53 protein-coding genes (1 of these 53 cut by a window edge) are annotated in these 56,145 nt (G+C 72.7%); 26 read left to right on the forward strand and 27 right to left on the reverse strand.

The genetic code is table 11. The annotated features are described in order from the left end of the window. Positions 1-49 precede the first annotated feature (49 nt). A complete protein-coding gene (locus FJK98_RS21120) occupies positions 50-1,078 on the forward strand; it encodes a hypothetical protein (protein ID WP_145920577.1) in 1,029 nt (342 codons plus the stop codon). A gap of 98 nt (positions 1,079-1,176) precedes the next feature. On the opposite strand, the gene FJK98_RS21125 is transcribed toward FJK98_RS21120, so the two are convergent. From FJK98_RS21125 to FJK98_RS21135, 3 genes are read right to left on the reverse strand one after another with little or no spacing between them, the layout of a single operon-like run. Next, the gene (locus FJK98_RS21125; RefSeq protein ID WP_145920578.1) at positions 1,177-1,641 is read right to left on the reverse strand and encodes a hypothetical protein; all 465 of its coding nucleotides are present in this window, start codon (positions 1,639-1,641) and stop codon (positions 1,177-1,179) included. Positions 1,642-1,646: 5 nt separating this feature from the next. After that, entirely contained in the window at positions 1,647-2,258 is a 612-nt protein-coding gene (locus FJK98_RS21130) for an RNA polymerase sigma factor (protein WP_168222524.1), read from the reverse strand. A 28-nt stretch (positions 2,259-2,286) separates the two neighbouring features. Then, positions 2,287-3,600: a S8/S53 family peptidase gene (locus FJK98_RS21135; RefSeq protein WP_240762213.1), complete on the reverse strand. Its 1,314-nt coding sequence runs from the start codon at positions 3,598-3,600 to the stop codon at positions 2,287-2,289. A 188-nt stretch (positions 3,601-3,788) separates the two neighbouring features. Here FJK98_RS21135 and FJK98_RS21140 point away from each other — a divergent pair, with 188 nt between their 5' ends. Further along, entirely contained in the window at positions 3,789-6,401 is a 2,613-nt protein-coding gene (locus FJK98_RS21140) for a CHAT domain-containing protein (RefSeq protein WP_145920579.1), read from the forward strand. An 18-nt stretch (positions 6,402-6,419) separates the two neighbouring features. Here FJK98_RS21140 and FJK98_RS21145 read toward each other — a convergent pair whose 3' ends face one another. Then, complete coding sequence (locus FJK98_RS21145) at positions 6,420-7,202, reverse strand: inositol monophosphatase family protein (protein WP_168222525.1); 783 nt, start codon at positions 7,200-7,202, stop codon at positions 6,420-6,422. A 190-nt stretch (positions 7,203-7,392) separates the two neighbouring features. On the opposite strand from FJK98_RS21145, the gene FJK98_RS21150 reads away from it, so the two are divergent. Further along, the gene (locus FJK98_RS21150) at positions 7,393-9,093 is read left to right on the forward strand and encodes an aminotransferase class V-fold PLP-dependent enzyme (protein ID WP_145920581.1); all 1,701 of its coding nucleotides are present in this window, start codon (positions 7,393-7,395) and stop codon (positions 9,091-9,093) included. An 83-nt stretch (positions 9,094-9,176) separates the two neighbouring features. Here FJK98_RS21150 and FJK98_RS21155 read toward each other — a convergent pair whose 3' ends face one another. The 7 genes from FJK98_RS21155 to FJK98_RS21185 all read right to left on the reverse strand — a co-directional run bounded on the left by FJK98_RS21155 (position 9,177) and on the right by FJK98_RS21185 (position 16,222). Further along, a complete protein-coding gene (locus FJK98_RS21155; protein WP_145920582.1) occupies positions 9,177-9,767 on the reverse strand; it encodes a hypothetical protein in 591 nt (196 codons plus the stop codon). Further along, a complete protein-coding gene (locus FJK98_RS21160; protein ID WP_228543097.1) occupies positions 9,764-11,170 on the reverse strand; it encodes a hypothetical protein in 1,407 nt (468 codons plus the stop codon). The genes FJK98_RS21155 and FJK98_RS21160 overlap by 4 nt, the downstream gene beginning before the upstream one ends. Further along, a complete protein-coding gene (locus FJK98_RS21165; protein WP_145920583.1) occupies positions 11,167-11,967 on the reverse strand; it encodes an ABC transporter ATP-binding protein in 801 nt (266 codons plus the stop codon). Before FJK98_RS21165 ends, FJK98_RS21160 begins: the two co-directional genes overlap by 4 nt. A gap of 80 nt (positions 11,968-12,047) precedes the next feature. After that, positions 12,048-12,851 carry a hypothetical protein gene (locus FJK98_RS21170; RefSeq protein ID WP_145920584.1) on the reverse strand — a complete coding sequence of 268 codons (804 nt, stop codon included), beginning with the start codon at positions 12,849-12,851 and terminating at the stop codon, positions 12,048-12,050. Then, complete coding sequence (locus FJK98_RS21175; RefSeq protein ID WP_145920585.1) at positions 12,848-13,405, reverse strand: RNA polymerase sigma factor; 558 nt, start codon at positions 13,403-13,405, stop codon at positions 12,848-12,850. Before FJK98_RS21175 ends, FJK98_RS21170 begins: the two co-directional genes overlap by 4 nt. A gap of 163 nt (positions 13,406-13,568) precedes the next feature. Continuing rightward, a complete protein-coding gene (locus tag FJK98_RS21180; protein WP_240762215.1) occupies positions 13,569-15,419 on the reverse strand; it encodes a bifunctional diguanylate cyclase/phosphodiesterase in 1,851 nt (616 codons plus the stop codon). Then, on the reverse strand, positions 15,416-16,222 hold the full coding sequence (locus FJK98_RS21185) for an SAM-dependent methyltransferase (RefSeq protein ID WP_145920586.1): 807 nt from the start codon (positions 16,220-16,222) through the stop codon (positions 15,416-15,418). Before FJK98_RS21185 ends, FJK98_RS21180 begins: the two co-directional genes overlap by 4 nt. 363 nt (positions 16,223-16,585) lie before the next feature. On the opposite strand from FJK98_RS21185, the gene FJK98_RS21190 reads away from it, so the two are divergent. The 3 genes from FJK98_RS21190 (at position 16,586) to FJK98_RS33295 (ending at position 18,297) form a co-directional block, all read left to right on the forward strand. Beyond that, on the forward strand, positions 16,586-17,665 hold the full coding sequence (locus FJK98_RS21190) for a sporulation protein (RefSeq protein WP_145920587.1): 1,080 nt from the start codon (positions 16,586-16,588) through the stop codon (positions 17,663-17,665). A gap of 105 nt (positions 17,666-17,770) precedes the next feature. Beyond that, complete coding sequence (locus tag FJK98_RS21195; RefSeq protein ID WP_145920588.1) at positions 17,771-17,992, forward strand: hypothetical protein; 222 nt, start codon at positions 17,771-17,773, stop codon at positions 17,990-17,992. 134 nt (positions 17,993-18,126) lie between these two features. After that, positions 18,127-18,297 (forward strand): hypothetical protein, encoded by a 171-nt coding sequence (locus FJK98_RS33295; protein ID WP_168222526.1) that lies wholly within the window; start codon positions 18,127-18,129, stop codon positions 18,295-18,297. A gap of 107 nt (positions 18,298-18,404) precedes the next feature. Here the strand turns inward: FJK98_RS33295 and sigJ are convergent, their stop codons facing one another. Then, positions 18,405-19,349, reverse strand: coding sequence for an RNA polymerase sigma factor SigJ (gene sigJ / locus FJK98_RS21200; RefSeq protein WP_205789110.1), 945 nt, complete (start codon positions 19,347-19,349; stop codon positions 18,405-18,407). Between the two features lie 217 nt (positions 19,350-19,566). Between sigJ and FJK98_RS21205 the strand changes: the two genes are divergently transcribed. The 6 genes from FJK98_RS21205 (at position 19,567) to FJK98_RS21230 (ending at position 23,440) form a co-directional block, all read left to right on the forward strand. Next, on the forward strand, positions 19,567-19,869 hold the full coding sequence (locus FJK98_RS21205) for an antibiotic biosynthesis monooxygenase (protein WP_145920589.1): 303 nt from the start codon (positions 19,567-19,569) through the stop codon (positions 19,867-19,869). Positions 19,870-20,065: 196 nt separating this feature from the next. Beyond that, positions 20,066-20,461 (forward strand): hypothetical protein, encoded by a 396-nt coding sequence (locus FJK98_RS21210; protein WP_145920590.1) that lies wholly within the window; start codon positions 20,066-20,068, stop codon positions 20,459-20,461. Further along, on the forward strand, positions 20,458-21,603 hold the full coding sequence (locus FJK98_RS21215) for a PEP/pyruvate-binding domain-containing protein (RefSeq protein WP_145920591.1): 1,146 nt from the start codon (positions 20,458-20,460) through the stop codon (positions 21,601-21,603). Before FJK98_RS21210 ends, FJK98_RS21215 begins: the two co-directional genes overlap by 4 nt. After that, positions 21,600-22,178 carry a transcriptional regulator gene (locus tag FJK98_RS21220; RefSeq protein ID WP_145920592.1) on the forward strand — a complete coding sequence of 193 codons (579 nt, stop codon included), beginning with the start codon at positions 21,600-21,602 and terminating at the stop codon, positions 22,176-22,178. The genes FJK98_RS21215 and FJK98_RS21220 overlap by 4 nt, the downstream gene beginning before the upstream one ends. Positions 22,179-22,229: 51 nt before the next feature. Continuing rightward, a complete protein-coding gene (locus tag FJK98_RS21225) occupies positions 22,230-22,997 on the forward strand; it encodes a hypothetical protein (RefSeq protein WP_145920593.1) in 768 nt (255 codons plus the stop codon). Positions 22,998-23,077: 80 nt separating this feature from the next. Continuing rightward, positions 23,078-23,440 (forward strand): hypothetical protein, encoded by a 363-nt coding sequence (locus FJK98_RS21230; RefSeq protein ID WP_145920594.1) that lies wholly within the window; start codon positions 23,078-23,080, stop codon positions 23,438-23,440. A 51-nt stretch (positions 23,441-23,491) separates the two neighbouring features. Here FJK98_RS21230 and FJK98_RS21235 read toward each other — a convergent pair whose 3' ends face one another. Then, complete coding sequence (locus tag FJK98_RS21235; RefSeq protein ID WP_145920595.1) at positions 23,492-24,166, reverse strand: hypothetical protein; 675 nt, start codon at positions 24,164-24,166, stop codon at positions 23,492-23,494. 134 nt (positions 24,167-24,300) lie between these two features. On the opposite strand from FJK98_RS21235, the gene FJK98_RS21240 reads away from it, so the two are divergent. After that, positions 24,301-24,771 (forward strand): DUF4291 family protein, encoded by a 471-nt coding sequence (locus FJK98_RS21240; RefSeq protein ID WP_145920596.1) that lies wholly within the window; start codon positions 24,301-24,303, stop codon positions 24,769-24,771. 129 nt (positions 24,772-24,900) lie between these two features. On the opposite strand, the gene FJK98_RS21245 is transcribed toward FJK98_RS21240, so the two are convergent. Further along, on the reverse strand, positions 24,901-26,421 hold the full coding sequence (locus FJK98_RS21245; RefSeq protein ID WP_145920597.1) for a hypothetical protein: 1,521 nt from the start codon (positions 26,419-26,421) through the stop codon (positions 24,901-24,903). Next, a complete protein-coding gene (locus tag FJK98_RS21250) occupies positions 26,418-26,927 on the reverse strand; it encodes a hypothetical protein (RefSeq protein WP_145920598.1) in 510 nt (169 codons plus the stop codon). Before FJK98_RS21250 ends, FJK98_RS21245 begins: the two co-directional genes overlap by 4 nt. Positions 26,928-27,265: 338 nt before the next feature. Here FJK98_RS21250 and FJK98_RS34570 point away from each other — a divergent pair, with 338 nt between their 5' ends. The 3 genes from FJK98_RS34570 (at position 27,266) to FJK98_RS21260 (ending at position 30,881) form a co-directional block, all read left to right on the forward strand. Further along, positions 27,266-27,391: a hypothetical protein gene (locus FJK98_RS34570; protein WP_255470019.1), complete on the forward strand. Its 126-nt coding sequence runs from the start codon at positions 27,266-27,268 to the stop codon at positions 27,389-27,391. 76 nt (positions 27,392-27,467) lie between these two features. Beyond that, complete coding sequence (locus FJK98_RS21255) at positions 27,468-28,715, forward strand: hypothetical protein (RefSeq protein ID WP_145920599.1); 1,248 nt, start codon at positions 27,468-27,470, stop codon at positions 28,713-28,715. A gap of 69 nt (positions 28,716-28,784) precedes the next feature. Then, on the forward strand, positions 28,785-30,881 hold the full coding sequence (locus FJK98_RS21260) for a tetratricopeptide repeat protein (RefSeq protein WP_145920600.1): 2,097 nt from the start codon (positions 28,785-28,787) through the stop codon (positions 30,879-30,881). Between the two features lie 70 nt (positions 30,882-30,951). Here FJK98_RS21260 and FJK98_RS21265 read toward each other — a convergent pair whose 3' ends face one another. Both FJK98_RS21265 and FJK98_RS21270 read right to left on the reverse strand, forming a co-directional pair. Continuing rightward, a complete protein-coding gene (locus FJK98_RS21265; RefSeq protein WP_240762217.1) occupies positions 30,952-32,799 on the reverse strand; it encodes an ABC transporter permease subunit in 1,848 nt (615 codons plus the stop codon). Between the two features lie 149 nt (positions 32,800-32,948). Further along, positions 32,949-34,385, reverse strand: coding sequence for an extracellular solute-binding protein (locus FJK98_RS21270; protein ID WP_168222527.1), 1,437 nt, complete (start codon positions 34,383-34,385; stop codon positions 32,949-32,951). 838 nt (positions 34,386-35,223) lie between these two features. Between FJK98_RS21270 and FJK98_RS21275 the strand changes: the two genes are divergently transcribed. Continuing rightward, entirely contained in the window at positions 35,224-36,741 is a 1,518-nt protein-coding gene (locus FJK98_RS21275) for a cellulase family glycosylhydrolase (RefSeq protein WP_240762219.1), read from the forward strand. Between the two features lie 28 nt (positions 36,742-36,769). Here the strand turns inward: FJK98_RS21275 and FJK98_RS21280 are convergent, their stop codons facing one another. The 3 genes from FJK98_RS21280 to FJK98_RS21285 are packed head-to-tail and all read right to left on the reverse strand — an operon-like array spanning position 36,770 to position 37,944. Further along, positions 36,770-37,180 (reverse strand): hypothetical protein, encoded by a 411-nt coding sequence (locus tag FJK98_RS21280; RefSeq protein ID WP_205789112.1) that lies wholly within the window; start codon positions 37,178-37,180, stop codon positions 36,770-36,772. Positions 37,181-37,207: 27 nt separating this feature from the next. Then, positions 37,208-37,363, reverse strand: a complete 156-nt coding sequence (locus FJK98_RS33675) for a hypothetical protein (RefSeq protein ID WP_205789114.1) — start codon at positions 37,361-37,363, stop codon at positions 37,208-37,210. Continuing rightward, positions 37,363-37,944, reverse strand: coding sequence for a hypothetical protein (locus FJK98_RS21285; RefSeq protein WP_145920602.1), 582 nt, complete (start codon positions 37,942-37,944; stop codon positions 37,363-37,365). Before FJK98_RS21285 ends, FJK98_RS33675 begins: the two co-directional genes overlap by 1 nt. 235 nt (positions 37,945-38,179) lie before the next feature. Here FJK98_RS21285 and FJK98_RS21290 point away from each other — a divergent pair, with 235 nt between their 5' ends. Beyond that, positions 38,180-40,534, forward strand: a complete 2,355-nt coding sequence (locus FJK98_RS21290) for an AbfB domain-containing protein (protein ID WP_145920603.1) — start codon at positions 38,180-38,182, stop codon at positions 40,532-40,534. Positions 40,535-40,583: 49 nt separating this feature from the next. Here the strand turns inward: FJK98_RS21290 and FJK98_RS34695 are convergent, their stop codons facing one another. The 4 genes from FJK98_RS34695 to FJK98_RS21310 form a co-directional block, all read right to left on the reverse strand. Further along, positions 40,584-41,801, reverse strand: a complete 1,218-nt coding sequence (locus FJK98_RS34695; RefSeq protein WP_145920604.1) for a chitosanase — start codon at positions 41,799-41,801, stop codon at positions 40,584-40,586. A 237-nt stretch (positions 41,802-42,038) separates the two neighbouring features. Then, positions 42,039-42,860 carry an alpha/beta fold hydrolase gene (locus tag FJK98_RS21300; protein WP_145920605.1) on the reverse strand — a complete coding sequence of 274 codons (822 nt, stop codon included), beginning with the start codon at positions 42,858-42,860 and terminating at the stop codon, positions 42,039-42,041. 19 nt (positions 42,861-42,879) lie between these two features. Then, on the reverse strand, positions 42,880-43,449 hold the full coding sequence (locus FJK98_RS21305; RefSeq protein ID WP_145920606.1) for a DJ-1/PfpI family protein: 570 nt from the start codon (positions 43,447-43,449) through the stop codon (positions 42,880-42,882). Between the two features lie 93 nt (positions 43,450-43,542). Continuing rightward, entirely contained in the window at positions 43,543-44,286 is a 744-nt protein-coding gene (locus FJK98_RS21310) for a GntR family transcriptional regulator (RefSeq protein ID WP_145920607.1), read from the reverse strand. 397 nt (positions 44,287-44,683) lie between these two features. On the opposite strand from FJK98_RS21310, the gene FJK98_RS21315 reads away from it, so the two are divergent. The 7 genes from FJK98_RS21315 (at position 44,684) to FJK98_RS21345 (ending at position 52,988) form a co-directional block, all read left to right on the forward strand. Next, entirely contained in the window at positions 44,684-46,117 is a 1,434-nt protein-coding gene (locus FJK98_RS21315) for an extracellular solute-binding protein (protein WP_145920608.1), read from the forward strand. Next, entirely contained in the window at positions 46,114-47,058 is a 945-nt protein-coding gene (locus tag FJK98_RS21320; protein WP_145920609.1) for a carbohydrate ABC transporter permease, read from the forward strand. Before FJK98_RS21315 ends, FJK98_RS21320 begins: the two co-directional genes overlap by 4 nt. After that, positions 47,058-47,975: a carbohydrate ABC transporter permease gene (locus FJK98_RS21325; RefSeq protein ID WP_145920610.1), complete on the forward strand. Its 918-nt coding sequence runs from the start codon at positions 47,058-47,060 to the stop codon at positions 47,973-47,975. The genes FJK98_RS21320 and FJK98_RS21325 overlap by 1 nt, the downstream gene beginning before the upstream one ends. Then, on the forward strand, positions 47,975-49,042 hold the full coding sequence (locus FJK98_RS21330) for an ABC transporter ATP-binding protein (protein WP_145920611.1): 1,068 nt from the start codon (positions 47,975-47,977) through the stop codon (positions 49,040-49,042). The genes FJK98_RS21325 and FJK98_RS21330 overlap by 1 nt, the downstream gene beginning before the upstream one ends. Beyond that, complete coding sequence (locus tag FJK98_RS21335; protein WP_145920612.1) at positions 49,042-50,118, forward strand: ABC transporter ATP-binding protein; 1,077 nt, start codon at positions 49,042-49,044, stop codon at positions 50,116-50,118. The genes FJK98_RS21330 and FJK98_RS21335 overlap by 1 nt, the downstream gene beginning before the upstream one ends. 98 nt (positions 50,119-50,216) lie before the next feature. Next, on the forward strand, positions 50,217-51,677 hold the full coding sequence (locus tag FJK98_RS21340) for an NAD-dependent succinate-semialdehyde dehydrogenase (protein ID WP_145920613.1): 1,461 nt from the start codon (positions 50,217-50,219) through the stop codon (positions 51,675-51,677). 102 nt (positions 51,678-51,779) lie between these two features. Further along, on the forward strand, positions 51,780-52,988 hold the full coding sequence (locus tag FJK98_RS21345; protein WP_145920614.1) for an iron-containing alcohol dehydrogenase: 1,209 nt from the start codon (positions 51,780-51,782) through the stop codon (positions 52,986-52,988). Between the two features lie 61 nt (positions 52,989-53,049). Here the strand turns inward: FJK98_RS21345 and FJK98_RS21350 are convergent, their stop codons facing one another. Then, positions 53,050-53,826, reverse strand: a complete 777-nt coding sequence (locus tag FJK98_RS21350) for a maleylpyruvate isomerase family mycothiol-dependent enzyme (protein WP_145920615.1) — start codon at positions 53,824-53,826, stop codon at positions 53,050-53,052. A 375-nt stretch (positions 53,827-54,201) separates the two neighbouring features. On the opposite strand from FJK98_RS21350, the gene FJK98_RS21355 reads away from it, so the two are divergent. Next, positions 54,202-54,843 (forward strand): DUF1062 domain-containing protein, encoded by a 642-nt coding sequence (locus FJK98_RS21355; protein ID WP_145920616.1) that lies wholly within the window; start codon positions 54,202-54,204, stop codon positions 54,841-54,843. 182 nt (positions 54,844-55,025) lie between these two features. Here the strand turns inward: FJK98_RS21355 and FJK98_RS21360 are convergent, their stop codons facing one another. Next, a complete protein-coding gene (locus FJK98_RS21360; protein WP_145920617.1) occupies positions 55,026-55,556 on the reverse strand; it encodes a hypothetical protein in 531 nt (176 codons plus the stop codon). Then, positions 55,546-56,145, reverse strand: partial view of an NUDIX domain-containing protein gene (locus tag FJK98_RS21365; RefSeq protein WP_145920618.1) — the 3' portion only. It continues 132 nt past the right edge of the window; only the last 600 of its 732 coding nucleotides appear in the window; the start codon falls outside the window, past its right edge — the gene reads right to left on this strand; its stop codon occupies positions 55,546-55,548. The genes FJK98_RS21360 and FJK98_RS21365 overlap by 11 nt, the downstream gene beginning before the upstream one ends.

A 56,145-nucleotide genomic window follows, 5' to 3' on the forward strand; every position in this document is an offset into this window, starting at 1 on the left:
TCGCAACACGCCGGACTCGGCGTCCCCCGCCGATGGGAGAAAACCTGTCATGGGCAAGGTAGGAAAGCGTGTCCGCCGCTCGACGCTGGCCGTCCTCACGGGCGCGGCACTGGCCGGGCTGCTGGCGGTCACCGCCGCCGCCGCGGCACCCGGCGAGGCACCGCAGGGCAAGGCCGCCGCGGCGGCCCGTACCGACGTCTACATGAAGGACGTCGCCGCCGACACCGGCATCCAGCCACACTCGTACGGCCCGCTGTGGGCCAGCCCCGACATCAAGGTCTGCCCGACCGCCGTGGAGTGCGCCGTCAGTCAGAACCCGATCGTCGGGGTCACCAACTATCTGTTCCTGAAGGTGCGCAACAACGGCCCGTACGGCTCGGGCATCGACAACGGGGTGCTGCGGGTCTACCGGACGACCCCGGGCGGCGGCGCCACCTGGCCGACGCACTGGACCCAGATCGGCGCGGTCAGCGTGCCCGTCTACCCCGGCGTCACCACGGTGACGATCCCGTGGACCGGCGTGCCCGGACCGGGCCACTTCTGCCTGCTGGCCCGCTGGGTGTCACCCACCGACCCGATGACCTTCGAGGGCCCGAGCACCAGCGTCAACACCCAGTACAACAACAACATCGCCTGGCGCAACGTCGACTCGGTCCGGCTCGTCTCGGGCGGACCGCGGGTCGTCCGCCCGTTCGCCATCGGCAACGTGACCGCCGCGGAGACCAAGAACGACCTGGTCTTCACCCAGCCGGCCGAGCAGGCCCGGGGCGCCCGGGTCTTCGTCGACCTCGGCCCGACCCTGTTCGAGCGCTGGCAGGCCACCGGCAAGGTCGGCACGGGCATCCGGCAGGTCGGCAAGACCGAACTGGAGATCGTGGAACCGACGAAGGCCAGCATCAGCGGGCTGGTGTTGAAGCCCGGTGAGCGCATCGAGTTCTCGCTGGCCTTCTCGGCCGACACCACCCTGGCCAAGGAGACCGCGCTCAACGTGACCCAGTTCGGGCCGGACGCCGACGGCACCGAGCGGGCTGACCTCGGCGGGGTGCAGTACCTGCTGGCGGGCGAGCAGCGGGGGTAACGCCGCCGCCACCTCCAGGTGGGGCGCGGGCCGTCCGGCCCGCGCCCCACCGTCGTCGGTCGGGTCGGGGCCGGACACCGGCCGCACCGGGCCGACGGTCAGCGCAGGCAGACCCAGGCGGTGGACACCGCGTAGCCGACGGTGCGGGCACACAGCTGCACCGGGCCCGGCGGTGGGACGCCCAGCGAGAAGAAACCCACGGCATCCACCGACGCCTCGTCGTAGGTGCCGGAGGCCGTCCGGGCACTGACCCGTCCGCCACCGGACGGGGAGAGCTGCCCGACGATCCCGGCGTCGGTCACCTCGATCTCCACCAGCACCGACCCGGCGCGGAAGGACAGCGTCCGCGCGGACGCCGCGGAACGGGTCATGCCGGCCAGCTCGGCGTCGACCGCCGAGTCGAACGTCAGCTCGGCGACGGCCAGTTCCGCGTCGGCGGTACGCCAGGTGAACGCGGCCAGGGCCGCGCTGAGGTACGCCTCCGAGACCGGCCCGGTGTCCCACAGGGCCGCGCCCAGCTCCGTCGTGAGTGCCTCGTCATCCGCCGGCGGCCACGGGTCCATCCGGTTCACCCCCGTTTCGTACCGATGGTGGAAGCTCCGAGAAACTCGACGATCGCCGGGCACTCCCGCAGCCTACGCAGGCATCGTGCCTGGGTGGGCCCGATGCTGCCGACCGGCACGCCCAGCCGCTCGGCGACCTCCCGGTAGCTCATCGGCGGGTCGGCCGTCAGCAGCGCCAGCAACGCCTGACAGCGCGACGGGAGCTGCACGAAACCCGCCCGCAACGCCTGTCGACGCTCCGCCCGCAGCAACTCGTCGTCCGGGGCGGGCGTCATCGCGGCCAACTCCCGGGAGAACCCGTGGTAGCTCTCCAGGCTCTGGTCGTACGGGTCGACGGGATGGGACCGGCGGCTCAGCCGGGACAGCCGGTAGCACTCGCGGCGGGTCGTGGTGGCCAGCCAGCCCGGTAGCGCCTCGGGTTCGCGTACCCGGCCCAACTGCTCCACCAGGCGCAGCCAGACGGTCTGGTTGACGTCGGCCGCGTCGGAGCGGCTGAGGTCGTAGGCGCGAATGACCGCGTACACGATCGGGGTGTACCGGCGGACCAGCTCGGCCCAGGCCGACTCGTCCCCGCCGGCGGCGGCGGACAGCAGGTTGGTCGCGCTGGCACCGGTCACCGGGTCACCGCCCGGGTGTCGACACGGCTCATCCGACGAGCACCCCGTAGTCGGGGTGCCAGCGGGGGGCGGCGAGCAGGCTCGTGCGCGCCGCGTCCGCGCTGAGGCCGCCGGCGGTCATCAGGGCGGCGAGCCGCCCGGAGACGTGTGCGGTGGCGAACGAGGTGCCGGCCCAGATGGCGAACCCGTGGAAGATCCGTACCGGCCTGCCGGGCAGCGGTAGCTGCCCCTCGACGTAGGTGCTGTGCCGCTCGCCGACGGCGCAGGCGTCCACCCAGGGCCCGTAGCAGCTGTCGGCCGCCGGCACCGGGCCGCCGGTGGTCTGGCTCACCGCCGCGACCGCCAGCACCCGGTCCAGGGCGGCCGGCCAGACCGGTCGGCTGGTGCCGGCGTTGCCGGCCGCCGCGACCACGGCGCTCGTCGCCGGCAACGCCGCCACCGCGTTGGCCAGCGGCAGCGACGGCTGGTCGTCCAGGGTGTAGCCGCCCAGGGAAAGGTTGAACACGGTGACCTGCGGCGCGAGCCGGCTCAGGGCGGCCACCACCGACGCCTCGTCGCCCACCCCGGTCGGGTCCAGGGCCTGCTCCGGGTCGACGCGGACGCCCGGGGCGGCCTGCCGGACCACCCCCGCGACGAAGGTGCCGTGCCCGCCCTGCGGGGCGAGCACGTCGGTGTGGACGTAGAGCGGGTCCTCGTCGTCGACCTGCGGCACGTACGCGCCGCCGAGCCACTGCGGGTGGCAGGCGCCGGCCTGCTGCCAGATCCCGGTGTCGCAGATGCCGACGGTGACGCCGGCACCCTCACCGAGCCGGGTCGGGTCGGGGGGCGGCAGCGCCGCGGCGGAGCGGGGCGGCGTGCCCGGGTTTCCCATGATGTTGCCCAGCCCGATCAGCACGTGGTGGGGCTGTACCGCCGGCACCGGTTGGCCGGGCCACTGTTGGGGGTCACGCAGTTTTCCCACCACGCCGGGAATGTCGGTCTCCCGGTCGAACAGCAGCCGGGTGACACCGGCGAATCCGGTGCCGACGGTCACCGGATAATCGTGGGCACGCAGCCAGGTGGCGACCCGTTTGGCGTCGGCGTTGGCGGCGAGCAGTTGCCGGGGACGGTAGATGATCTCCCGGCCGGGTGCGGTGTACCGGCGTACGTTCTGGTCGGCGGCCAGCGCGGCCTCGAACGCCTTCTGGTAGGCGGTGGCGTCCGTGTCGCCGGCGGCGGCCGGGGCCGGACGCGGCACGACACCGAACGGCGCCGCCACGGCCAGCGCGGACAGCGCCAGGACCCGCCGTCGGGACAGCCGGCCACCCGGACCCGGCACGGTGGGGTGGTCAGACGGCGGCACGGATCCTCCATGCTCGTGAGAGAAGCGCGCCCACCGATGGTGGGCGCGGCGAATTCCCCGACCGCCAATTATTCCGAACCATCGCCGGTTGTCAATTACGGGTAACCGAGCAGGACACCCATTGACGACATTCCCGCGATGGATTCCCGACGTTGACTCACGGCTGTTCGTCGTGGACTCTCTAGGGCATGCCCGACAGCACCGGTTGCGGTGCCGCGGCGGCCCAGGCGGCGCTCGACGCCGTCCAGCGATACCCACCCGAGGCGATCAGCATCGCCCAGCGGGTGCTCGCCAGCCAGACCGCCGACGACGACGAGCGCTCCACCGCCGAGCGGGCCGTCGGGCTGGCCCTGCGCGAACTCAACGACCTGCCCGGCGCGCTGCGCCACCTGCGCCGGGCGGTACGGGTGGCCGGCACCCCCCGTACCCGGGCGCTGGCCCGGATGAGCCTCGGGTACGTGCTGGCGAACGCCGGTCGTACGGCGGCGGCGCTGCGGGCGGTGACCGCCGCGCTGCCCCAGCTCGCCGGCGCCGACGCCGGCCGGGCCCGGATGCAGCGGGGGGTGGTGCTGCACTACCGCGGGCGCTACGCCGAGGCGGTGCGCGACTACGGCATCGCCATCGACATCGCCCAACGCGAGAACGATCCGCTGCTGGAGGCCCGCGCCCGCAACAACCGTGGACTGCTCAACGCGCACCGGGGTTCCTCCGGCGGCACCGACGACGACCTCTCCCGGGCGGCGGCGGTCTTCCACCGGCTCGGGCTCGACCTGGCCGCGGCCGACGCCCGGTGGAACAGCGGCATCGCCGCCGGGCAACGCGGCGAGATCGCCGTGGCGCTGCGCTGCTTCGCCGACGTCGACGAGGAGTACCGGCGGCTCGACGTTCCGCGTCCGGCGCTGCTGCTGGACCGGTTCGAGCTGCTGCTGTCGGTGCCGCTGCTCGACGAGGCGGTCGAGGTGGCCGCCGCCGCGGTACGCGAGCTGCACCGCCGGGGCATGGCCTCGGATCTCGCCGAGGCGCTGCTCGCCCAGGCCCGGGCCGCGCTGCTCGCCGACGACCTGGACACCGCGACCGCGGCCGCCGCGCAGGCCCGGGTCAGGTTCCGGCGTCAGGGCCGCCGCACCTGGGCCGCCTTCGCCCGGCACGTCGAGCTGCGGGCGGAGTTCCGCCGGGGCACCCGGACGGCGGCCCTGCTCACCGCGATGGTGCGGACGGCCGACGAACTCGACGCCACCGGGTGGCCGGGGCCGGCGCTGACCACCCGTCTCGAAGCCGGTCTGCTGGCCGCCGCCGCGGGTCGCGTCGACCGGGCCGTGCCCCTGCTCGACGTGGCCGCGCAGGCCCGCCGTCGGGGCACCGCCTCCCGCCGCGCCCAGGGCTGGTACGCCCTGGCCCGCTCGCGTCGGCTCACCGGTGACGACGCCGGAGCGGCCCGGGCGCTGCGGCGGGGGTTGGCCGTGCTCGACCGGCACCGCACGTCGCTCGGCGCCACGGAGCTGCGGGCCCACAGTGGCACGTACGGGCGGGAACTGGCCGCCGAGGGGCTCGACATCGCGGTGCGGGCCGGCTCCCCGGCCCGCACCCTGGCCTGGGCGGAACGCTGGCGGGCCAACACCCTGCGGATGCGTCCGGCGCTGCCCCCGGACGACCCGGACCTGTTCGCGGCGCTCACCGAACTGCGGCTCGTCAGCAGCCTGCTGGAGGACGAGGTGCTGGCGGGCCGGCCGGCCCACGCCCTGCGTGGTCGGCAGGCGCGGCTGGAGCAGCGCATCCGGGACCTGGCCCGCCGGGTACCCGGTGGGACCGGTGTGGTGAACCCGCCCGGCGTGGGCGTGCTCGCCGGGCGGCTCGGCCCCCGGGTGCTGGTCGAGCTGGTCGCCCACGGCGACCGGCTCCGGGCGGTGCTGGTCCGTGACGGCCGGGCCAGCCTGCACGATCTCGGTCCGCTCGCCGAGGCGGTGCACCTGACCCGGTGGCACCGGTTCGCCCTGCGCCGGCTGGTCACCACCGGCGACACGGCGACCGCGCGGGACGGGGCCGGGCACGCCGCCGCCGCACTGGACCGTCAGCTCTTCGATCCGCTGCGCCGGCACCTCGGCGACCGTCCCCTGGTGATCGTGCCGGTCGGGGCCCTGCACGCGGTGGCGTGGTCGGGTCTGCCGACCTGCGCCGGGCGCGCCGTGACGGTCGCCCCGTCGGCCACGGCCTGGCTGCGGGCGGACGGCGGGCAGCCCCCGACCGGGCCGTCGGTGCTGGCCTGCGGGCCGCGCCTGCCGGCGGGTCGGGCCGAGGTGGGCCGGCTCGCGCAGGTGCTGCCGGGGGCGACCCTGCTCACCGGCGCGGACGCCACCGCCGACGCGTTGACCGCGGCGTTGGACGGGGCCGGCCTGGTCCACATCGCCGCCCACGGCACCTTCCGCGCCGACAATCCACAGTTCTCCACCCTGGAGCTGGCCGACGGGCCGCTGTTCGCCTACGAGTGGGAGCGGGTCGCCCGGCCGCCCGGCTGCGTGGTGCTGTCCGCGTGCGACTCGGGGCTGACCGGGGTCCGCCCCGGCGACGAGGTCATGGGCTTCACCGCCGTGCTGCTCGGCCTGGGCGCACGGTGCCTGATCGCCACCGTGCTGCCGGTGCCGGCCGACCCCACCACCGCGCTGATGCTGGACCTGCACCGGCGGATGCGGTCGGGGCTGCGCCCGGCGCAGGCGCTCGCCGACGCCCAGCGGGCCTTCGTCGCCTCCGGCGACGGCACCGCCGGGGCCACGGCGGCGGCGTTCGTCTGTCTCGGCGCCGGTTGACGCCCCGCCGGACGCGGGTCAGCCCAGCGCCGCGACCCGGGGACGCAGGCCGTCGATCAGCTCCGGTGGGGCGGCGAGCACCCGGCTGCCGCTCACCTCGACCGCGACGCCGGCCTCGACGGCGATCACCTGACCGGCCGCCCAGTCCCAGCGGAACGTGCGGTCCTCGACGTAGGCGTCGCAGCGGCCCGCCGCGATCCAGGCCAGCGCCAGCGCCGTCGAGCCCAGCATCCGCACCCCGCGCACGTCACCGGCCAGGTCGGTGACCACGGCCGCCTGCACCCGGCGGTGGGCGACGTCGTAGGCGTAGCCGGCGGCGAGGACGACCTCGCCGAGTGGGATGTCGGCGCGCCGGGTCAGCGGCGTGCCGTTCAGCATCGCACCGCCGCCCCGGACGCCGCAGAACGTCTCGTCGTGGACCGGGTCGTGGACCACCCCGACGACCGGCCGCCACCCGTCCGGTGTCTGCTGTTCACAGGCGACGCTGACGCACCAGAACGGTATCCCGGAGACGTAGTTGACGGTGCCGTCGAGCGGGTCGAGCACCCAGCGCAGCCCGGAGTCGCCGACGTGGTCGCTGCCCTCCTCGGCGAGGATGCCGTCGCCGGGGCGGCGGGCGCGCAGCAGCTCGACGATGCGCGTCTCGCTGGCCCGGTCCGCCTCGCTGACCAGGTCGGTGGGGGCGGTCTTGTAGTCGACGCGGCCGTGGTCGCCGAAGCGCCGCAGCAGTTCCCGGCCGCCGAGGCGGGCCGCCTCCTCGGCGACCCGCCGGCAGTCGTCCAGCTCGGCACCGGTCGCCATCGCGCTCTCCTCGGGTCGTCGGCAGGGCCGGTGGAGATCGTCGCACCCGCACGGGCGCGGACACCAGACGGACGCGGCGAGCGGTGGGGCCGCCCGGTCGGGCACACTGTGGACAGCGGTCGGGGAACCGACGCTCGCCGACACCCCGTCGACCCGCCCCGTCGCCATCGCCGTGGGGAGGCAGCGCGACATGGGTACGGTCGACACAGAGCGGCTGCTGGCGCGGATCCGCGACGGGGTCATCGGCGAGGGCGAGGTGCTGGACGGCCCGTACGGACCACGCCGGATCACCTACGCCGACTACACCGCCTCCGGTCGGGCGCTGGACTTCGTGGAGGACACCGTCCGGGACTGGGTGCTCCCCCGCTACGCCAACACCCACACCGAGAGTTCCGCCACCGGCCGGGCGACGGGGCGGCTGCGGGAGGACGCCCGGCGGACGATCCTCGACGCCGTCGGCGGCAGCGACGACCATGCGGTGATCTTCTGCGGTGCGGGGGCCACGGCGGCGATCGACAAGCTGGTGGGCGTCCTCGAACTGCGGCTGCCCGACGGGCCGACGCGCCGCCACGGCCTGCTGGACGGCATCGCCCCGCAGCAGCGTCCGGTGGTCTTCGTCGGCCCCTACGAGCACCACTCCAACGAGCTGCCGTGGCGGGAGACGTACGCCGACGTGGTCGTCATCGGCGCGGACGCCGACGGGCACATCGACCGGGCCGAGCTGGCCGAGCGGCTGGTCCGGTACGCGGACCGCCCGCTGCGGGTCGGCAGTTTCTCCGCCGCCTCCAACGTCACCGGCATCCTGTCCGACACCGACGCGATCGCGGCGTTGCTGCACGCCCACGGTGCGCTGTCGTGTTGGGACTACGCCGCCGCCGGCCCGTACGTGCCGATCCGGATGGGCGAGTCGACGCCGGGCGCCGCGGACGGCAAGGACGCGGTCTTCCTGTCCCCGCACAAGTTCGTCGGCGGCCCGCAGACCCCCGGTGTGCTGGTGGTGCGGCGCGACGTGCTGCGCAACCGGGTTCCGGTGGTCCCCGGTGGCGGCACCGTGGCGTTCGTCGACCCGGTCGGGCACCGGTACCTCGACGATCCGGTGGCCCGCGAGGAGGGTGGCACGCCGGCGATCGTCGAGTCGATCCGGGCGGGCCTGGTGTTCGCCCTCAAGCAGTCCGTCGGCACCGACGTCATCGCCGACCGCGAGGAGCGGCTGTGGTCGCGGGCGCTGCGCCGCTGGTCGACGAACCCGGGGATCGTGGTCCTGGGCAACCCCCGGGCGCGGCGGCTGCCCATCGTGTCGGTGCAGATCCGCCACGGCACCCGCCACCTGCACCACAACTTCGTGGTGGCGCTGCTCAACGACCTGTTCGGCATCCAGGCCCGCGGCGGGTGCTCCTGCGCGGGCCCGTACGGGCACCGCCTGCTCGGCATCGACGAGGAACGCTCCCAGGCGTTCCGGGTGGAGATCGCCCGGGGGTGCGAGGGGATCAAGCCCGGGTGGACCCGGATCACCTTCGGCTACTTCCTGTCCGACCGGGTCGCCGACTATCTGATCGACGCCGTGGACCTGGTCGCCCGGCAGGGGCACCGGCTGCTGGCCGACTACCGCTTCGACGCCCGTACCGGCCTGTGGCGGCACCACCGGGGCCCGGGGCGGTCGCTGCGCCTGGCCGACCTGGCCCGGTTGGTGGCCGGCGGGGAGCAGCCGGTGTCCCGGCGGCGCCGGGCCGGGGAGGACGCGCTGGCCGACTACCTGTACGAGGCGCGGGAGATCCTGGCCGGCCGCCGGGACCAGGTCGACGAGGGGCCCACCGGCCTGCCGGCCGGCGTGGAGGCGCTGCGCTGGTTCCACCTCCCGCCGGCCTGCACCGCCGCCGCGTCGTCGCGCTGACCGCTGGACGCGGCGCTCGACCACCCGGCTGGCCGTCCCCCGGCCGGGCCCGGGGGCGCGGTTCCTGCCCGCCGCCGGGGTCGCTACTCCGACGGGTCCGTGCGGGCGGGACCGGCGAGCGCGTAGGCGACCAGCCCTCCGAGGGCGAACGCCGCCGCCGTCACCGTGGCGGTCCGGCTGTCGGTCGGCTGGCCCTGCCAGGTGGCGACCGCTCCCCAGGTGCCGCCCTGCGGGTAGATGGCCGCGATGGTGGTCCAGCCGACCGGCAGGAACCAGGAGCGGGCGGTGCCGACCACGCTCGCGCACAGCGCGGTCAGGCCGAGCAGCCCGGCGGCGTCGCGGACCACCAGCGCCGCCGGCCCGAACCGGGCGCCGGTGTGCAGCGTGGCGAGCAGCGCCGCGAGGACGATCACCAGGCCGGCGGTCAGGTGCACGCCGCGTCGCCAGGGCCAGCGCAGTGACGCCGTCCGGTCCAGGTTCGCGTCCGGGCCGGCGAGGGTGGGTGTGAGGGCCGCGACCATCAGCAGGACGGTCAGCACGACCACCAGCGGGGTGGCGTCCCGGTCCTTGGCGAAGGCCAGGTAGAGCGTCCAGATCACCGCCGCGCCGCCGACCGCCGCGGCCAGGGCCAGGGGTACCCGGCGTGAACGCAGGTAGAGCAGCGTCCCCGTCACCGGATGCTCCTGGACAGCAGCCCCTCGGTGTCCCGGCAGGCCAGGAGGGCGTCGCGGACGGCCGTCACCCGGGCCACCGCCTCCGCCTCGGGCAGTGCCCGCAGGCCCTGCCACAGGGTCCTGGCGTCGGTGGTGATCGCCGGGTCCTCCTCGATCATGCCGGGGACCAGCCCGACGTCCGAGCGCGGCTCGCGGCCCATGAGCCAGTAGGCCGCCGCCCGTTCTACCGTCTCGTTGCGGTTCTGGCAGTCGCTGTCGTACGGGACGCCCAGCCCTCTGACGACCTCCAGGGCCACGACGTCGGGGTGGGCGAGCCGGCCCCGCTTGTCGATCCGGACCTCGACCGTGACGACCCCGGCGGGGGTGGCCGGCGGGTCCTGGCGGTACGAAATCGTGTGGGTGTCCTCGTGCACGGCGGTCGGCGCGTTCGGTAGTTTCGCCAGCGCCGTGAGGCCCTCCCGGGCCGGCGGGGTGATCGTGTCGAGCACGGTGGCGTGGACCCGGCTGACGCACACCGTCGGGGTGTCGTCGGTGCAGACCAGCTCCCGGGCGACCGGGTCGACCGGCCAGGTGAGCACGTCCCGGTCGTTGGGGAGGATCGCCGTCGCCACCCCGACGCCGAGCAGCACCGGCAGCACCGCCATCGCCCGGAGTCGCCAGCCGTCGGCGACGAACAACAACAGGCCGGTGACGGCGAGCGTGATCATCGAGATCGCCAGCGCGCCGCTGACCCGGTTGTCGATCGTCTGGTAGTCGTGGAACCCGCCGGAGCCGTGCGCCGGGGAGATCGCCGCGGCCAACCGCTCCGGGGGCGAGATGGTGGCGAAGAAGACCAGCAGCACGCCGCCCACCGCCAGCGCCGGGGCGGTGACCAGGGCGGGCAGCAGCCGCCCGATGCCCAGTCCGAGCCACGCCGCGGCGACCAGGGACAGCGCGCCGACGGCGGTGACGACGACGAAGTTCAGCAGCGGCAGGTACGAGGCGGTGGTGACGATCCAGACGATGCCTGCCGCCGTCACCAGCAGGTAGGCGACCGCGAGGGTGAGGGCCATCGTGCCGAGCACCGGCAGCATCCGGGCGGTGCGGGGCCGGGCGGTGGTGGCGAACAGTTCGCCGACCTTCGCCCGGTGTTCCCGGCGGCCCTGCCAGGCTCCGGCCGCGAGGGCGAGCGGCCACAGCAGGAGCAGGTACTCCCGGATGGCCAGGGCCAGGGCCATCCAGCCAGTCGACCAGCGGCCGGTCGCCGCGTACAACGCCCCCACCCCGACCACCACCGTGATCAACCCGGCGCCGAGCGCGGCGGAGCGGCGCAGTTCGATCCCCATGACGCCCACGCGGGCACCCCGCTTCCCTTCGGGCCGCCGGGCGGCGGCAGCGTGCACGTCGACGGTTCGCCCGCTCATCGGGTGGCCTCCGCGCGGTGCTGACGCAGCAGCGCGGAGTAGCCCCGCTCGGCCGGGCTGTCACCGGCGTGGCCCGCGTCGCCCTGCGCGGCGAGCACCTCGGGCGTGCCCCGCCACACCAGGCGGCCCTCGTTGACCAGGACGACGTCGGTGCAGGCCGCCACCACGTCCTCGACCAGGTGGGTGGAGACCAGCACGCAGGTGTCGGTGCCGAGGTCGCGGAGCAGCTCCCGGAAGTCGAGCCGCTGTTCCGGGTCGAGGCCGACGGTCGGCTCGTCGAGCAGCAGGAGCCGTGGGTCGTTGACGATGGCCTGGGCGATGCCGGCGCGGCGCAGCATGCCGCCGGAGAGGGTCTTCATCCGGGCGTCGGCCTTGGCGGTGAGCCCGACCCGGTCGATGGCCCGCTGCACCGCTGCGGCGACCCCCGCCTTGGGCATCTCCTTGAGCCAGGCCATGTAGCCGACGAACTCCCGCACGGTGAACCGTGGGTAGTAGCCGAAGTGCTGCGGCAGGTAGCCCAGGGCGCGGCGGACCGCCCGCAGCTCGGAGCGGCCGTCGACGGGGTGTCCGAGCAGTGTCAACCGGCCGCCGGCCGGGGACACGACGGTCGCCAGGGCGCGCATCAGGGTGGTCTTGCCCGCGCCGTTGGGCCCGAGCAGCCCGTGCACGCCGGTGGGCAGGGCCAGGTCGAGGCCGTTGACGGCGAGGTGCCGGCCGGCCCGGACCTGGAGGCCTTCGGCGTGGATCGCCCAGGGATGGGTGGTGGTGGTCGTTTCGACCGCGCTCACCGCACGCATCGTCGCTGTCTCCTTCGGTAATTGCCAAGGGCAGGGTGGCGGTCCGGCCGGGTGGCCGTTCCGCGAGGTCACAGGTGGGGTCAGTCGCGGTGGGAGAGCCGCCGGAAACCGTCGATCCGGAGCAGGGCGACGACGGTCAGGACGGCCGTGACCAGGGCCCAGGTGCGGGCACTGTCGGCCGACAGCACCACCGGCATCCGGGCGGCGATGAGGCTGGGGGCGATCACCGCGAGCGTCCAGGCCACGATGAGGCCGAGCGCGGCGCGGCGTACGCCGACGAGAGTGCCCAGCAGCAGGGTGGCGGCGGTGAACGCCAGGCAGGGCAGCAGCAGCAGTGCCAACGACGCCCCGGTCCCGGCGCCGACCACGGCGAGCGCGGGGATGACGAACGCCAGCACCGCGGCCGTGCGCCGCAGCAGCATCGTCAGGCCGGCGGCGGGCGTGGCCGCGACCAGTTCCCAGGCCGGGTCGGCCCGACGGTGCCAGGCGACCGCCACGCCGGGCAGCGGCGCCAGGGGGGCGATCAGCAGCACCACCGAGGGCAGGCCGACCCACAGCGCGCCGAGCAGCGCGGCACAGCCGAGCACCGTCACCGTCATGACCAGCCAGGGCAACAGGGTGCCGACGAACCAGCGGTGCCGGGTCACCGACCAGGACCGTCTGCGGCCGGCGGGAACCGGGGTGGCCGCGATCTCCCGGTCGAGGGCCGTCGCGACCAGGTCGATCACGGCCCGGCTCTCCGCCGTGGTGCTGCCCGCCAGGCGGGCACGGCAGTCGGCGCAGTCTTCGAGGTGCACCTCGATCGCCCAGACGCTGGACTCGTCGAGACCGGGATCGCCGGTGGCATAGCGGTCGATCTGGGTCAGGCTGGGGTGGGTGGTCATGACAGCGCCTCCCGTAGGGCGACCCGGGCCCGGCGGACGCGGGACTTCACCGTGTTTTCCGGTACGCCGAGCAGCACCGACGCCTCGCGTGCCGAGAGCCCGTCGAGGACCGTGGCCCGGAGGGCGGCCCGGACGGCGGGCGGCAGGGTGAGCAGGGCCTGCTCCAGTTCCTGGCCGATCCGGGCGGCCATCACCTCGTCTTCCGCGGCGGGGGCGGTGCTCGGCGTCAGTTCCACCTGGGGCACCTGGCCCCGGCGGGCGCGGCGGCGGAACGCGTCGACCAGCCGGTGGGCGGCGATGGTCCACAGCCAGCCCACCGCGCTGCCCTGTGCCTCGCCGCCGGTGCGCGTCCGGGTGCCGGCGAAGCTGCCCGCTGCCCGCCAGACCGCCAGGTAGGTGTCCTGGAGCACCTCGGCCACCACGTCGGGGTCGGCGCAGCGGCGACGCAGCCGTACCTCGAGCCACGGGGCAGTACGCCGGTAGAGCTCGTCGAACGCCTGGCGGTCGCCACGGGCGACGCGTCGTACGAGTTCACCCTCGTCGTCTGCTTCCACGTCTGTCCTCACACCTGGTAAGACGACGGCCGTACCGGATCGGGTCCCCAATCGGCGTGACCGGCGTCACATCACCGCCGGGGTCGGGCTCCCCCATCCTGACGTACCCGCCGGGGGTGGGTCGGTGGGCCGCCGCGCGGCCGGCCTGCCGCGCCGGTGCAGGTCAGCGCTGCTGGGCGGGGAACGCCGGCCGGGCGGTGTCGTGGGACACCGCGTCGCGGTCGCGCTGCGCGACGATGCTGGCGGTGATCTCGTCGGGCGGCACCGGACGGCCGAAGTGCCAGCCCTGCCCGTTGTCGCAGCCGGTCGCGGTCAGCCGGAGGGCCTGCTGGGCGGTTTCGATGCCCTCGGCGGTCACGACCAGGCCGAGCCGGTGCCCGAGGGACACGACGGTGCGCAGGAAGTCGTCGTCCGTGCCGGGACGGCGGGCCCCCGGCCGCCGGACCGGCTGCGCCGACGGGCGGGTCAGGCTGGCGTCGAGCTTGAGGCCGTGCAGCGGCAGGGAGCGGAGGTTGGCCAGGTTCGCGTAGCCGATGCCGAAGTCGTCGATGACGATCCGGACGCCGAGGGCCATCAGCGCCGCGAGGGATTCCGTCACCACGCCGGTCAGGTCGATCACGGCCTGTTCGGTGACCTCCAGCTGGAGCAGGTGGGGCGGCAGGCCCGTCCGGTCGAGGATCTGCGCCACCTCCCCGGCCAGTCCGTTCTGGCGGAGCTGGCGTACCGACACGTTCACGCTGACGTACAGCCCGGGTTGGATCCGCTGCCAATCGCTGGCCTGCCGGCACGCCTGCTCCAGCAGGTGGCGGCCGAGCGCCACCACGAGGCCGGTGTGTTCGGCGAGGTCGATGAACCGGGCGGCGGTCAGCAGACCGAGCTGGGGGTGCCGCCAACGGGCCAGCGCCTCCACGCCGGCCAGCCGCCCGGAGCGCAGCGCGGCGATGGGTTGGTAGGCGGCGGTGAACTCGCCACGGTGCAACGCCGCCGGCATGGCCGCCGACAGCCGGTAGCGTGCCGCGTCGGCGGCGCTGCGGTCCTGGTCGAACCGGCGCAGAGTGGCTTTTCCGTCGGCCTTGGCCCAGTGCAGCGCGATCTCACTGTCCCGCATCAGGGTGGCGCCGTCGTCGGCGACGGTGCCCTCGGCCACTCCCGCGCTCGCCGTCAGGGGCACCTCGGTGCCGTTGACGCGGAACGGGGCGGCGAGCGTGGCCAGGGCCCGGTCGGCGATCTTGATGGCGTCCTCGGCGCAGGTGGTGTCGCGGACCAGGATCGCGAACCGGTCGCTGTCCAGTCGTGCCACCAGGTCGATCCGCGGGTCGGTGAGGGCGGCGAGGCGGTTGGCGATCTCACGGAGCAGAAGGTCACCCACCTGGTGTCCGAGGACGTCGTTGACCGCCGCGAAGTCGTCGACGTCGAGGCAGCAGACCCCGACCCGGTCGACCGGCACGGCGGCGGAGCAGAGTCGTCCCAGTTCCTCGGTGAACCGGGTCAGGTTGGGCAGGCCGGTCAGCTGGTCGTGGGTGGCGAAGCGGCGGAACCGGGCCTCGCTGACCCGCAACGCCTCCTCGGCCTGGGTGCGGGCGGCCAGCGCGGCAAGCCGGACCGTGTCCTGTTCCCGCAGGCTGCGGTCGTGCGCGGCGGACGCGAAGCCCGCCGCGAGGTCCGCCAGCAGGCCGTTGAGCCGGGTGGCGCGGGTGGGGTCGTCGGCGACTCCCAGCGCGGCGAGCAGCCGTGCGCCGATGACCGCGATCGTCCCGCCGAGCGCCTCCGGCGAGCCGAAGCCGGCCGCCACCAGATCGGCGCCGATCCGCTGGCCGTCGCCGGGCCGTACCGGGTCGGTGAGGACGGCGGCGACGAGCCGGTCGGCCAGTGCGCTGACGATCCGGTGCCGCTGCCCGGCGCTGATCGGCACGTAGTGGGCCCGGTGCAGGGCGGTGGCCCACGCCGTGACGAACTCCTCGACGCCCGGCCGGTGCCGGTCGTCGATTCCGTCGGCGTCGGGCCGATCGCTCACCTGCGGCGTCCGACTCCGACGTAGAAGCTCATCCGCTCCGGGTGCTCGCCGACCTCGGCCGGTGACTCGGGACGCCACAGCGGTGACCACACCACGCCGGGCTCCACCAGGTCGAGACCGGCGAAGAAGTCCTCCACCTGGGCGCGGGTACGGGCGGTGACCGGCGTGTTGGTCCGGCCGCTGAGCCGGGTGCCCTCACCCATCTCGTCCGGTCGGCTGTCGGTGGTGACGTGGCTGATGGCCACGCAGCTGCCGGGGGCCAGGGCCGTCCACAGTCGCTTGATCAGGCCGTACGGGTCGTCGTGGTCGGGGACCGCGTGCACCACCGAGACGAGCAGCAGGCCGACGGGCCGGTCGAGATCGAGCAGCCGGCGGGTCTCCGGGTGTTCCAGGATGGCCTCCGGGTGGCGGAGGTCTTCGAGCAGGGCGACCGCGTTGGGCTGGCCGGCGAGGATGTGCGTGCTGTGCGTCACCGCCACCGGGTCGATGTCCACGTAGACCACCCGGGCGTCCGGGTCGACCTGCTGGGCGATCTCGTGCACGTTGCCGACGGTCGGGATGCCGGAGCCGATGTCGAGGAACTGCCGGACGCCCTGGTCGAGCATGAACCGCACCGCGCGGTGCAGGAACTCGCGGTTCGCCCGCGCGACCAGGCGGAGGTCGGGCACTGCGGCCAGTGCCTGGCGGGCGAACTCCCGGTCGACCTCGAAGTTGTGCGAGCCGCCGAGCCAGTAGTCGTAGGCTCGCGCCACGCTCGGCCGGCTCAGATCGACATCCGCTGGCGCCCACTCCGGCCGTTCCATCGTCGCCCTTCCCACCACCACAGAGACGTGACCGCCGCCACTATAGTCGGATATATTCCACTCCCGCACCGCACCGCGATCACGGTGCGGAGACCACGGCGTCGACCGCCGACCGTCTGTCCACACGGTACAGACATTGACCGTCGCGCGCGCCGCGCGGCCCCGGGAACCGGTCCGGACACCGGCCTGCGGCGGGGCCGTCCGCCACGGTTCACTCAGCCGCCGTTCAGGTTGCGTTGGTAGCTTGCCGGCCCGGCGGCTTCCACAGTGGATGCCGCTGAAGTCGTTGCCGGACAACGGTTTCGTGTAGTTCCTTCGGGTCCGTGGTCAGCGCGGGCCCGGCGGCCGTCGAGGGAGAGGTTCGTGGTGTTCAAGAAGATGCTGGGTGCGTTCGGGGTGGGCGGCCCCAGCGTCGATACGGTCCTGTCCAATCCGAGCACCCGCCCGGGGCTGACGCTCACCGGGCAGGTGAACCTGACCGGCGGCAGCCACGACGTGGAGATCGACCAGATCACCGTCGGTCTGGTCACCCGGGTGGAGGTGGAGGGCGCGGAGGAGGAGTACGACGCGCTCGTGGAGTTCCACCGGGTGCCGGTCGCCGGTGGCCTGTTCCTGCGTGAGGGGCAGCAGCTCAGCCTGCCGTTCCAGGTTGCGGTGCCGTGGGAGACGCCGGTGACCGAGCTGAACGGTCAGCACCTGCCCGGCATGACGATGGGTCTGCGTACCGAGGTGGCCGTCCGGGGCGCGGTCGACAAGGGCGACCTCGATCCGGTCTACGTACACCCGCTGCCCGCCCAGGAGCGCGTCCTGGAGGCGTTCGGCCGGCTCGGTTTCGCGTTGAAGGCGGCTGACCTGGAACGGGGCCACATCTCGGGGCTGCACCAGACGCTGCCGTTCTATCAGGAGATCGAGTACTACGCGGCGCCGCAGTACGCCCACGCCGTCAACGAGGTCGAGCTGACCTTCGTCGCCAACGAGCACGGGGTGGACGTCGTGCTGGAGTTGGACAAGCACGGTGGGCTGTTCACCGGTGGACACGACTCGTACGGCCGTCACCACGTCGCCCACGGTGACGCGCACGGGGACTGGACCGCGCAGGTCGACGGCTGGCTCCGGCAGGCCGTCGACGGCCGGCAGGGTCCGCACGTCGGCGACGGCTATGCCCCGCCCGCACCGGCCTACGGGACGCCCGGCTACCCGCCGCCCGGCTACGGCGCACCCGCCTACGGCCAGCCCGGCTACGGGCACGCGGGGTACGGGCACTCCGGCGGCCACCACAAGGAGGAGCGCCACGACCACGACGGGCCCGGCATGGGTGCGGTCGCCGCCGGTGTGGTCGGTGGCGCGGCGCTCGGCTTCGCCGGGGGCATGATCGCCGACGAGATCTTCGACGACGAGGACGAGGGCGGCGACGAGGACGACGGCGGCGACGAGGACGCCTGACCCTCCGCTCCGGTCCACTGTGGATCGGACAGGGAAATCATGATCTAATTCAACTAGTTCGTCCGGATATGGTCGTAATTTTCGACCAGGAGTCAAGGAGTGTGCATGCCCGCAAGCGCCGACCTCACCACGCTGGTTGACAAGGCATACCAGGACAAGACCCTCACCGAGATCGTCGACGCCCCGGTGTCCGCCCTCGCCGGGGTCAGCGACGGCGACGCCAAGCTGCTCAAGGAGGCCTTCGGCATCACCACCGTCGGCGACCTCGGCCGCAACCCGTACTTCCACACCGCCAACGCCCTGGTCGCCCTCACCGGCGCGAAGTGAGCCCACCCGGTGGTCCGGGGCTCCCCGGGCCACCGGGCATCCGCCCGTGCCGACCACTGCCGGGCGGACCGCGACGACGCCGGCACGGCGGATGCCGACGGGCGCGCACGACCGTCGTGCCGGATAATTGCCCGATGACAAATCCTGACCTCGACCCGGACGTGTACCCACCCCTCGACCCTCGCGAGCCGGTGCCGGACGACGTCGGCGAGCTTCTTCCCGATACGCCCGGCGAGCTGCCGGAGGCGCCGGTCGAGCCGATGCCCGACGACGGCGATCCGGGCGGCGTGCCCGAGCCGGCCTGACGGCGGGCCCGGCCGCACGACCGGCCGTCGTCCGGTCAGGCCCCGGTCGGCGCGGGTGACGGTCGCGGCAGCGGAGGGGATGTCGATGCCGCCGACAGGGGCGTCGGTCAGCGGCCCCGACCGGCGGGAACGCGCCCCCACCGTGCCAGCTTGCGGGGGTTGCGGACCACCCACAGGTGCCCGACCCGGCCGGTGCCGGTCGCGGCGAGCGCGAGCACGGCGAGGACACGGCCGTGCCGGTCGGTGGCGACCAGACCCGGCTCGCCGTTGACGGACGTCTCGTCGACGACCAGGTCGGGTTGCCGGTCCCACACACCCAGCAGGAAACCGGCGACGGCCTGCGGCCCGTGCAGCGGCACGGCGGAGGCCGAGACGAGGCCGCCGCCGTCGGTGATCGCGGTGGCGTCCGGATCGAGCACGTCGACCAGAGCGGCGAGGTCGCCGGTCTGCCAGGCGGACCGGAACGCCCGCACCGCCGCCGCGTGCTCGGCCGGACGCACCCGCGTACGGCGTTGTTCACGGACCCGACGCCGTGCCGACGAGGCGAGCTGCCGGCACGCGGCCGGGGTGCGGCCGACGATCTCGGCGATCTCGGGGTAGGTGAACCGGAACACGTCGTGCAGCACGAACGCGACCCGCTCGGCCGGGGTCATCGCCTCCAGCACCACCAGCAGGGCCATCGACACGGAGTCGTCCAGGCTCACCCGGTCGGCGGGGTCGGCCACCGTCGAGGCCACCTGGCTGCTCCAGCCGGTAGCCGGGAGGGGTTCGGGGAGCCACTCGCCGACGTACTGCTCCCTGCGGGCCCGCGCCGTCGTGAGCATGTCGAGCCCGATGCGGCCGGCGGTCCTGATCAGCCAGGCGCGGGGGTTGGCGACGGCGTCGCGTTCCCCGTCGCTGAGCCGGTGCCAGCGGATGTAGGTCTCCTGCACGGCGTCCTCGGCGTCGGCGAGTGAACCGAGCAGGCGGTAGCTGAGCCCCAGGAGCACCCCACGCTCGCGGGTCACCGGGTCCGGCGACGCCGGGTGGCCCGGCACGGCGTCCTGCGGCACCGTCTCCTCCCTCCCCCGGCGCAACGACCGCCGCGCGCCGCCCACCGCTATCGGATCACGTCCGGCGCGGCGGGCACCGCCTGACAGTTCGCCGACCCGCGTCGTCTACCTCACAGAGCGGGCGGTCCCGCCCGCTCACCCGGCAGCTCCGCGCGGCGTCGGGTGCGGCCCGCCGTGGCGGCACCACCCGTGGGGAGCGCGTACGAAGGAGAAGGCGATGCCCGGCCCCGTCACGTTCATCAATGTCATCGACGTCGAGCCGTCCCGGCAGCAGGAGGTGATCGACCTGCTGGTCGAGGGCACCGAGAAGGTGGTGTCCCGGCGGCCCGGCTTCGTCTCGGTCACCCTGCTCGCCAGCCTCGACCGGACCCGCGTCGTCAACGTCGCCCGGTGGCGCAGCGCCGACGACGTCAGGGCCACCCAGGCCGACCCCGAGGCGGCCGAGTACGCCCGGCGGACCGCCGAGCTGGCCCAGGCCGGCCCCGGCCTCTACACCGTCGTCGGCGAGTTCACCGCGTGACCCCGACGGCGGGTCGGCCGGCGACCGGCTGACCCCGGGGCCGGAGTGGCCCGCCCGGCCGCTCCGGCGTACCCCCGGCCAGCGCCGACGTCCGCCAGGTCGGATAGTTGGTGGTGCCCGGCCCACCCGGCCGGGCACCACCGGATCTTTCAACAATCTGTTGACGAACAGGGTGTTGAAAGCACAGGCTGGCGACGTGCACGAGGACGACGGGCGGCACAGCGCGGCCGACGCCGAGCGGTGGGCGCGCAGACGGTTGACCGACCGCGGCGGCCGGGACCTGCCACGGTTGCCCTGGCTGGCCGACGGGCAGCCCCACGACGCGACCACGTTGATCCGCCAGGCGCTGTGGCGGGCCAACACCGACCGGGCCGCGCTGGAGCTGCCCGAGGACCTGCTGGCGGCGATCGCGCTGCTGGCCGCCGCACGGGCCGAGGTGGACCAACTCGAAGCCGGCCTGCTGTTCGTCGCCCGCGCGGAGGGGCTGACCTGGGCGCAGATCGCCCGTCCGCTGGGTCTGCGGACCGCCCAGGCGGCACAGCAGCGGCACGAGCGGGTGCTGTCGCGCCGCGGTGCCGACGCCGGTTCGTGAGCATCGTCGCGCTCGCCGACGCCGACCCGTCGTGCGGCCGGAAGGCGTACCGGCTCGGCGTCGCGCTGCGCGCCGGACTGCCCGTACCGGACGGGTTCGTCGTCACCGGTCCGGCGGTCGAGCCGCAACGGATCGCCGAGCAGCTGGACCGGCTGGGCGGCGGGGCGGTCGCGGTCAGGTCGTCGGGGTTGGCCGAGGACACGTCGACGGTGTCGTTCGCCGGGCAGTTGGAGACCATCCTGGGTGCCCGCAGCCTCGACGAGATCCTGGTCGCGGTGCGCCGGTGCGCCGCCTCACCGGGTACGGAACGGGCGCGCAGCTACCGGGCACGTCTCGACCCCGGTGGCGACGGGCCGGCCGCCGCACCGGTGCTGGTGCAGACCCTCGTGGCGGCCGACCACGCGGGTGTGCTGTTCACCCGTGACCCCCGCACCGGTGCCGACGTCGTCCTGATCAACGCCTCCTGGGGGCTCGGTGAATCCGTGGTCTCCGGCGCGGTGACCCCCGACGAGGTGGTCGTGGCCCCGCCGGGGGACGTCGTCCGGCTCACCGTGGGGACTAAACAGACCCGCCTCGACCTGCGCGGGCACGGTCTGGTGCGGTCCCCCGTGGCCGAGGCGGACCGGGCCCGTAGCTGCGTGCCGCCCGACGGGGTGGCCCGGCTCGTCGCCCTCGGCCGGCGCGCCGAGGGCCTCTTCGGCACCGCCCAGGACGTCGAGTGGGCGGTCGCCGACGGCCGGGTCTGGCTGGTGCAGGCCCGCCCGGTCACCACCCGGGGCGGTCCGGCACCCGCGACCGACCCGGCCGTGGCCGTCCCGCTGGTCACCGGTGTGCCCAGCAGCCCCGGTCGGGCCCGGGGACCGGCCCGCCTCGTCCGGTCGGTGGAGGACTTCCGCCGCGTCCGGCCCGGCGACGTCCTGGTGTGCCGGACCACCGACCCGGCCTGGACCCCGCTGTTCGGGCTCGCCGCTGCCGTCGTCACCGAGACCGGCGGCATCCTCAGCCACGCGGCCATCGTCGCCCGGGAGTTCGGCATCCCCGCCGTCGTCGGCGTCGACCGGGCGATGACCGCCCTGACCGACGGCGATCCGGTCACCGTCGACGGCACCCACGGCACTATCAGCGGAGGGCATCACCGATGACCCACCCCTCACCGACCGACCTGCTCGCGCTGCATGCGGTACGACTCACCGGCTTCGCCGACAGTCCCACCGTCGCCGCCCGGTTCCGCCTCGACCCCGACCGGACCCACGAGGACCTCCTCGACGCCCAGGCGTACGGCTGGGTCAGCCGGTCGTCCTTCGCCGACCTGGCCGGGTGGTCGCTCACCACGGCGGGCCGCCGGCGCAACGAGGCGCACCTGCGCGACGAACTCGACCGCGTCAACGCGCACGACGCCGTCGCCCGCGCCCACGAACACTTCGTGACGCTCAACGCCCGGGCGGCCCAGGTCTTCACCGCCTGGCAGCTACGACCCGACGAGGCCACCACGACCCTGCACGACCTCGCGGAGCTCGCCGAGGGGCTCCACGATCTCGACCGGTCCCTGACCGCGTGCCTGGCCCGCTTCGCCGGCTACCACGACCGGTTCACCCGGGCGCTCGCCCGGGCCGGCGACGACCGGGAATGGATCACCGGCGTGGACGTCGACTCCTGCCACCGCATCTGGTTCGAGCTGCACGAGGACCTGATCGCCACCCTCGGCCTCACCCGCTGACCGCACCACGACCGACGCCGGCGGCTGGCGCGCTGCTGGGACACTGCGCTCATGAGTCAGGGTGTGCCCGGCGTGCCGTCCGGCCGGTGGTGGGGCGCGTTGCGGATCGCCCTGGTCCTGCTGTGGCTGCTCGGGGCCACGATGACGTGGTGGACTGCCCCGCGCCAGCAGGACTACGACCGGGCCAGGGCGGACGTGGTCGCGGGCCGGGTGACCGCCTACCAGTGGGGTGACCGGTGGGAGGTGGACCGTTCACCCCTGTGGTTCGGTTCTGCCAGCCTGTGGGCCTCCGGCAGCTACGGGCCGCTGTTCGCGTGGAAAACGCCCGACGGCCGGCTGCACTGGACGGACACCGACCGGTTCGGACAGGTGACCACCACCGGCGCCGTCGAGCAGGAGAGCTACTCCGGACCCGGTGCCGTCGGCATCGCGCAGGAACTGCGGGCCGCCGGGCTCGAACACCGGGCCGGTGACGTCCAGTCACCGATGTCCGTCGTCGGCGGGGCCGGCCTCCTCCTCGCCGTCGTCGCTCTCGTCGTCGTGGTCGCCGGCCCGACGCCGGTCCGGGGCACCCGGTGGTACTGGTTCTGGTTGATCTGCCTCAGCCCGTACGGTCTCGGACTGCTGCTCTGGACGGCCCGGGAGCGGCCGTGGTCACGGTCGGCGGCGGCGGTGGCCGCGCGGAACCCGACGTATCCGTGGGACCGGGGCGTTCTCGGCTTCGGCATCGGCATACTCGCGGCGGTTCTGCTCGGTGCCGCCCTGCTGATCCTCCATGACGTCCTGGGCGACTGGTGGGTGCCGCGACCTGACGCCTAGCGGCGCCCGGTCCCCCGCGTACCGGCCGGTGCGGGTCCGATCGGCCCTCGGAAGCGACCGGAGTGCGGCACAATGCGCCCATGACCTCCACCGGATCGTCACGGCTGTCGTTGTGGTCCACCGACTCGGTGCTGTCGATCGGGTCGCGGGGCTCGGTGCTGTCCATCGGCAGCGTCGGGTCGATCGCCTCCATCGGCAGCGTCGGCTCCGCCGGATCGGTGCTGTCCATCGGGTCGGCGCTCTCGGTCGGCTCGGCCCTGGCGTGGCGGTCGCGCTGGTCGTTGCTCGCCGACCGTTCCTCGGGGGTCGCGATGGGTTCCCGCGCGAGCGCCCGCGCGCTGGCCGGTCCGTCGGCGACGGTGGCGGCCGTGGCGCTGGCCGCCTACGCCGGCTACCTGCTGACGCGCAGCCGCCGACCGGACGACGGCAGTCGGGGACGGTGACGCCGTCCCGGACGGCGGGGCCGCGTCGACACCCTTGGCACCCGGGCCGGGTCAGCAGTTGCCGATCTCGTCGGTACGCGTCACCGCCGCCGAGGTGAGCCGCTCGCCCGGCTGGTCGGGGACCGAGTAGGGCGTCCCGTCGTGCGTCGTGAGTTCCTTGGCGTACGCGTCGCTGACGACGAAGACGTGCAGTTCGAAGCGCTGTCCCGGCGACCTGTCGTCGCCGACGACGACCCGGTTCGCCCGCCAGGTGTGCGGGGTGGGAAAGCGCAGCGGTTGCTCGTAGAAGTAGCTCCCGCCGGCCGGGCGGACGAAGAGCACGGCGGTTCGGCCGGCCGGCGGCTCGTCCCCCGTGCCGAACACGTCCGAGCAGTTCGGCACCACCGTCGCACTCGTGATCGCGAACCGTACCGGCGGCGTCCTGGTCACGGTCGGAGCGACCGTGGGGGGCGGTGTCCGGGTGGGAGGTGGGCTGCTCGGTGTCGCCGGTGCCGTGGTGGTGGGCGGTGTGGTCGGCGGGTCGGTCGGCTCCGGCGTCCCGCGTGGACCTGTCGTCGGTTCCGGAGGTGGGGTGGAGCTGGCCGCAGAATCGGCCCCCGCCGGTGTCTCCCTGGTGGCGGTGAGGTACGCCGGCACCGCCGCGATGACACCCACGACCAGTGTGACCAGAGCGCCGAGCGCCACCACCTGCTCGGCGGGTTTCAGCGTCCGCCACCATCGCCGCATACACACCCTCCTGGGTCGACGGACACCTGCTTGCAGTGAACACCGTGCGGGCAACACGGGCCCTCGTCCAGATGGGGCCGGAGTGCACGGAATCCGGGTGGACCGGCCGGGTCCTGACCGTCGAGGATCGGCGGGTGTCCGTTCCCGAACGCCAGATCCGTGCCCGCCACTCGGCCACGACCGTCACCGTGTACCAGGCGTACCCGCCGGACATCGCGGTGCCGGCGGTGGCCGCCGGCCGTTTCGTGGCCCCGTTCAAACGGGAGCGGATGACGTGGATCAAGCCGTCGTTCCTGTGGATGATGTACCGCTGCGGCTGGGCCACGAAGCCCGGGCAGGAGCGCGTGCTGTCCATCGAGATCACGCGGGCGGGGTTCGAGTGGGCGCTGGGCCGGGCGGTCGACCGGTACGTCGACGACTGGATCGTCGCGGTCGAGGACGTCACCGCCACCGTCGGGCAGATCCGGGACCTGCTGCGCCGGGGTGACGAACAGGCGGCGGCGGCACGGCTGCCCGTCGAACACGTCTATCCACTTGCCGACCGGATCGCGGCCGGCCTCGGGGCCGGCCCCGTCGGTGATCCCGACCGGCGGCACCGGCAGTGACAGCTCACCCGCTGCGCCCCTGACAGTGCCAGGTCACCCCGCCCACCGGCGCTCCGGCGTGTTCGGCCACCGCCGCACCGTGCGCCCCGGGCCCGGGGCGCACGGTAGACGCCAGGGGCCGCGCCCGGCTCAGGGCGGGAAGCCCGGCGGCCGGGGCCACTGTTCCGCCTCCGGGTCGGGCCGGTAGCCCGGTGGGGGTTGCCCGGTGGGCGGGCGCTCCGGGGCCGGTGGCGCTGCGGGCGCGCCCGGACGGTGCGCTGCTGCGGCGGGTGGAACCGGGGCGCCGGCCACGGGTGGACCGCCGGCGGGCGGTGGCGCGGCCGCCACGCCGACCACGGGCCGGGCCACGCCGGACCCACCCGGCACGGACGCCGGTGGGGTGGCGGGCCGGGCCGCCGGTGCCGGGTGGCCGTCGGGCTGCGGTCCCGCAAGCGCCGGTACGGCGGCAGCCCGGGGCCGCCAGACCGGCTCCGCACCGATCAGGCTGCGGAAGTCGAACTGGCACTTCGGGCAGGTGCGCAGCGCCGTCTCGGCGCGGCGGTCACCGCACTTCTGACAGTAGGTCACCACCGTCTCGTCGGCGTCCATCCCCTGGCAGCGGGGGCAGGCGAACTTGGGGCCCTTGTTGTTGAGCTGCACCAGCCGGCCGGCGAGCACGTAGGGCGTGACGAGGCCGCTGATGCTGCTGGCCAGGTCCCGGGTCCGCCGGGTGCGCTCCTGCATGCGTTCCATCTCCGGGTTGGCGACCTTCTCCAACCGGCAGGTGGTGCAGGTACGCAGGGTCCGTACCGGGAGCAGGCCGCGCAGCCGTGCCTGCTGGTGCAGGAACGTCACCGCCGGCACGTCCGCCGGCTCGACGGTGATCCGGTCGACGCCACCCGCCGCGAGGCGCTCCTCGACCCGGAACACCAGCGACTGCACCTGCCCGACCAGCTTCGGCGGCATGCCGCCCGGTCGGCTGACGATCAGCGTGCCGACCATCAACATGCCGTCGGCCAGTTCGGCGGGGACCTCGGCGACCGTGTCGGCCGTCTCGAAGGTGAAGGTCGCACCGCCGGTACGGGTGACCACCGCCTGCCGTTGCGCCTGCCCGTCGCCGTCGAGCAACCGTCCCGCGTGCCGGGAGAGCGCCGCCTGCGCCCGGTTGGCCAGGCCGGCGGCGTGCTGCATCATCGCCACGTCACCCGGGCCCGTCTGCCGCCACCACGGGGTGAACGAGGCAACAGCCGTCGGGTCGAGCCGGCCGAGCACGGCATCGAACGCGCTCAGCACCGACTCGAAGAGACTGACGTACACCGAGGTCACGCCCCAGTTCCGTCCCAGCCTGCCCGGCCAGCGGTCGACCAGCAGCACGCCCACCCGGACCCCGGGGTCGTCGGCCTCCAGGGTGACCCGCAGCAGCACCGGCACCTGCGTCGGCGAGAGGGTGACCCCGCCGAGGCGGGAACCGCGTACCGCCTCCAGGAGGCTGAGCTGCTCGATCTTCAGGTCGAAGGCGAGGTCACGGACGCTGCGCAGCAGGTGTTGGCGGGCCACGCTCGGCGGGACGCCGAGCCGACGTTGGACGCCGGCCGCCAGCCGGCCGGGCTCCAGCCCGGCCGCGACGGCCGGTGGCGCGGCGCCGGGTCCACCGGCGTCAGCCCACCTCATTCCGCTGCGTCGTAGGAGGTGCTGGTGTCGAAGCTGGACGCGGCGTCGTAGCCCCCGACGTCGTACGACGTGCTGGCGTCGTAGGTGGAGGCGTCGTAGGTGGAGGTGCTGGTGTCGGTGCCGCTGGTGGCCCAGTCGACCTCGGCGGCGGCGGTCTCCACATGGTCGGCGACGGCGTCGGAGTACTCGTCGGAGACCGTGTAGTTGTTCTCGGCGATGCTCGCGTGGTCGGCCGCCCGTGCCATGGCGCTCTCGGCGACCTCGACGTTGCCGGCCGCCGCGTTCTCCACGGCGTAGTCGGCCCAGTCCTGCGCGGAGTCGGCCCAGTCGTCACCGCTGTCCGCGTGCCAGTTCGACCAGTCCTGGTCGTCGACCGCGCCGCTGATCTCACTCTCCACGATGGACGCCGACGGTTCCGGCAGCGCCGCCACCGCCTCGGTCAGGGTGGTGTCCCCGATCGGCGTGTCGGTGGTCAGGAAGTCGCCCCAGTCCGAGTCGGCACTCATGCTCTGATTCCCCAGATTCTGATGAACGTTGCGGTCAGCGGTCGTCGCCGGGTGGCCCGGCCGAACGACCAGAACTGTCCCACGCCCCCGCCCCGGGGCGCGCGGTCACGGGCGGCGGGCCCGGAGGGCGTCGGCCGAGGTCACGGCGGGTTCCGGCCGGCGGGGCGAGGGGGGGTGTCAACATGCCGACAGACCCGGTCGACGCCGTGCCAGCTCACGGCCGCTGGTCCCCCGGCCCCCGAGTCCGGCTTCAGCCGGCCTCAAGCTCACTTCAAGCCCCCACCCCTAACCTGTGGTCGGCTCATTACCGAGCGTTCCGATTCGAGGAGGGTTCTGCCATGGACACCAAGGACGTCAAGCCCGCTCGGCCGATGAAGAAGATCACCGTTCGCAAGGCCGGGTCGGTCCGGCTGACCGCCAACGCGAACTCCCTGTACGCCCCGTTCTCCTGCTGGCCGTTCTGATCGTGGCGCGTCGCCCGACCGGCCTCCCGGTCGGGCGACGCCCCGCCCGGACCGACACCACCCTCAGGAGGACGCCATGAGCGGCCACGCCGGCACCGACCAGGTCACCGTTGCCGCCGGGGAACCGGGGTTCGACCCGGATCGGCCGGTGCAGGTGCCACACCTGACGTTCCTGCCGGAGGCGGACGGTGTCGTGGTGGGCAACGCCGCCACCGACTCGTACGCGGTGCTGCCCGCCGACGGTGCGGAGCTGCTCCGACGGCTCGCCGAGGGGATGACGCCCCGGGCTGCCGCCGCCTGGTATGCCGACACCTACGGTGAGGAGGTCGACCTGGCCGAACTCCTCACCGACCTGGCCGAACTGGGCCTGGTCACCCCACCCGACACCGCCGGACCGGCCATCCCCCGGGCCCCCGCCCCGGTACGGTGGCAGCGGCTGGGCCGGGCGCTCTTCTCCCCGGTGGCCCTGCTCGCCTACGCGGCGCTGATCGTGGCCGCCGTCGTCGTCGCGGTGGCGCAACCCGACCTGCGTCCGCACTACCGGGCCATCTTCTTCACCGACTACCTGACGGTCGTCACGGTCGTGCTGGCGGTCGGCCAGTGGCCGCTGATCGCCCTGCACGAGGCCGCGCACGCGCTCGCGGGACGACGGTTGGGGCTGCGCAGCCGGCTGACCGTCGGATACCGGTTGCAGTACCTGGTCTTCGAGACGGTGATGGACGGTCTGGTCACCGTCCCGCGTCGGCAGCGCTGGGTGCCGATGCTCGCCGGCATCGGCACGGACCTGGTCGTGATGGCGCTGCTGACCCTCGCCGCCGCCACGCTGCGGGCGCCCGACGGCTCGCTGCCGTTGCCGGCCCGGCTCTGCCTCGCGTTGAGCTTCGGCGCGCTGCTCCGCGTCGCCTGGCAGTTCTTCCTCTACCTGCGCACCGACCTGTACTACCTGCTCACACTGGTGCTCGGCACCGTCGACCTGCACGGCAGCGCCAGCGTGCTGCTGCGGCACCGGTGGCGTCGGCTGACCGGCCGGCCGGGTCTGGACCGGCAGTGGGCACAGCTGCACCCCACGGACCGGCGGACCGCCCGCTGGTACTCGTGGCTGATGGTCGCCGGGTACGCCGCCACCCTGGCCACCCTGGCCTTCGCCATCGTGCCGGCGGGCATCCACTTCTTCGCCGAGGCGGTGGCCGAACTCGACGGCCGCCACGGCACCGGCAACCTCGTCGACTCCGCCGTGGTGCTCGTCCTCAGCGGAGCCGAACTGATCTTCGTCGGCGTTCTGGCGCTACGCACCCGCCGCCGCGCCCGGACCGCGCCGGCCTGAGCGCCCCGCCACCCGCCGCCGACCGACCGCACACCCCCGCCGGCCCCGTAACGCTCCGAGAGGTGAACCGTGCACCAGACCCCCCACCGTTGGATCAGGGCCGCCCGACACCATGACCGGCAACGGCTGCTGACCGCCGGGGTCGACGTGCCCGTGCTCGCCGAACTCGACGCCCACCGCTTCCTGCGCGGGCCGTACACCGCCACCGGCACGCTGCTGCGCGCCCTGGTGCCGGCGATCCTGGCGGAACGTCCGGATCTCGTCACCCGGCACCAGATCGAGATCCTCTCGGTCGCGCCGGAGTTGCGGGAGTCCGTTCCGGCCACCCGGGAGACGCTCACCTCGCTCGCCGTGCCGGCCGAACGCACCCGGTTCTACTCACGGATGCGGACCCTGCGGCACGCGCACGGGCTGGTCGACCTGCTCGACGCCTGGCTGCGACACCTCGACGACGGGCCCCGGTGCCTGCTGGTGGAGAACCTGCACGAGGCGGACCCGACCGACCGGGAGTTCGTCGGGACGCTGCTGCGCCGGATCGACCCCGGGCTGCTGCACCTGCGGGTGGCGACGGCCACCGACACGGTCGAGGAGCCGCCGGGGGCGGTCGCCGTCGAGATCCGCACCGCCCTACAGCGGTACGCGGTGCCCGTGGACGGCGATCCGTCGCCGTCGGCGACCGAACCGCCCGCCGACCCGACATCGTGCGCCCGGGCCTACATCGACGGTGACTGTGTCGACGACGACCCGGCGGTGCTGACCGCCTACCGGGAGCTGCCGGGGCCGGTCCGGGCGGCCCTGCACGACGACCGGGCCGAGAAGCTGCTCGCCACCGGGGAGTGGTCGTGCCGCCTCGGTGCCGTCGCGTTGCACCGGGAACGGGGCGGCGCGCCCGGCTCGACCGGTGCCGACGCGCTGCGCGAGGCGCTCGAATACTGCGTCAACCTGGGCTTCTACCACGCCACGCTGGACTTCGGGGCGCGCGGCCGGGCGGTGATCGACTGGTCCGGGCAGGTGGAGCACTGGTGGGCGTTCACCACCAAGATGACCACCTCGTTGATGGCGTTGGAACGGCCGTTGGAGGCGTTGGCCCTCTATGACGAGGCCCGGGCGCAGACCGACAGCGGCATGGTGCACATGCAGGCGGCGTACGCCACCGCCATGATCTACACCCGGCACCTGGAGACCGGGAAACGGGATCACCGCAAGGCGCGGGCCTGGTGCAACGCGGCGATCGCGTACGCCCGGCTGGCACCCAACCCGCAGGACAGCGCGGCGAACCTGGTCTTCAACCGCAACGGGCTGGCCCTGGTGGCGATGCACGAGGGCAACCTCACCGAGGCCCTGGATCTGATCACGACGGGCATCGCCAGCATGGAGGCGGCGCTGGGCGACGACAAGCACCTGCTCCACCGCTCGGTGCTGCGCCACAACCGCTCGCAGCTGCTCTCCGCCCTGGGCCGGCCGGCGGAGGCGCTGGCCGATCTGGACACGGTCATCGCGATCGACCCCAACTACGCCGAGTACCACCTCGACCGGGGCACGTTGCTGCGCCGGCTGGGCCGACTCGACGAGGCGTTGGAGAGCTACGAGCGGGCCGCCCGGCTCTCCCCGCCCTTCCCCGAGGTGTACTACAACCGGGCCGACGTGCTGCTGGAACTCGGTGCTCCGGACGAGGCCCTGGCCGGCTTCGACCGGGTGCTCGACCTCGACCCGGAGCACCTGGACGCCCGGATCAACCGGGCCGGGCTGCGCCAGGCGCTCGGCGACACCGAGGGAGCGTGGGACGACGTCCGGACCGGCCTGGCGCGCGACCCGGACAACGGCCACCTGCTCTGCGTACGCGGGCAACTGGAGTTGGAGACGGACCCGGAGCAGGCCCGGCGGACCCTGACCGGGGCGGTGGCGGCCGATCCGACACTCGCGGCCGGCTGGGCCGCCCGGGGGGTGGCCAACTACGAGCTGGGTGACCTGCCGGCGGCCATCGCCGACCTCGGGCACGCGTTGCAACTCGACGACGATCCGGCGGTCCGGTTCAACCGGGCGCTCGCCCTGGCCGACGCCGGCCGGCAGGCCGAGGCGGACGCCGACTTCCAGGCGTGCGTGGCCGCGGACCCGACGCTCGCCGCGGAGGTCGCCGAACACCGCGAGCGGCTGCTGCCCGCCTGAGCACGCCCGGCCGGCAGCCGGTCCCGCACGGTGTGCCGGCGGCTCCCGGGGTGTCCGGCGGGGCCAGGGGTCAGCCCTTGACAGCTCCGGCGGTGAGCCCCTCGGTGAGGAAACGCTGCCCGAAGGCGTACATGATCACCACGGGGATGCTGACCAGCAGTGACGCGGCGGCGAGTTGTCCCTGCGGCACGACGTCGCCGGTGATCATCGACTGCATGCCCACGGGGAGGGTCTTGTACTCGTCCTTGGTGATGAACACGAAGGCGAACAGGAACTCGTTCCAGGCGTTGGTCAGGGTGAACAGGGCGACCGCCAGCAGTCCCGGCTTGGCCAGGGGCAGCACCACCCGGCGGAACGCCTGGAGCCGGGTGCAGCCGTCGACCAGTGCGGCCTCCTCCAGCTCGATGGGGATCGACGCGAAGTATCCCGCCAGCAGCCAGGTGGCGAACGGCAGCGTGAAGGTCGGATACGTCACGACCAGCGACCACAACGAGTCGGTGAGCCGGGCCCCGATGAGCAGTTGGTACAGCGGGATGAACAGCAGCGCGCCGGGCATGACGTAGGTGACCAGGACCGTGACGGTGAAGCCCTGCGCCCCGCGGAACCGCAGCCGGGCCAGCGCGTAGCCGGCCAGGGCGGCGCAGACCAGCGCCACCACGGTGGACGCCGCGGACACCAGCACCGTGTTGAGGTACCAGCGGCCGAACGGTTTGGTGGTGAACAGGTCGGTGAACTGTTGCAGGGTCCACGGTGTCGGCCACAGGTCACGCTCGTGCATGACGATCTGGCCGTCGGACTTGAAGGCCGTGACGACGATCCAGTACAGCGGGGCCAGGACGAAGACGAGCAGCGCGGCCAGGGCGATGCCGGAGGCCAGGCCCGACACCAGGGCGGACGTCCTGCGCCGTCCCCACGACTGCAACGCCGAGAGGACCCGGCCGACGGCCGCCGCGACCAGCAGGACCACTCCGAGGACCAGCGCCGCCTTCCACATGATGTGGGGTGACACCCAGGCCAGCGCGCCGGTGACCACCACGGCGGCGGCCCACGGCAGGGCCCGGCGCACCGGCCCGGCGGGTCGGGTCGGTGCGCTGTCGGCGTCCCGCCGCAGCAGCCGGACCAGCACGTACACCAGCACGCCGATGACCGGCAGCATGACGAGCGTGACGGCCGCTCCCGCGCCGTACTGGAGTTGGAGGATCGCCTTGGAGTACGCGACCAGCACGTACGGCGCGGTCGCGTCGCCGGGGCCGCCCTGGGTCAGCAACCAGATGAGGTCGAAGTTGTTGAACGTCCAGATCGACGACAGGGTGACGGTCACGGTGATGACGTGGCGCAGTCCGGGCAGCGTCACGTGGACGAACCGCCGCCACGCCGACGCCCCGTCGACGGTCGCCGCCTCGTAGAGGTCGGTGGGGATGGCCTTCAGCCCGGCGAGGAAGGCGACGGTGAAGAACGGCACCCCCTTCCACACGTTGACCATGATCACCGACGGCATGGCCAGGGACGCCTCGGACAGCCAGCCCGCCGGCCAACTGTCGACCAGGTGGGCGTCGACCAGCAGCGGCCCGATCCCCGACTCGGTGAGCAGCAGGTTGACGCTGCCGAAGATCGGGTCGAGCAGCGAGCGCCAACTGAACGCGGTGACGACCGTCGGCACCACCCAGGGCAGCAGGAGCAGGCCGGCCAGCACGGCCCGTCCCCGGCGTCGGTGGTGCAGCAGCAGGGCCGCGGACAGGCCCAGCACCACCTTGAACACCTCGGCGTACGCGGTGAAGACGAACGAGTTCACCACGCCGGTGTGGAACTGCTCGTCGTCGGTCAGGGCGAGGTAGTTGGCCAGACCGACGAACACGCTGTGCTGGCCGTGCCGTTCGGTGGTGCTGGTGACGACCGCCCAGCCGATCGGGACGAGCACGAGGGCGCCGACGAGCACGGCCGTGGGGGCCAGGAACAGTGCCGCCAGCCGCCAGTCGCGTCCCAGCCGTCGTCGGGTCGCGGGTCGCGCGTCGGGTTTCGGCCGTGGGGATCCTCCTGACGCCGGGGCCGGCGCCGGGCGGACCGACGTCACTGCGGCAGACCCTGCTGGGTGAAGATCTGCACCATCTTGGCGTGGGCGGCCTGCACGGCCCGCGCGGGCGGGGTGCCCTGGATGACCTGCTGCATCATGTCGGTCAGGACGTAGGCGCCGACGGCGGCCTGCTGCCCGGCGCTGGCCTTCTGCGGGAAGTCCAGGCCGTTCTTCGTCGACAGCGGCAGTTTCTGTTGGGTGATCCGGCGCATGATGGGGAACGCCGGGTCGCCGCTGGTGAAGAACGGGTCGGCGTCCCAGACCCGGTCCCAGGCCGGCAGGGCCAGCCCCGGAGCCTCCTTCGCCACGCCGACGAGGGCGGGCGCGGTGACCAGGTACTGCGTCAGGAGCTTGGCGAGGTCGGCGTTCTTGGCGCCCTTGAAGATGACGAAGCACTGGGACTGGCCCAGCAGCAGGGAGGTGTCGGTGGCCGGGCCGGTGCAGTCGGGGAAGACGTGGGTACGTTCGTAGACGGGGTTCTTCTTGGTCTTGGAGTCGGCGTAGACGCTGAACTGGTTGCGGGTGTAGCCGAGGATGCCGGCGAGCCAGTTCTCGTTGTTGCTGGAGTCGGTCCAGGCGGCGACCCCCGGCGGCAGCATCGGCTTGTACCTCGGGTTGGTGTAGATGTCGCCGAGGAAGGTCACCGCCTGGACGGTTTCGGGAGAGTCGAAGGTGACCTTCCGGCCGTCGTTGGAGGCGATCGCCCCGCCGTAGGAGTTGATCAGTGCCTCGATCATGCCGTTGGCGTCACCGGACCGGTTCACGGTCATGCCCCAGCCGAACCGCCGTTTGCCGGGGTCGGAGATCGCCAGGCAGAGGTCCCGCAGCTCCTCCCAGGTGTAGCTGTCCTTAGGGGTGATGCCCTTGTCCTGCATCCAGTCCTTGCGCAGGAACGACCCGATCCCGATGAAGTGGTAGGGGATGGCGAACCACCTGCCGTCGAAGACGCAGAAGTTCTTGGACTCGGCGGTGGGTTCGCCGTACTTCGCCGTCAGCGCCTGGACGACGTCCGTCACGTCCTCCAGGTCGCCGAGCGCCTGGAACTGGGCGACGAAACGCGAGTCGGTCATGAACGCGAGGTCACGCGCGACACCGCCCTTGACCTCGGCGTCGATCTTGGCGACGACGTCGCCGGCGTCGGCCTGGACCAGGCTGTTTCCGATCTTCGTGCCGGTGGTGTCGGCGAACTTCCTGATCGAGCTGTCGAGGGCCGCGTTCGCCGCCTCCGAGTACAGCTTCTGCGACAGCATCCCCATCGAGGAGCCCTTCAACGCCGCCGCGGCGTCGACGAGTTCCTTCGGGACCTCGGCCTGCACCGTGGGCGTCGACGGTCCGCTTCCTCCGCAGGCGGCGAGGCCGGCCGCTCCGAGCAGCCCCACCCCCATTCCCAGGAAGCCGCGTCGGGTCCGTAACGAGCCGTCCTCCGTGGACATCTGTCTCCTCCCTTTCGCCGCACCGCAACTCACCGGGGGTCAGGGAGGATGGACCTCCCTTGTGGACGCCGGCACCGTTCGCAACCGGGGACGACCGCCCGTCCTGATGGATGACCGCAGCCCGCTTCTGGCGTGTGGCAATCGGGAAGTGGCCCCGTCGGCGGCGGACCATCCCCGGCCTGTCCGAGATGCTCGTGCCCCGGGCGGCGGGATGTCGGCCGGGGCGGCGCTGCGCTCACTCTACACATTTCGGAAAGTCGCTACCAGACTTTCCTTCCCACCGGATGACACTCTCAGCAATTTACTATGATCAATAGAGATGCGGGTGACCCGACGTCGGCCGACCGCATCCGGCGTCACCTGCGGCCGGAACCGACGGGGCGACACCCGGACGCGGGCGCCCCGCTGGCGCGGCACCCACCCGCACGACGGGCGTCGGTCACGGCCGGGGCGGGCGGCGTCGACGTGGCCGCCCGCCCACTCCCGCGACAGGACGACCCGGGGCACCCGCGCCCGCCCCCACGATCCGGCGTCCATGGCGGCGCGGCGGGTCACCGTCCCGCCCGGTCGCCACCTCGACCCGACGCCACCCGGCCAACCCCGCAGCGACCGCACCCACCCGTCGACAACCCCACCGTTGCCGATCGATGAATGTGCATCTATTCTTTGGCGGCCCATCGATTGCCGGAACAGGCAGTCGAAATACTGTCGAATCGCTTCGACAACCATCGTGCGACGGTTGACTCGAAGACGGGAGATGCTGGTGAAATCCACACTGAGGAGGGTTCAGTTCGCCGTGCTTTCCGGCGTACTGGCGCTGGCCGGATCGACGGCCGTCATGACGAGTTCCGCTTCGGCCGACAGCATGGCCCAACTGAACGCCACCCAACTCGTCGCCAACATGGGGGCGGGTTGGAACCTGGGCAACGCCCTGGAGGCCAACGCCAACGGGATCCCCAGCGAGACGGCCTGGGGCAACCCGGTCGTGACGCAGGCCTTCATCGACCGGGTGAAGGCGGCGGGATTCAAGACGATCCGCATTCCGGTTTCCTATCTGGGAAACATCGGATCCGCCCCGAACTACACGATCAGCTCCGCCTGGCTCAACCGCATCCAGGAAATCGTCGACTACGCCTACGGTCGCGGTCTCTACGTGCTGATCAACATGCACGGCGACGGCTACAAGACCATCAACGGTTCGTGGCTGATCTGCGACTCGTCGAACCAGACGACGATCAGGGACAAATACCAGAAGGTCTGGCAGCAGATCGCCACCCGGTTCCAGAGTTACAGCGAACGCCTCGTCCTCGAATCCATGAACGAGGAGTTCGACGGACAGTACGGTAATCCCACCCAGCCGTGCTACTCGAACATCAACGCCTACAACCAGATCTTCGTGGACACGGTCCGGCGGACCGGCGGGAACAACACCTCGCGCTGGCTGCTCATCCCCGGCTGGAACACCAACATCGACTACACCGTCGGCAACTACGGCTTCGTGCTGCCGACCGACCAGTACCGGTCGTCGTCCATACCGGCCAACGAGCAGCGGCTCATGATCTCCGTGCACTACTACGACCCCTGGGACTTCGCCGGTGAGGAGAACGGCACCATCACGCAGTGGGGGCCGGCCGCCACCAATCCGGCCCGGAAGTCGACCTGGGGACAGCAGGACTTCATGGACGGGCAACTGAAGAAGGTGCGTGACACCTTCGTCGCGCGGGGATACCCGGTCTTCGTCGGTGAGTACGGTTCGGTCGACAAGACCTCGGCCGACTCGACGAACAACAGGTACCGGGCGGACTACGCGCGCACCCTGGTGGCCACCGCCAAGAAGTACGGGGCGGCCACCGCCTACTGGGACAACGGCTACAACGGGGCGTACGGGTTCGGGCTGTTCAACCGCAGCAGCGGCGCGGTCACCCAGCAGGGCATCATCGACGCCATCATGAGCGCCGTCGGCGGCACCACCCCGACCACGCCGCCGACCACCACGCCGCCCCCGACCACCGCCCCGCCGACCACCGCCCCGCCGACGACCCCGCCGCCGGGCGGGCGCTCCTGCTCGGCGACGTACACCGTGACCGGTCAGTGGCAGGGCGGCTTCCAGGCCGAGGTACGGGTCACCGCCGGCGGTTCGGCCATCAGCGGCTGGACGGTGACCTGGACGTTCGGCAACGGGCAGCAGGTGTCGCAGGCGTGGAGCGCGACGCTGACCACCAGCGGCGCGACGGTGACCGCCCGCAACGTCAGCTACAACGGTTCGCTCAGTGCCGGCGGCAGCACGACCTTCGGTTTCCTGGGCTCGTCGGGCGGCACCAACGGCGTACCGGCGGTGGCCTGCGTGGCGAGCTGAGCGGGCGGCGACCGACGCGGGCCGGGGGTCACGGACCCCCGGCCCGCGTCGCTCCCGGCCGACCGGAGCCAGATCGGCCCAGCGCGCCCAGCAGCAGGTCGTAGGTGGCCTGCACCGCCCCCGCCGCGCTGGGCACCAGCACCGCCCCGGGGCGTAGGCGGACCACCCGCATCAGGTCGTCGTACATGGTGCCGAGCACGGCCGATCCGCCGGCACGCGCGATGAGCCGACGGTGGTGGTGTACCCACTCGTCGTCGCTGTCACGGCCACGGCGGTGGAACCGCTCGATCGCGGCCTCCCGCCCGTCGACCAGGACGACCTCGTGGAAACTCGCCCCCTGCTCGCGCGCAAGCGCCGCGAGACCGTCGATCTCGTCGACCGTCGCGAGGTACTGCGGCAGGACGACGTCACCTCCGCCGGCCAACCGGACCGTCACCATCGCCCGCACCAGGGACCACACGACCGGTCAGGTGTCGAACTCCTCGTCGCGCCATCCGCCGACGAGGCGGTGCAGCGCGTCGACGTCGAGATTCGGGGTGCCGGGGTGGCGGTTGGCGTAGCGTGCCGAGAGGGTGGACTTCCCGATGCCCGGCGGGCCGTTCAGATGGATCAGTCGCGCCATCACGCACCCTCGGGGTGACGGTCACCCGCGTCGTCCAGGCCGTCGACCAGCAACTCCGCCTCGACCACCGAAATGGCCATCGTGGTGCCGAGCAGTTCAACGGCCTGCTCGCGCTGGCCCGCTTCCACGAGTGCCGCGATCCGGAGCCAGGCGAACGCGTCGGCCATCGCGTCGCTGTTCCCGCCGGTCGTCGACGGCCAGCCGGACGGCGGGGCGGTGGGGTCTGGGACCGGCCGGTCCCCCGCCGTCCCGTCCGGGGCTTGCGCCGATGGTGGCGCGGTGTCCGCAGCAGGCGTGCCGGCGCTCGGCGGGTCGGGAGCGACGGGGGCGCGGTCAGGACAGGCGGCTTCGCGGCTGCGGGCAGCGGCGATCCGGGTGGCCGCGTCCCACGCGCGGGTGTCCGCGTCCGGGGACGCGGCGGCGGCGACCCGCGCCTCCAGCTCGCGGACCTGGGTGCCCGGCAGGTCCCGGCGGTCACCTCGGCGACGCAGGACCACCGTGATCACCGCGATGAGCGCGACCGCGACGACGAAGCCCACCGCCAGTTCCAGCAGGCTCGCGTCGGTGCCACCGGGGCTCACCGGGTCGGACGGCCCCGGCCGGGCCGGTGCCGGTCGGCGACGGCGCGGAGCGGTACCCGGGCTAGGCGGGATGCGGTCGGTACCCGGCAAGCCGCGGCCGGCGACACCGTCGCCACGCTCGTCGCGGTCCCCCACCCCATGCCTGGCATCGTACCGGCGGGAGGGTCGCCCGCCGGGCTGCGCCCGGTCCGTATGCGGTCCCTTTGTCCCTGAGGGTCCGATACCGTGAGACGGCATGACACGTCCCGATCCCGTCCGCCTCGCCGCACCCCTGCTGCTCGTCCTCACCCTGGTCGCCGGCCTGCTCACCGCGCCGGCCGGCCCGGCGCACGCCGCACCGGCCAAGAACCCGCCGCTGACCACCCCCTGGACCGCCCAGGCCCTCGACGGCACGCCACTGCCGGAGTACCCACGACCGCAGATGACCCGGCCGGACTGGCTCACCCTCAACGGCGAGTGGCAGTTGCGCCAGTCCGCCACCGACGACGCCCCGGCGTTCGGCACCGACCTGCCCGAGCGGGTCAACGTGCCGTTCCCGGTGGAGAGCGCCCTGTCCGGGGTGCAGCGCGCCGCCGGCGACACCCGCAACTACCTGTTCTACCGGCGGGTCGTGACGGTGCCCGGGAGCTGGGGCGGACGCCGGGTGCTGCTGCACTTCGGCGCCGTCGACTGGCAGACCACCGTCTGGGTCAACGGCGTGGCGGTCGGCAACCACACCGGCGGCTACGACGCCTTCAGCTTCGACGTCACCGGACAGTTGCGGGGCGGCGCGAACGAGATCGTGGTGAAGGTGTGGGACCCGACGGACAGCCGGCAGAACGGCAGCCTGCCGCCGATCGGCAAGCAGACCAAGCAGCCCGGCGGGATCTTCTACACCCCCAGCTCGGGCATCTGGCAGACCGTGTGGCTGGAACCGGTGCCGACCGCCTCGATCAGCAGGGCCGACCTCTCGCCGCGCCTGGCCGACGACACCCTGCGCGTCCGGGTTCTCACCCGGGGCGACGTCAGCGGGCACAGCGTCCTGGCCGAAGCGCTCGACGGCACCACCGTGGTCGGCTCCGCCACCGGTGGTTTCTCCGAGTTCACGGTGCCCGTGCCGAACGCCCGCCGCTGGTCGCCCGACACCCCGTTCCTCTACCAGCTGCGCATCACCCTGCGTAATGCCGCAGGCGTCCAGGTGGACCGGACCACCCACTACTTCGGCATGCGCGAGATCAGTACCGGCGTCGTCAACGGTGTCCTGCGGCCCAAGCTCAACGGCCAGTTCGTCTTCCAGGTCGGCACCCTGGACCAGGGGTTCTGGCCGGACGGGCTCTACACCGCGCCCACCGACGCCGCGCTCGCCTTCGACCTGCAGAAGCACAAGGACCTCGGCTTCAACATGGTGCGCAAGCACATCAAGGTCGAACCGCAGCGCTGGTTCTACCACGCCGACCGGCTCGGGCTGCTGGTGTGGCAGGACGTCCCGTCGCTGACCGCGCAGGACGTCGACGCCACCGACGCGCAGCAGGCGCAGCTCGAAGCCGAGGCCCGCGAGATCGTCGACGAGCACCGCAGTTCGCCGGCCGTCGTCACCTGGACCGTCTACAACGAGGGGTGGGGGGAACGGGCGCTGGCCGACACCCGCCGGGTCTCCCAGGCCGTCAAGGCCCAGGACCCGACCCGGCTGGTCAACGCGCACAGCGGCCACAACTGCTGCCAGTCGTCGGGGGACCCCGGCACCGGCGACATCGACGACTGGCACGTCTACCTGGGACCGGACTCGCCGGTGCCGTCGAGCAGCCGGATCGCCGTGCTCGGCGAGTTCGGCGGCCTCGGCCTGCGGGTGCCCGGACACGAGTGGAGCCCGAACGGCAGCTTCTTCGCCTACGAGTGGCAACCGGACTCCACCGCGTTGACCGACCGCTACGTCGGCCTGGTGCAGGGCACCCAGAACCTCATGCTCGGCAAGGGGCTCAGCGCCTCGGTCTACACCGAGATCGCCGACCAGGAGGGTGAGCTGAACGGGTTCCTCACCTACGACCGGCAGGTGGTCAAGATGGACCAGGCCCGGGTCCGGGCGGCCAACCTGGCGCTGATCACCGCGTCGCGGTCCGTCGGCAGTTCGGCGCCGGTGGCGCTGCCGCTGAACACCCGCCGGTCGTTGCAGGTGACGACTCCCGGGTACACCGACCGGTTCCTGCGGCACCGGGACAGCCTCGCCTACACCGAGGTGGTGAACGCGGACAGTTCGGCGCTGCTCAGGAACGACGCGACGTACACGGTCCGGGCCGGGCTGGCCGACGCGTCGTGCTACTCGTTCGAGTCGGTCAACTTTCCCGGGCAGTTCCTCCGCCACCAGGAGTCGCGGGTCCGCAACTCGCCGAACGACGGTTCGGCGCTGCTGCGCGCGGACGCCACCTGGTGTGCCCGGGTCGGCGTCAGCGGGAGCGGGGTCTCGTTGGAGTCCTACAACTTCCGTGGCAGGTACCTGCGGCACTACGCCTCGGAGGTGTGGCTGAGCAACGGCACGGGCGGCGAGGCGTGGAACTCGCCGACCCTGTGGGCCGCGGACAGCACCTGGAACGTCACGACGCCCTGGGCGCTCTGAGCGGGGCCGCGATCCCGCCGGGGCAGCCGTGCTGCCCCGGCGGTGGGGGTCAGCCGATGCGGAACTGGTCGCCGTAGACGGCGAACACCAGTGGCGTGTTCAGGTCGAAGTTGCCGTTGTCGAGGAACACCCGCTGGGCGGTGTCCACGCGGGAGGTGTCCGAGTGGGCCTCCTCCTTCTTCATCTCGATGACCCGCTCGTCGAGGAACGCGTTCAGCCAGGTCCGCTCGTTGCCGCCCTGCGCCGGGGGCTTCGCCCGGGTGAGGGCGCGGCTGCGGATCTGGCGCATGCCCTCGTACCCGTGCATGACCGCCGCGTCGTAGTAGGCGAACTGGCCGAGTGCCCGGACGCCGTCGTTCTTCCCGTCCCGCACCGACGGGGTGAAGTAGACCCGGTCCCGTTCGGATTCCTGCGCGGCCCGGAACACGGAGTCGTTGGCGGCGGTGCGCCAGTCGCGGGGGTAGTTGGGGTCGAGGCCGGCGTGCGAGGCGGTGCCGTTGACGGCGCGCAGCGCGGGCAGGTATCCGGCCAGCACGTTGCCGGGCTTGGTGTTGGTGTACGCCTGGACCAGTTCGAGCATGTCGCCGGTGCCGGAGCAGAACCCGATGATGCCGGCGGTGTAGCCCCGGCCGTCGCCGATGTCCTCGATGTAGGAGAACTGGGCGCGCCAGTCGAGCGAGGAGTTCTCGGCCGCCGAGACGAGCTGCATGGCGACGTCCTTCTTCGCCGGGTCGTCGAGGTTGGTGCCGGCCGGGGCGGTGGTGGTCGGGGTGGGTGTGGGGGTGCCGCCGCCGGGCAGGGTCCACTGCTGGTTGGTGGTGCCGCCGCAGGTCCAGATCTGGAGTCGGGCGCCGTTGGCGGTGCTCCGGTCGGTCACGTCGAGGCACTTGCCCGAGGCCGGGTTGACCAGGGCGCCGCCACTCGCGGCGGTCCACTTCTGGGCGCCGGTGGCGTTGCAGTCGTACAGCTGGATCTTGGTGCCGTTGGTGGTCGACGCGGCGGTGACGTCGAGGCACTTGCCGAGCGCGCGGATCGAGCCGTCGCTGTTGCCCACCGTCCAGGTCTGGGCGGTGGTGCCGTTGCAGTCGTAGAGCTGCACGGCGGTGCCGTTGGCCGGGTTGGCGCCGGCCACGTCGACGCACTTGCCGGCCAGGCCGGTGATCGGGCCGGCGGTCGCGGCGCTGGCCGACGGGAGGCCGTAGCCGACCGCCGCGATGCCGGTCAGCAGGGTGCCTACGGCGTAGGCGACTGTTCTTCTGCGCACCATGGCGTTCCTCGGGGAAGGGGCGGCGGGCCGCCGGCCGGTCGGTGCCCGGACGCGACGTGCACCCGGCTGGGCACCGCAATAATCAGTAAGGTCTATTTACTGATAGCAGTGCGTCGATCAACTGTCAATCGCGGCGCCCAGCGATCATGGCAGGTCAGGGCGGCACCCGGTGCACCGGCCGCGCCGTACCCGGGTACGGCGCGGCCGCGATGCCGGCCGGACCGCGCCACCCCACGGTCAGGGTCGGCGCTCCGGGCGCAGGAAACCCGACAGCAGGTGCCGGAACTCGTGCGGATGCTCGATCGCCGGCACGTGCCCGCACCGGCCGAACACGTGCAGCCGGACGTCGGCCAGGTGGTCGAGCAGGGGGCGGGTCGCCGGGCCGAGCGGGGTGACCCGGTCGTCGGCGCCGTGCACGAGCAGCACGGGCGCGCGGATCGCGGCCAGCGTCCGGGCCGGGAGGGTGAGGTCGTCGACCCACCGTTGCCGGGGCGGCGGGAACAACGACGCGTACGCGGCGGCCCCGGCCAGCATCGCGTCCGCGCGGGCGGTGACGGCCGCGTCGGTCACGAGCGCCTGGTCGAGGACGAGCCGGCTCAGCATGTCCCGCGCCCCGGTCGGGCCGGCGGGGGCGGCCCAGAGCGCGTCGAGGTCGGCCGACAGCGGCGCTCCGGGGGCACCCATCGTCGAGACCGCGACGACCCGGGTGACCCGCCGGGGGTGCGCGGCCGCCAGGGCCAGCGCCACGGCTCCGCCCATGGAGTGGCCCACCACGGCGTAGTCCCCGATGCCGAGCGCGTCCATCAGGCCCGCGGCCTGACTGGTCCACAGGCTCAGACCGCCCCGGGAGCCCGCCGGGACGGGGGTCCGGCCGAACCCGGCGTGGTCGGGGGCCAGTACCCGCCAGGACGGGCCGAGCGCCTGCGCCGTCGCCGCCCAGGCTCCGGACCCGGTGGTGCCGGGTCCGGAGCCGTGCAGCATCAGCACCGCCGGCCCGGCGCCGCTGTCGAGGACGTGGACGGGAGAGCCGTCGACGGTGACCGTCCGCGGTGTCGTCATCGGTCGGGGCCGGGTGCGCTCAGGCCGAGGGGGCGTCGACGGACTTCGCGAAGAGTTCCATCATGGCCCGGCCGAACTGCGGCATGTCGGGCCAGCCCCGGCAGGAGACGAGGTTGCCGTCGACGACGTCGGGCGCGTCGATGACCGTCGCGCCGGCGTTCTCCATGTCGCCGGTGATGGGCGGGAAGCACGCCGTCTTGCGGCCCTTGAGCAGCCCGTACACCGCCGGGACCTGCGCGCCGTGGCAGACCAGGGCGACGGGGAGGTTGCGCGCGAAGAAGTGCTCGGTGATGCGCCTGACGTCGGCGTCGACCCGGATCCACTCGGGGGCCCGCCCGCCGGGGATGATCAGGGCGTCGTAGCGTTCGACGTCGACCTCGGCCCAGGGTACGTCGACCGGCAGTTTGCGGCCGTTCTTCTCCACGTAGGCGTCGGAGTTCGGGTCGAACTCGTGGATGACCAGTTGCACGTCACGCAACGTGCGTGACGCGACGTCGACGTCCCAGCCGCCCTCCTGGACGCGGTAGTAGGGGTACATGGTGTCGAGTTCCTCGGCGGCGTCGCCGGTCAGGAGCAGCGCTCTGGGCATCTGCTTCTCCTCGCAATGTGGTGGCGGTGAGGTGGACGCGATCCAATCCGATCCGATCCGATTGGGCTAGCATTCCTCCGCCCCGCCCGCCCGTCAAGACTGCACGGTCAACGCGTGGCCGTCCTCGATCTCGTCGAACAGCCGACGGAAGCGGTCACCGGAGCGCAGGATGTGCCGGCGCATCGCGTAGGCGGCGGCGTCGGGGTCCCGCGCGGCGATGGCGGCCACCACCGCCTCGTGCTCGGCCATCGCCAGGTGCGTGACCTGGGTGTCGTGGTGCAGCCGGAACAGGTGCACGTGGCTGTGCAGGCGGGCGAGCGTCTCCCGGATGACCTGGTTCTCCGCGCTCAGTGCGACCAGGTCGTGGAAGGCGGCGTCGCGCAGCCCGAAGGCGCCGTACGCGGCGGGCCCGACGCCCCCCTCCAGCTCCGCCATCTCCTCCAGCATCCGGCGCAGCCCGGCCACCTGCGTCAGCGACGCGCGTTCGGCGGACCTGCGCGCCGCCGCCGGTTCCAGCAGCAGGCGGACCTCCAGCATGTCCTCGAAGCGGTGGCGGGTGATCTGGGGTGGGATGCGGTAGCCGGCGTGCGGCACCCGCACGACCAGGCCCTCGGCCTCCATCCGGTTGAGCGCGTCCCGGATCGGCGTCTGCGAGACCCCCAGCTCGCGGGCCAGGACGTCGATCGTGACGCGGGAGCCGGGCTCGATCCGGAGCGACATCAGCTGTCCGAGCAGCGTGTCGTACACCTCGTCGGCGAGCCGGCCGCCGGAGCGCGCGGGCGACGTTCCGCCCGACGCGGCCCTGCGGCCCCGCGCGCCCATCGCTTCGTCGTCCATCGTGACGTGAGGTCCTTTCTTGCGCCTTCGGGAACCTGTTGACATCAGTTACGACGCTGCGACATGCTGACGCCCCCCACCCGATCGTATAGGAAACGTGACGGGCGACCGTCATTCTGCACCGTCTCCGTAACGCCTGCCATCGCTCCGCTCGATCATCTGGAGCTCCCATGAGCATGCTCGACGCCCTGCCCGGTTCGTCACCGGGTCACCGACGGGCCGACGTACCCCCGGCGGCCTGACGACGAACCGGCACGTCGCGGCGCGTCCGTGACGCCGGCCCACGGGTCGGCCCCCGCGGCGGCCCGGCACCACGCCTGAACGACGAAGCACCTGCCCGGCGAGGCACCTAGCGAGGCTCTCGACGTCCCCACCACCCCAGAAAGCAGGTACCACGATGCGGCATCCGAAGCGAATTGGTCGAACATCGGTCTCCCGGCGCAAGGTTCAGCTGGCGACGGCGGCCCTGCTGCTGGTGGCCACGACCCTGGTGGCGTGCGGCGACGGCCAGGACGACGGCACGAAGGCGAGCGCCCCGAAGGCGCCTGCGACGGTCCCCGAGCTCAGCAAGGACCCGCTGACCCTCAGCTTCATCTGGTTCGACTGGCCCCCGGCCCACGCCCTGGAGGACTTCGCGAACGCGGAGTACAAGAAGGAACGGCCGAACGCGACCATCAAGGTCAACACCGTGCCGAACGCGAACTGGCACGACGCGATGTTCACCCAGTTCGCCGCGCGCAAGACCGACTTCGACATCGCGATCCTGGACTCGCAGCACATCGGTGAGGCCGTGACGAACGGCAACATCCTCGACCTCACCGACTTCGTCAAGAAGAACATCGAGGTCGACGCCTACAACCCGTACCTGCTGGCGGCGTACGGCCAGTTCCCGCAGGCCGAAACCGGCAAGCGCGACGAGAACGCCAGCCTGTACGGGCTGCCGCTGCTCGGCGACACCTGGACGATGATCTACCGCAAGGACCTGATCGGCGACAAGCCCCCGCAGACCTGGGACGAGATGATCTCGGTCGCCGCGAAGTGCCAGGCGGAAAACCCGGGCGTCAGCGGGCTGGCGTTCCACCAGGCCAACGGCTCCGACGCGGCAGCCGTCACCTACAACACGGTCAACGGCGTCTACGGCGGCAACCTCTGGGACGCCAAGAGCCGCAAGATCGATGGCGTCCTCAACGACACCGCCGGCCACGAGGCGATGGACGTCCTGGTCAACAAGATGAAGCCGCTGACCGCCAAGGGCTCCGGCAACTGGTTCATCGACGAGGTGAACGCGGCGGTCGCCCAGGGCAAGGCGTGCATCGCGTTCAACTGGATCGCCGCCAGCGGCGGCCTGCTCGATCCGAAGCAGTCGACGCTGGGCACCACCCGGGAGCAGATCCTCGACAAGCTGGGGTTCGCCACCCTGCCGACCCAGAAGACGAACCTGGTCCCGCTCGGCGGGATGGGGATGCACGTGTCGGCCTACTCCCCCTCGGCGAACCAGGCGGAGGCCCTGAACTTCATGCGGTGGTTCGAGCGGGCCGACGTGCAGAAGAAGTGGGCCGCGGCCGGTGGCGTGCCGTCGCGTACCGACGCCCTGCAGTCACCCGAGTTCCTCAACGCCGGGCCGTTCAACCAGGTCTACGCCGACTCGGTGCCCCGGATGCGGGACATGTGGAACGTGCCCGAGTACGCGCGTCTGGTCGACATCGAGAACACGAACGTCAACGCGGCGCTCAACGGCGCGAAGAGCCCGAAGGCCGCGCTCGACGACATCGCCCGCGAGCAGCAGGGCGTACTCGACTCCAGCAACCGCAAGGGCGGCGGCGGGCTGTGAGCGAGCTGACGACCGACCGTCCCGGGCAGGTGGCGTCCGCGACGCCACCTGCACCGGGCCGGTCCCGCCCCCGGCTGGGCGACCGCGGCCTCGCCGTGGTCTTCATCTCCCCCGCGCTGCTGCTGTTGCTCGGCATGTCGGTGTTCCCGCTGCTGTGGGCGTTGTACCTGTCGTTCACCGACTACTCGGCCACCCGAGGGGGACCCGCCCGGTTCGTCGGGTTCGGCAACTACACCGCGATCCTGACGTCGGCGCAGGTCCACCAGCGGGCCCTGACCACGTTGATCTACGTGGTCGGCGCGGTCACCCTGCAGACCGTGCTCGGCTTCTCCATCGCCTACCTGATCTCCCGGCGCACCCACGGGCGGGGGCTGCTGACCACCCTGTTCCTGGTGCCGATGATGCTGTCGCCGGTCGTGGTGGGGCTGTTCTGGCGGTTCATGCTCGACGCGCAGTTCGGCGTGATCAACAGCATGCTCGGGTCGCTCGGCCTGGGGCAGGTGGAGTGGCTCACCCGGCAGCGGACCGCACTGGTGTCCCTGATCGTCGTCGACACCTGGCAGTGGACGCCGTTCATCATGCTCATCGCCCTCGCCGGCCTCACCGCGGTCCCGAAGTACCTGTACGAGGCCGCCTCGATCGACCGGGCGTCCGAGTGGTTCCGGTTCCGCACCATCACCCTTCCGCTGGTGTGGCCGCTGCTGCTCATCGCCGTGCTGTTCCGGGCCATCGAGGCGTTCCGGCTGTTCGACCTCGTCTACATCCTCACCAGCGGAGGTCCGGGGGTCTCCACCGAGACGTTGTCGTTCCACGTCTACAAGGTGGCGTTCCTGGGCTTCAACACCGGCACCGCCTCGGCGTACGGGATCCTCATGGTCCTCGTCGTCATCGTCCTCACGCAGCTCTACCTGCGCTACCTGAACAAACTCAAGGAGGGCTGATGGCCGTCTCCGTCGACGAGGCCGTGTCCGCAGGCCCGACCCCGGACCACCCGTCCCCCGCACGCCGCGTGCGCCGCCGGGGCCGCGGCCGGTCGGTGCTGGAGGTCGTGCTGCTGACCGCGCTGGCCGTCGTGATGCTCTTCCCGGTGCTGTGGATGATCGAGACGTCCATCAAGGAGAACCGGGACGTCTACGCCGTGCCGGCCGAGTTCTTCGGCTTCACGGTCACCCTCGACCACTTCCGGGACGTCTTCGTCGGCGCCGACGGCGGCCGATCGGCCCTGTCCGTGGCGTTCCTCAACTCCGTGGTCGTCGCCGGCGTGTCCACGGTGCTGGCCACCGTGCTGGGGGTGCCGGCGGCCTGGGCGTACTCCCGCTTCACCCTGAAGGCCAAGAAGGACCAACTGTTCTTCGTCCTGTCCACCCGCTTCATGCCGCCCGTGGTGGTCGTGGTGCCGATCTTCCTCATGTACCGCCAGGCCGGACTCATCGACACCAAGCTCGGCCTGATCCTCATCTACGCCGCGTTCAACGTCCCGTTCACGATCTGGATGATGAAGGGGTTCGTCGACGAGGTGCCCGCCGAGTACGAGGACGCCGCCATGCTCGACGGCTACAGCCGCCTCCAGGCGTTCTGGAAGTTCACCCTGCCCCTGCTCGTGCCCGGCATCGCCGCGACGGCGGTGTTCGCGCTCATCTTCTCGTGGAACGAGTTCGTGTTCGCCATCTTCCTCACCTCCAGCGACGACGTGCGCACCGCCCCACCGGCCATCGCCGGCCTGATCGGCGGCACCACCGTCGACTGGGGGCTGGTGGCCGCCGCCTCGGTGGTGTTCGCCCTGCCGGTGCTCGTCTTCGCCTACCTGGTACGCCGGCACCTCGTCGCCGGTGTGACCCTCGGGGCGGTGCGACGCTGATGGCGGGCATCGAGGTGAGCGCCCTGCACAAGCGCTACCCGGACGGCACGGTCGCGGTCGAGCACGTGGACCTGTCCATCGGCGACGGCGAACTGTTCGTGATGCTCGGCCCGTCGGGGTGCGGCAAGACGACCACGCTGCGGGCCATCGCCGGCCTGGAGCGGCAGACCAGCGGCGACATCCGCATCGGCGACACGCTGGTCAACGACCTGCCGCCGGCCGAACGCGACATCGCCATGGTGTTCCAGTTCTACGCGCTGTACCCGCACCTGCGCACCCGCGACAACCTGGCGTTCCCGCTGCGGGCCGAGGGACTGCCCAGGCACGAGGTGCGGGAGCGGGTCGAGGAGGCGGCCCGGCTGATGCGGCTCGGTCCGCTGCTGGACCGGCGGCCACGTCAGCTCTCCGGCGGGGAGCAGCAGCGGGTCGCGCTCGCCCGCGCCCTGGTGCGACGGCCGCGCGCCTTCCTGATGGACGAGCCCCTCACCAACCTGGACGCGGAGTTGCGGGCGGACATGCGCACCGAGATCAAGCACCTGCAGGGGGAACTGGGGGCGACGATGGTCTACGTCACCCACGACCAGGTCGAGGCGATGTCGCTCGGTCACCGCATCGCCATCCTCAACAAGGGGCGCGTCGAGCAGATCGGCACCCCGCTCGAGGTGTACGACCGTCCGGCGAGTCTGTTCTGCGCGGCGTTCATCGGCTCCCCGCCGATGAACCTCATCGAGGTGGAGGTGGCCGACGGGGCGCTGCGCGGTCAGGGCGGGCTGGTCCTCACGCCACCGCCGGGCCTGCCCCGCGACCGCCCCCTGGTGGCGGGCGTACGACCGGAGGCGCTGGAGGTCACCGCGCCGGGCGCGGAACGGTCGGTGCCGGCCCGCGTGGTCTCGGCGGAGTGGCTGGGCGACGAGATCATCTACGTGGTCGACCACAGCGGCGGACGCGACGTGCGGGTCCGGATGCCACCGACCGTACGGTTCGCCGCCGACGCGAAGGTCGGGCTGCGGCACACCGGCGGGACCCCGGCGGTCTACGACGTGCGCACGGAAGAACTGGTGGCCTGATGGGAACCGTTGCGGTCAAGGGGCTGTGCAAGTCCTTCGGTAAGGTCCGGGCGCTGGACGGGGTGACGCTGGACGTGCCGGACGGCGCGTTCTTCGTCGTGCTCGGGCCCTCCGGGGCGGGCAAGACGACGACCCTGCGGGCGATCGCCGGCCTGGACAAGCTCGACGCCGGGTCGGTACACCTGGACGGCCGGGACGCGACCGCCGACGCCCCGGCCGTCCGGGACCTCGCCATGGTGTTCCAGAACTACGCCCTCTACCCCCGGCACACGGCGTACGAGAACATCGCCTCGCCGCTGCGGGCGCGTGGCCGCCCGTCGGGCGAGATCGCCGCCGCCGTCGAGCGGATGTCGGCTCTGCTGCACATCGAACGGCTGCTGCACCGCCGTCCCGCGCAGTTGTCGGGCGGTGAGATGCAGCGGGTCGCCCTGGCCCGGGCGCTGGTCCGCAGCCCCCGCGCGTTTCTCATGGACGAGCCGTTGACGAACCTCGACCTCAAGCTCCGCGTCGAGATGCGCACCGAACTGACCCGCATCCACCGCAGCCTCGGCGCGACCTTCGTCTACGTGACCAACGACCAGGTCGAGGCGTTGTCCATGGCCGATCAGGTGGCGGTGCTCAGGGAGGGGACGGTGCAACAGGTCGGCACCCCGACCGAGGTGTACGAGCGGCCGGCCAACCAGTGGGTCGCCGGGTTCGTCGGGAGCCCACCGATCAGCCTGCTCGCCTGCCACGCCGAGGGGGACCGCCTGGTCGGCGCGGCGGGCTGGACGCTGCCCCGGCCCCGCTGGGCCACGGCCGCCGACGGTCAGGCGCTGCTGCTGGGCCTGCGCGCGGAGGACCTGTCCGTGGAGCAGCGTGGGGACGCGTCGCTGCCCGGGGAGCTCTACGGGCTCGAACCCCTCGGTGACCGGACGGTGGTCGACGTGCGGGTGGGCACGGACATCCTGAAGGTCAAGGCGCGACCCACCGTCACCGGCACACCGGGCGAGCGGCTGCGGGTGACGGTCGACCTGGACCGCGCGCACCTGTTCGACGCGGACACCGGGCTGTCGCTGTCGGCGGCCGGGCGGTAGCCGGGGCGGCGACGGCAGCGGCCTGCACCGCTACCCGCAGGTGACCTGTCGGTCGCGGCACGCCGGACATCACCACGAAGATCACAGGAGGCGACGCAATGAGTGACCCGATGGACGTCCTGGCCCCCGAGCACCGGCGGCTGCGGATCGGCGACTCCTGGCGGGATGCCGCGAGCGGCGCCACCTTCGCCGTCGAGGACCCCGCCACCGGTACGACCGTCGCCGAAGTGGCGGACGCCGGCGTCGTCGACGGGCTGGCCGCCCTGGAAGCGGCGAGCAGGGCGATGGCGCAGTGGGCGGCGACCCCGCCACGGAAACGGTCGGAGCTGTTGACCGCGACGTACCGGGCGCTGACCGGACGGACCGAGGAGGTCGCCCGGCTGATCACGCTCGAAATGGGCAAGCCGCTCGCCGAGGCGCGGGCGGAGGTGGCCTACGGTGCCGAGTTCTTCCGGTGGTTCGCCGAGGAGGCGGTACGCGTCGAGGGGCGCTACAGCACCGCTCCCGCAGGCGGATACCGCATCCTCACCGTGCCGAAGCCGGTCGGACCGTGCGTGTTCGTGACGCCCTGGAACTTCCCGTTGGCCATGGGCGCCCGCAAGATCGCCCCCGCGTTGGCGGCGGGCTGCACGACGGTCACCAAACCGGCCGCCCAGACGCCGCTGACCATGCTGCTGCTGGCCCGCATCATGGAGGAGGTCGGTGTCCCCGCGGGTGTGGTCAACGTGGTGACCACCAAACGTGCCGGTGAGGTGGTCTCGGCGCTGCTGGCCGACACCCGGACCCGCAAGGTGTCGTTCACCGGGTCGACCGAGGTCGGGCGGGTGCTGCTGCGCCAGGCGGCGGACAACGTGCTGCGTACCTCGATGGAGCTGGGCGGCAACGCGGCCCTGATCGTGTGTGCCGACGCCGACCTGGACGTCGCGCTGCACGGTGCGATGGTGGCCAAGATGCGCAACATCGGGGAGTCCTGCATCGCGGCCAACCGGATCTACGTCGAGGAGCCGGTGCGGGAGGAGTTCACGAAGCGGTTCGCCGAGCGGATGGGCGCGCTGGTCGTGGGCAACGGCCTCGACGACGGCGTGGACGTCGGGGCGTTGATCGACGAACCCTCGGTCGCCAAGCTCGACGACCTCGTCGCCGACGCGGTCGGTCGGGGGGCCCGGGTCCTGGTGGGTGGCGTGCGCCCGGACGGGCCGGGTCACTTCTACCCGCCGACGGTCCTGGTCGACGTACCCGACGACGCACGGATGCTGCGGGAGGAGATCTTCGGCCCGGTGGCGCCGGTCATCTCGTTCACCTCCGACGACGAGGTGATCGCGAAGGCCAACGACACCGAGCACGGCCTGGTCGGCTACGTCTTCACCCGTGACCTGCAACGGGCGCTGCGGTTCACCGAAGGGCTCGAAACCGGGATGATCGGCGTCAACCGTGGCCTGATCTCGGACCCGTCGGCCCCGTTCGGGGGCGTGAAGCAGTCCGGCATCGGCAAGGAGGGGTCGCACGAGGGCATCGGCGAATACCTCGACGTCACCTACGCGGCGATCGACCTGCCGTGACCGTCCTGCCGCCCCCGACGCCCGCCGGGGAGCACCGCGCCGCACGGGTGGTCGGGACGTCCGACCAGCACATCGCCGCCGACGTTCCGGAGAGGCACCGCCATGCTTGAGACCGTCCGTGGACCTCGCCAGCTGATCGTCGGCGAAGGGGTCGCGCAGAACATCCCCCGGGTGGTGGCCGAGAACGGCTCACGGGTCCTCGTCGTGACCGACCGGACCCTGCTGGGGCAGCCGGGCGTGGCCGGGATCGTGGCCGCCGTGCGGGAGAAGGTCGAGGTGGTCGAGGTGTTCTCCGACGCGACCGCCGACGTGCCCCTCGCCGACGTCGACCGGGCCGTCTCGGCCGCCGCCGCGGTGGACGCCGACGTGATCCTCGCCGTCGGGGGTGGCACGGTGATCGACCTCGCCAAGATCGTCGGCGTCATCCGGTGCCACGGGGGGACGCCGCGCGACTTCTACGGCGAGTCGCGGGTGCCGGGGCCGACGATTCCGCTCGTCGCGGTCCCGACGACCTCGGGCACCGGCTCCGAACTGACCCCCGTCTCGGTGCTGACCGATCCGGACCGTGCGCTGAAGGTGGGGGTGTCCAGCGTCCACATCGTGCCGGACTTCGCGATCGTCGACCCCGAACTGACCTACACCTGCCCGGCGACCGTCACCGCCCACTCCGGCATCGACGCGTTCTGTCACGCGGTGGAGAGTTACACCGCGCGACCCCGGCCCCACGGGCCGCGCGACCCGGTGGAGCAGGTGTTCCTCGGCCGTAACCCGGTCACCGACCACTACGCGCTCCTGGCCGCGGAGCGGATCGCCCGGAGCCTGCGTCGGGCCGTCCGGGACGGCGGCGACACCGACGCGCGCGCGGACATGTCCTACGGGTCGGTGCTCGCCGGGCTCGCCTTCTCCCATGCGGGCAACGCGGCCCCGCACGCTCTGCAGTACCCCATCGGCGCGGCCACGCACACGCCGCACGGCCTGGGCGTCGGGCTGCTGCTGCCGTACGCGTTGGACGCGGCCCGGGACGCCATCGGTGACCGGTTGGCGACCCTCGCCGGGGTGTGCGGGCTCGACGTGACCGACGCCTCGCCGGCCGAGGCCACCGAGGTGTTCCTCACCTGGCTCCACGGGCTCCTCGCCGACATCGGTATCCCGCGCACCCTCGCGGACATCGGGGTGGCCCGCGCCGACCTTCCCCGCTTCGCGGAGATGGCCTCCGGCGTCACCCGCCTGATCCAGAACCATCCTGGGCCGACCGACACCGCCAGCCTGACCGCGATCCTCGAAGCGGCCTGGACCGGGGACCGGACCTGACGGGCCCGGCCGTCGTGCGCCGGGTTCGGGGTCGACGCACGGCGGCCGGGCCCGTCGGGTCCTACTCCTCAGGTTCCCAGGCGATCAACTGGTCGAAGACGCGCCGGTCGCCGTCGATCCGCAGCGCGTCCATGGTCAGCCGGCCGTAGCAGAACATGACCAGCTCGTGGGCGGTGCCCCAGGCGGCGACGTAGGCAACCGCCGGGTCCTCGACGGCGGCCGGCGTGGGGAGGCGGGCGGTCCGGGCACCGTCGGCGGAGAACCAGATCCGCCAGGAGCGGCCCTCGGCGGCGTGGTAGTCGACGATCGCGGGGGCGTGCGGCCACGCGACCGTCGTCGCGACGCAGGTGGTCAGGAACTCGTCGACACCGTCGAGGGCCACCGCGTCCGGCAGCGGCTGCGGGCCACCCACCGCGACCTGGGCGTCGTAGGTGTGCACGGCGACCTGCTGGAGCTGGTGCCGGGCGACGGCACCCGTCGTCTGTGGTGCCTGCGACGAGCCCCACCACGTCCAGCAACCCCGCTCCGGGCCGGCCTCCCGCAGCGCGTCGAGCAGCTCCCCCGTCGACGCGGTGAACCACGCCAGCAGGTCCTCGCGGTCACGGGGCGCCACCGGGGTCGGCGTCGCCGGCGGAGCGTCGGCGGGTCCCGCGGCCACGATGGCGGCCCACCTGCGGCGTCCCTCGCCCAGGTGCCGCACGAGGTCGAGCAGTGTCCACTCGGGACAGGTCGGCACCCGCACGTCGAGGCTCGGCGCTGCGGCGACCGCCGCCCGGAAGGCGTCCGATCGTTCGTCCATCAGCCGTAACAGGTCAGCGAACTCCAGGGTTTCTTCCACTGCGGCTTTGTACTACCCCCGTCCGACGGGCGACAGCGGATTTCCCCGCCCCGGCACCGGGCGGGCGTGGCGCGAAAACCCGTTGCCCGGCGGCCGACGGGGTGACCATGCTGACACGCATGGGTCAGTGACCGGTGGCGCACGTGCGCGACGACGACGGGTTCGAGTCATCTCCCCGTCCCGTACCGCCATGCCACCCGAAGCCCGCACCGGCGACCGGTGCGGGCTTCCTTCACGCGACGTGACCTGCGACGTCGCCTCAGCCGGCAGGCTCCCCGCCGCGACGCCGGCTACCCGTCACCGGACCCGGGACGGCCACGGCACGCCGTCGCGCTGCCGGGTGTCTCCCGCCGAGACCCTGGAATCGCCGAAGCCATGAACAGTTCCCGCCATGTCCGCGTGCCGGTTGACGGCCGTGAGGCCGACATCGACCGTAAAGCGCTGTGGGTTGTCAGCGAGCGCGCCCTGCCCACCATCGTCAGACCCTGTGTGTCGTGCCGGTCCACGCGGCACCGTCCCACCGGCAAGATCCGGGTCAACGCGAACCACAAGCTGTTGGACGTGTGGCTGCTGATCTGCTGTGTGCTGTGCGGCCGCACCTCGAAGATCCCCGTCCACGAGCGCGTCGCCGTGCGGGCGCTGGACAACGAGCGGCTCCTGATGTTCGAGAACAACGATCCGGCCGTGGTGCGCCAGTTGGCCATGGACGCGACGCTCGCCCGCCGGGCCGCCTACCGGCTCGACTGGACCGGCACCTGGCGGCTGGACACCGACCTGCCGTTCTACGACCTCCAGCGCACGGATGCCGCGCCGCTCGAGGTCATCGTCAGGTTCGAGCTGCCGGTGCCCGTACGGGTCGGGAAGCTGCTCACCGCCGGGTTCGGTCTGAGCCGGTCCGCCCTGCGGGGCATGGTCGACTCCGGGCGCATCCGGCTGCCCCTGCCCGTCACCGCCAGGGCGCGCGAGGATTTCCGCTTCCTGGTCGTCGCTCCACCGCTGCCGGCCGAGCGGGCCTGAGTTGCCGCCCGGGTGCCATCGGGCAGCCTGACTGCAGGGCACTCGTCGGTGTAGTCGGGTCAGCCGGCCACCCGGGACAGCACGGTCTCGGCCCCGAAGGTGTCGGCTTCGGGGCCGAGTTCCGGCCGGGCGCGCCGAGCTCGTCTCCGACCGGTCCCATCCCCCGACCGGTTCGGTACGGTTCAGGCCAGGTCGACGTGCAGAAGGCGCTGCCAGCCCAGAACGGCGCTCGCGATGAGCAACAGCAGTGACACGGTGATCAGTGACCAGTGCCAGGGCCCGTTGACCCAGTAGTAGACGAGCCCGCCGAGCGCTGGGATGTTGAAGGTGAGCAGGTCGGTCGAGGCCTGGAGGATCTTGCGCAGTCGTCGACGTTGGTCGCGCCGATGCGTCCCCTCCCAGTCGAACACGGGCGCGGCCCGGGGGTGCAGGTCTTCCACGCGTGGGGCGAGCGCCGTGCGGACGTAGCGACCGATCGCGGAGATCTTCTCGTCGTTGGCAAGGTGCGTCCAGCCCAGGACCGTTGCCGCTCCCGAGAGGATGAGCAACAACGCCCCCTGGCCACCCAGGGTGGTCACCCCCACCACGATGGCAGCGTATGCAGCCAGGGTGACGTAGATGAGGTTGTCGCGCAGGCCGATGCGGGCGCGCTGTTCTTCCTTGAGCTGCCCATACTCGGCCAGGAGCAGCTCGCGCAGCGGATCAATGGACATTGTGGGCCCCCTCGTGACGGGCGCGCAGGATGGGGATCTGCACCAGCCAGGTGTCGCCGGGGCGGTAGAGCGCGGCGGGCCGCCCACCGTTGCGGGTGGTCTGTTCTCCGGTCGGCCGGACGAAGTCCGGCACGGCGAGAACCTTCCGGTGGAAGTTGCGGGCGTCCAGGGACCGCCCCCAGACGATTTCGTAGACCCGGCGGAGTTCGGACATGGTGAACTCGGGACCGCAGAAGGACGTGGCGACGGTGGTGTACTCAAGCTTGCTGCGGGCGCGTTCCACGGCGTCGGTGAGGATCTGGGCGTGGTCGAAGGCGAGCTGGCTCGGCTCCGCGAGGATCTCCTCCACCGGGTACCAGTCGGCGTGGCGCGCGTCGCCGCCCGCAGCAGGCGCTCCCGGCGTCGGTGTCAATGCCAGATAGCAGACAGTGACGACCCGCTGTCGGGGGTCCCGGTCCGGTGTGCCGTACGTGGCGAGCTGCTCAAGATGCACTCGACCGGGGTCGAGCCCGGTTTCCTCCGCCAGCTCCCGCACCGCGGCGCGGGTCAGATCCTCCTGCACGGTCGACAGAAAACCGCCTGGAAGGGC

Source organism: Micromonospora sp. HM134, assembly GCF_007833915.1.
GTDB classification, from domain to species: domain Bacteria; phylum Actinomycetota; class Actinomycetes; order Mycobacteriales; family Micromonosporaceae; genus Micromonospora; species Micromonospora wenchangensis.

Excerpts from the sequence above, each read along its gene's own strand:
- FJK98_RS21120 (WP_145920577.1), top strand. The coding sequence starts at position 50 with ATGGGCAAGGTAGGAAAGCGTGTCCGCCGCTCGACGCTGGCCGTCCTC.
- FJK98_RS21125 (WP_145920578.1), bottom strand. The coding sequence starts at position 1,641 with ATGGACCCGTGGCCGCCGGCGGATGACGAGGCACTCACGACGGAGCTG.
- FJK98_RS21140 (WP_145920579.1), top strand. The coding sequence starts at position 3,789 with ATGCCCGACAGCACCGGTTGCGGTGCCGCGGCGGCCCAGGCGGCGCTC.
- FJK98_RS21145 (WP_168222525.1), bottom strand. The coding sequence starts at position 7,202 with ATGGCGACCGGTGCCGAGCTGGACGACTGCCGGCGGGTCGCCGAGGAG.
- FJK98_RS21150 (WP_145920581.1), top strand. The coding sequence starts at position 7,393 with ATGGGTACGGTCGACACAGAGCGGCTGCTGGCGCGGATCCGCGACGGG.
- FJK98_RS21160 (WP_228543097.1), bottom strand. The coding sequence starts at position 11,170 with ATGAGCGGGCGAACCGTCGACGTGCACGCTGCCGCCGCCCGGCGGCCC.
- FJK98_RS21165 (WP_145920583.1), bottom strand. The coding sequence starts at position 11,967 with ATGCGTGCGGTGAGCGCGGTCGAAACGACCACCACCACCCATCCCTGG.
- FJK98_RS21170 (WP_145920584.1), bottom strand. The coding sequence starts at position 12,851 with ATGACCACCCACCCCAGCCTGACCCAGATCGACCGCTATGCCACCGGC.
- FJK98_RS21185 (WP_145920586.1), bottom strand. The coding sequence starts at position 16,222 with ATGGAACGGCCGGAGTGGGCGCCAGCGGATGTCGATCTGAGCCGGCCG.
- FJK98_RS21195 (WP_145920588.1), top strand. The coding sequence starts at position 17,771 with ATGCCCGCAAGCGCCGACCTCACCACGCTGGTTGACAAGGCATACCAG.
- FJK98_RS33295 (WP_168222526.1), top strand. The coding sequence starts at position 18,127 with ATGACAAATCCTGACCTCGACCCGGACGTGTACCCACCCCTCGACCCT.
- FJK98_RS21205 (WP_145920589.1), top strand. The coding sequence starts at position 19,567 with ATGCCCGGCCCCGTCACGTTCATCAATGTCATCGACGTCGAGCCGTCC.
- FJK98_RS21220 (WP_145920592.1), top strand. The coding sequence starts at position 21,600 with ATGACCCACCCCTCACCGACCGACCTGCTCGCGCTGCATGCGGTACGA.
- FJK98_RS21225 (WP_145920593.1), top strand. The coding sequence starts at position 22,230 with ATGAGTCAGGGTGTGCCCGGCGTGCCGTCCGGCCGGTGGTGGGGCGCG.
- FJK98_RS21230 (WP_145920594.1), top strand. The coding sequence starts at position 23,078 with ATGACCTCCACCGGATCGTCACGGCTGTCGTTGTGGTCCACCGACTCG.
- FJK98_RS21235 (WP_145920595.1), bottom strand. The coding sequence starts at position 24,166 with ATGCGGCGATGGTGGCGGACGCTGAAACCCGCCGAGCAGGTGGTGGCG.
- FJK98_RS21245 (WP_145920597.1), bottom strand. The coding sequence starts at position 26,421 with ATGAGGTGGGCTGACGCCGGTGGACCCGGCGCCGCGCCACCGGCCGTC.
- FJK98_RS21250 (WP_145920598.1), bottom strand. The coding sequence starts at position 26,927 with ATGAGTGCCGACTCGGACTGGGGCGACTTCCTGACCACCGACACGCCG.
- FJK98_RS34570 (WP_255470019.1), top strand. The coding sequence starts at position 27,266 with ATGGACACCAAGGACGTCAAGCCCGCTCGGCCGATGAAGAAGATCACC.
- FJK98_RS21255 (WP_145920599.1), top strand. The coding sequence starts at position 27,468 with ATGAGCGGCCACGCCGGCACCGACCAGGTCACCGTTGCCGCCGGGGAA.
- FJK98_RS21270 (WP_168222527.1), bottom strand. The coding sequence starts at position 34,385 with ATGTCCACGGAGGACGGCTCGTTACGGACCCGACGCGGCTTCCTGGGA.
- FJK98_RS21275 (WP_240762219.1), top strand. The coding sequence starts at position 35,224 with ATGACGAGTTCCGCTTCGGCCGACAGCATGGCCCAACTGAACGCCACC.
- FJK98_RS21280 (WP_205789112.1), bottom strand. The coding sequence starts at position 37,180 with ATGGTGACGGTCCGGTTGGCCGGCGGAGGTGACGTCGTCCTGCCGCAG.
- FJK98_RS33675 (WP_205789114.1), bottom strand. The coding sequence starts at position 37,363 with ATGGCGCGACTGATCCATCTGAACGGCCCGCCGGGCATCGGGAAGTCC.
- FJK98_RS21290 (WP_145920603.1), top strand. The coding sequence starts at position 38,180 with ATGACACGTCCCGATCCCGTCCGCCTCGCCGCACCCCTGCTGCTCGTC.
- FJK98_RS34695 (WP_145920604.1), bottom strand. The coding sequence starts at position 41,801 with ATGGTGCGCAGAAGAACAGTCGCCTACGCCGTAGGCACCCTGCTGACC.
- FJK98_RS21300 (WP_145920605.1), bottom strand. The coding sequence starts at position 42,860 with ATGACGACACCGCGGACGGTCACCGTCGACGGCTCTCCCGTCCACGTC.
- FJK98_RS21305 (WP_145920606.1), bottom strand. The coding sequence starts at position 43,449 with ATGCCCAGAGCGCTGCTCCTGACCGGCGACGCCGCCGAGGAACTCGAC.
- FJK98_RS21310 (WP_145920607.1), bottom strand. The coding sequence starts at position 44,286 with ATGGACGACGAAGCGATGGGCGCGCGGGGCCGCAGGGCCGCGTCGGGC.
- FJK98_RS21315 (WP_145920608.1), top strand. The coding sequence starts at position 44,684 with ATGCGGCATCCGAAGCGAATTGGTCGAACATCGGTCTCCCGGCGCAAG.
- FJK98_RS21325 (WP_145920610.1), top strand. The coding sequence starts at position 47,058 with ATGGCCGTCTCCGTCGACGAGGCCGTGTCCGCAGGCCCGACCCCGGAC.
- FJK98_RS21330 (WP_145920611.1), top strand. The coding sequence starts at position 47,975 with ATGGCGGGCATCGAGGTGAGCGCCCTGCACAAGCGCTACCCGGACGGC.
- FJK98_RS21335 (WP_145920612.1), top strand. The coding sequence starts at position 49,042 with ATGGGAACCGTTGCGGTCAAGGGGCTGTGCAAGTCCTTCGGTAAGGTC.
- FJK98_RS21340 (WP_145920613.1), top strand. The coding sequence starts at position 50,217 with ATGAGTGACCCGATGGACGTCCTGGCCCCCGAGCACCGGCGGCTGCGG.
- FJK98_RS21345 (WP_145920614.1), top strand. The coding sequence starts at position 51,780 with ATGCTTGAGACCGTCCGTGGACCTCGCCAGCTGATCGTCGGCGAAGGG.
- FJK98_RS21355 (WP_145920616.1), top strand. The coding sequence starts at position 54,202 with ATGAACAGTTCCCGCCATGTCCGCGTGCCGGTTGACGGCCGTGAGGCC.
- FJK98_RS21360 (WP_145920617.1), bottom strand. The coding sequence starts at position 55,556 with ATGTCCATTGATCCGCTGCGCGAGCTGCTCCTGGCCGAGTATGGGCAG.